Below are 57671 nucleotides of genomic sequence, written 5' to 3'. Positions count from 1 at the left end.
ACGTCACCCGGCTACGGATTGTTGACCGAGGATTCATCCTCACCCCGCACCCGACTTCGGCCGCGGTCAGGCCGCTGCCCGTGTGCAGTCGACGACGAGCCGCGCCAGCGCCTCGACATCGTCGGTGAGCTGGGCGGCGTCCGGGCCGGCCAGCTCGGCGATGGCGGCGACGATCGAGCCGCGCCTGGCCAGCCACTCGCCGCGGCGGTCCCGGTCCAGGCAGCGCAGCGTCTCGACCTCGTCCGGGGTGAGGTCCAGCCGGCCCAGTGCCAGCATCGTCTCCGTCGCGATCAGCAGCACCACGTCCTGCGCGCTGTCGTCTCGCCGGGCCGCCCACCGTGCTGCCCGGACCAGAGCGGCCATGAGGCGGCGCAGTCCGGGGCCCCGTACGTCACGCAGCAGCTGCCGCTGCCGGGTGCCCGGGTCCGGCTCGTGGAGGTAATCGAACGCGACCCTGGCATGGCCGGCCCGGGCCAGGTCCAGGACCGCCCGGAAGACCGCGAGCGTCGTGTCGCGTGGATGGCGGGCGCCGATGGCGTCCAGCCGGTCCGAGACATCGTCGGCGCGCAGCGCGCCCTCGTGGCGCTGGTACACGTCCCGGGCCTCGGACCAGCCGTCGGACCGTAGCCAGTCGGCGAGCGCCGGCGGCGGCCGGTCTGGTGCGGGCATTGCCTGCGACAGGGTGCCGGCGTGTTCGACGGCCCGGTCCAGTTCCGCTTTGGGGTACCTGCCGGTTTGGCCGCCGGGGCCCTCGACGTGCCACCGGTCGTTGATGCCGTCCGACCGCGGGTACACGACCGCGACGCTGTGCTGCCGCAACTCCTGCACGGCGTCAGCGTCGGCGCCGGGCGACAGGAACACCACAGGCGTGTGACCGTCCCACCGCAGCCGCTCCACGATGGTGTACAGGTGCGGCAGCGCCGCGATGTGCTCGAGGACCACCAGGGGAATGTGGTGCAGCCGCTCGGCGACCTCGCGCAGCGCATCCCGCCGCGGGCCGGTCCGGAGCTGGCCGGCGGCGAGCACGACGAGGCGGCCGTCGAGCGTTGCGAAGCCCGGCAGTCGCACGGCGCCGTCGACCCGCCAGACCTCGCCAGCGCCGTGCTCGGCGGTGGCGGCGACCTCAATCATGCGCAGTTCGCGCAGGCCGGCACGCAGACTCGGGCCGAGCGGCCGGCTCGTGCCGTCAGGGGCGACGGACCACCAGTCGCCCCGGTTGCCGTTCGCGTCCTCGGCGAGGGCGTCGGCGGCGGTGACACGGACGGTGACACGGACCGGGCGGTCGGGCACGAGGACCTGCCCGGTGCCGGTGCGGGCGAAGCCCTCGGCGAACCGCCGGGCTCCCGTGACGCTGCCCGGCTCGTCGAGCGGGACGAGGATCAGGCCGGTGCCCGGTGACACGGCGTCGGCCGTGTGCCGCCGCCGGAGTTCGAGATGGGTGAAGGTGGTGCCGTCGGGTGTGGTGACGGCGCTGCCGTCGGCGGCGAACGAGCCGACCACACCGAACACGTCGGGCAGGTCCAGCGCATCCATGGATTCGCCCGTCGGGGGTGCCGCGGGCGGGTCGAGGACGGTGTGGTGGGCGCGGATGTGGTTGGTGGCCGCGACCCACTGCCGGCGCGGCGTGCCGTCGTGCCAGGTGTCGCTGCCCTTGCGCCGCCACCGGGTGACGCCGGTCACCTCGAACAGGACGTGGCGGTACACGAGCCGGTGGGCGGCCGGGGCGGCGGGGTCGGGGCCGATGCCCGAGGCGTCGCCGGGCGGCTCGGCGATCAGCCGGGGCGCGCGGCGGGCCTGGCTGAGCCCGGCGGCGGTGGTGGTGTGATCGGCGCCGGACTGGGCGGCGATGCGGGGCAGAGCGAGGGAGACGGTGTGGCGGTTGCCGACGGTTGCCCCGTGCTTCGGGTCGACGACGCCGGTGCGGTCCCACGCGCGGTAGCTGATCTGCGCGGCGAGGCTCCACCGGCGGTTCGTGGTGGCGGTGACCGCGGTCGACGTCGTGTGGTTGGTAAACCGCTCTAGGTTCACCTTGGTGGCGTCGCCGAGGATGACGGGGGTGCCGGCCTGGGTGCCGTCATCGAGCTGGTCGGTGACGGGCGCCCAGTCGGTGGCCCGCAGCGGCCGGATGGTGAGGACCTCCTCGTAGAGGCTGGTGGGATCGTGGCTGTCGACCGGGAACGTCCGCCGGTCGCCGTCGCTGGTGGAGATCCGTTCGTGCAGCGTGGCGGATCCGGGGCCGGAAAGATACTCCACAACGGCCCCTTCGGCGAGCGTGGCCTGCTTCGCCGTGGGCAGGACGGCGAGGGCTGCGGCGGTGAGCGCTTCACGCGCGTCGGACACGGTGGTGCGGTGCACGGCCGGCGGTTCGGTGTACTGCGGCCATTGCTGGACCTCGGCTGCTGTAAACACACCGGAACCCGGGCCGGGCGATGGCGCCGTGATGGTCAGGGGGTCGTCCTCGAACCGCGTCGCGGTGCGCAGCCAGGCGGGCGGCGGGCCGTCGACGTGCGGGACGATGGTGGTGTCGTGCTGCAGCAGGTCGAGGTCGACCGACATCTCCGTCCAGGTGGTGGGCCGGTCTTTGCGGAACCACGAGCTGACCGTCTTCCACAGGATGGGTCCCACGCCGGTGACGATGCTCTTGTCCGGCCGCGAGACGTGGACCTGGACGCCGAGACGCAGCGGAACGTCGTCGAACCTGGCGGCGCCGTCGGCGGCGCGCTGCATGTACCGCTGCGCCGACTCGTGCAGGTCCCGCTGTCCGCGGTTGCGGGCGCCGCGCCACTCGACCGTCACGCTGGGCATGGCGGCGCCCTGCCGGGCCGACACGCCGCGCGGGGCACCGCCGATGCCGATGCCGGCACTCCATCGAGCGCCGCTGGTGGAGGTGTCTGAGCGGCCCTCGGCATTGAGGCCGTGGTTCTCCAAGTCGACGTCGCCGTCGACCCGCCCGAACAGGGTCCGCAGTTGCGGGTTCGGGGTGGCGTCGGCGACGAGGAGCACCTCGGCCTGCACGAGGCCGAGCGGGGTGGTCGTGACGAACCCGAAGGAGGCGAGCGTCACCGTCCCGGTCGTGCCGGAGTTGGCCCACCACTGCGCCGCCGCCGGACGCACCACCGCGGGCGACACGAGGTTGGTCAGGTTCTGGTAGACGCCCGGCAGGAAGCTCGCTGAGCCGGGGCGGGTCACCCCCGGTACCGCCGCCTCGACCTCCCGCAGCCCGGCCTCGAGCAGGGCGCGGTGCCCGCCGCGGGGCCGGACGTCGGTGACGGTCGCATCGCCGAGGCCGCGCCGGGCGGTGACCCACCGCGGCAGGAACCGCACGTCCGGCCCGGTCGCGGCTCGGCCCGCCGCCCGCAGGTCCCGGTCGGCGACCTTCTGCAGGTACAGGTTGTGAATCCGGTCCTGGACGTGCTGCGGGACGCCGTCGACCAGGGTGCCGATGGTGGCATCCGGGGCGAACTGGCGCATCACGGCGAGCATCTTGACCAGCGTGCCGAGGCTGACGTGGACGGTGAGCGCGTCGGGGACGGTGACGAACCCGGTCGCGGTCGTCGACACGTCGTGCACCAGCGACACTGGGGTGGCGAGGACGTTGCGCGGCGCGCCGCGGACCTTGGCGACGAACGTGAGCGCGGCGTGCAGGGTGTACGTGTCGCCCTTGAACGTCGAGGTCCGGTCCTCGCTGCTCTCGCTCCAGTGCCAACGTATCCGGCGGTTCGACGCGGTCCTGCCGCCGCTGAGCGTCGGAGCGGAGAGGCTCCAGTGGTCACCGGCTGGGAAGAGCCCGGCGACGGCGCCGCCGAGACGGTGGGCGCGGTCCCGTCCGGCGGCGCTGGCGGAGCCGCCGATGGCCGTGGTGGTGTCCTCGATGTACATGTCGTTGGTCTCGGCGCCGGTGTGGTTGGGCCGGTAATCGAAGGTGTCGACGAGGGCCCGCAGCTCCAGCCACCCCTCCGACTGCGACAGCAGCCCCGGCTCGAACAGCTGGTCCGAGACGTACACCCCGCGGAGCATCTGTTCGAGGGCCGCGTGGAGCCGGGCAGGGGACGCGAAACCCCGCACGGCCTGCGCCGACAGGCTCGCCTGGTCCGCCGGGCCTCTCCCGGTCCCGAACACGACCTCCAGCAGCCGCGTGAGCAGCCGGTTCAGGGCCGCCGAACCGCCGATGTCGGTGATGCCGGTCAGCGCCGGCGGTGGCTCAGTCACGCGCCGCAGCCGCTGTTCGAGCGCAAGTCGATCGACAGAGGTCGAAGCGACCGTGATCCCGGGTTCCTCGGGCTTGCGGGTGCGGGCAGTCAGCATCCGGAAGTCTGGGACGAGGACCGCCACTGTGCCCCGCTGCGGGTTCGGGGCGGTGAAGACCCGGCTGGTGGTGCCCTGCCGGCGGATCTCGGCGCCGAGCTCGAATCGGACGACGTGGCGGTGGTGAGTGCCGCCGGCCGGGGAGACCACGACGGACTCCCGCTCGTACGATCCGCCGAGGTGCATGGTCCGGTCGGCGGAGGCGGTGTACTGGTACGGGCCGACCGCGACTGGGACGGTGATCACCGACGTCACCGGCAGGGCGGGCAGGACGTCGCCTTGGAGAAAGGCATGGGCACTGTCGCCGGTCTGGTGGGTCATGTCCATCGCGAACGGCCGGTCCACGGCCCGCCATACGGTGAAGTCCTCGACGACGCCGTCGCTGTCCGCCGTCTGCCCGTCGACCCGGCGGACCCGCCATCGGACCGCGATCCGCTGGACGCCGGTCAGCGTGGTGCGGGTGAACGGCTCCCAGATCCCGTGGCCGTCGAGCTCGTCCCAGGCCGTCTCGCGGTGCTCGGCGGTGACGACCTCGAGGTACCGGCGGTAGTTGGCGAGCTGCTCGTCGGTCGCGGACGGTCCCGCCGCGATGAACTTGTGCTCTTTGAGCCAGTTCTCGACGTCGTCGTCGACCCCGTTGACGGAGTATTCTGGCTGGTTGAGCGTGAAGCCGGACACGTCGGCGAGGCCGGACCCGCCGCCGTGCTCGACCCCGGCCGGCGGGTACAGGCCGGGGACGGGCGACGTGGTGGTGAGCGGCACATGCCGGACCCGGACGCCGGGCTTGCCGGTGGCGGTGCCGTCGATCCGCAGCGGTGCGGTGCCGGTGGGCGCGCCGACCAGGGTGATCAGCCAGACCAGGTTGGCGTCGGAGATGTGGATCGGCCGGTTGTGGCTCGCGGTGGCGGACAGGCCGCCGGTGAGCCCGGCGCCGCCGGTGGCCATCAGGGTGTCGGTGGTGAACCCGCCGATGCCGCCGCCGAGCTGCGGGCCGCCGGCGAGGCGCGGCGCGCGGCCGATGGTCTCCATGTAGGGGATATGGGTGCCGGTGGACCCGGCGGAGATGGTGAGCTCGGTGGCGTTGTGGATGGCGGCGGCGCCGCGCTCTTGCACGTAGTGCCGCCGCCACATCTCCATCCACCCCTGCCGCTGGAGGGTGACGGTGCGGTACTCCTCGACCGTGGGCAGCTCCAGCCGCAGGAACCCGACCGGTTTACCGGACCGGTCGTACATCGGCTCCGACAGCAGCCCGCCGGTCCGCGCCTTCGGGAACCCGGCCCGCAGGTTGTCGGCGCCGACGAAGCGCAGCAGCGCCCGCAGCGAGGCGGGGTTGAGCGACTTGAGCTGCGGGTAGTGCTCAGCTAGCTCGGCGTGCAGGAACTCCGGGTCGTGGAACCCCTCAGCGAGGGCCAGCTGCTGGGGCAGCGGCGCCGGCGGGCCGACTGAGGTGACCTGACCCGGCGGGCGGGCGATGTGGCTGGGGAACCACACCGTCAGCGGCTCCGGGTCGGTCAGGGTGGCCGGTGCTATCGCGGCGGGCGCGCCGAGGACGGGTTCGGCGGCGGTCACCGCCCAGGTGAGCGTGTACCGGTGGGCGTATTGGTCCTCGCGCAGCCGGTGGATCTGCAGTTGGGTCGTGCGCTGCTCGGTGGCCTGGTGGCGGCGGTACTGGTTGATCGTCATGCGCAGTGTCAGGGCGTTCAGGATGAGCCGCAGGAACGTCAGCACGCCCATCCCCCAGGCGATGGCGTAGCCGAGCGGCACGTCGCGGAAGTTCGCGGCGAACTGCTGGGCGATCCCCCTGATCTCCTGGAGGTAGCGCAGTTCGCTCTGCATGTCGCCGGGGCGCACCGGCAGCTCGGCGTGGGCGCCTTCGGGACGGCGGCGCAGTCCGGCGGTGAACCGCAGTTGCACGGCGCGGTCGTCGTCGCCGAGCAGCAGCGCCTTGCCGGTAGCCGTGCGCATGCCGGGCAGCTCGGTCTTCACGAACTCGAGCGTGACCCGCTCCCGCAGCTCGTCTAGGATTTTCGGCGGTACCGCCGAGGCCCGGTGCGGCTGCTGGTAGTAGTCCGCGAGCGACTGTTCGGCGGTCCGGACGAGCCGCGAGACCTGGCTCTCGCTGAGGTCGTCGATGGTGCCGGCGTCGAGCATGGCGAGGGAGCCGTCCCCGAAGCCGGTGAGGTCGGCCTGCTGGTCGATGCGCCGCTGCCATGCGGCGACCTCGGTGGCCTGCCGGTCGGCGGCGTCCTGCCGGCTGCGACTGTGCTCTCGGGCCTCGTCGCGACGCTGCAACGCCTCGTCGGCCGCGGCGGCGGCGCCGGTCAGCTCCGAGCGGGCCACGTCGCGTAGGCCGGTGCGTTCGGTGACCAGATCGTCGGCGGTGCGGAGGTTCTCCTCGGCGCTGGCCAGCTGGTCTGCGGCCCGCTCGGCCTTCTCGGCGAGGCCGTCGCGTTCCAGCGTGGTGGCGGCGATGTCGAGGCCGAGACGGTCGGCGTGATCCCGGTGCCGGGCGACCTCGTCGGTGGTCTCGTCGAGGCGCCGCTGGGCCGTCTCGACCTCGGGCTCGTCGGGCCGCTGGGCCGTCTCGACCTCGGGATCGTCGGGCCGCTGGGCCTGTTGCCGGACCCGGTCGAGCACCTCGCGGGCAGTCTGCTCGAGGGCGGTGGCCGCGCGCATGCTGGACTCGGCCTCGCGGTGCTGCCGTCCTTGGTCGTCGGCCCTCGCGGCGAGCCGCCGGACCGCGTCGTCCGCCGTGGCGCTCTCCCGTTTGGCCCGTTCGAGGGCTCCGGCGCGCTGCCGCCGGGCGCTGATGGCCTCCTGGAGCGCCGTCTCCCGCTCGCCCAGTTCTCGGGTGCGTTCGGCGACACCGTTGTTGGCGGTGGTGAGGGCGGTGTCGAGGGCGGTCAGGGCCTGCTGCGCGGTCTCCAGGGCCGCGTCGGCCTCGGCGCGGGCGCGCAGCGCGGCGGCGTGCCGGTCGTGGGCCTGTGCGGAGGAGAGCGTCAGGTGCGGGTCACGGACCGGGGCGGTGGGCAGCAGTCGGGCCGTCGCCGCGTCCTGGCGGGTGGTGGGGCGGCCGGCGGCGTCGCGGTACTCGACCCAGTCCTCGTCGACACCGGTCGCGGCCGCGGCCGGCAGCTGGACCGGCACCCGGAGCCGTTCGGCGGCGGCGAGGGCGGCGGCCGCCGGCGGCGGCGGCTCGAGCGCGCCGGCGTCGATCACGACCCGACGCCGGATCGCCGGCGCCAGCCCGGCGACGTACGACGCCAGGGCCTGTTCCAGCGGCGGCGCGCTCAGTAGGTCCTCGTCGAGCACAAGCCAGACCGTCCGGCCATCCGGGCGCGTCCTGGCATACTCCACCACCGCCGGTTCGACGTCGCCGGCCATGTCGCGGCGGCGGACCACGGTGCCGCGCTGCGTCGGCACCGGCCGGATCGCCGGGCAGGGGTTCAGGAGCTGCGGCTCCACTGTCACCGGCTGACCGTACGGCCGGGCACCGGGAGGCGGCTAGTCCCCGTTCAGGCCGGGGCCGTCACCCGGACGCGGATCGTTCACGCTTCCGGTCGCCGCAGCTGAGCACCAGCAGGATCAGCGCGCCGAGGGCATCGAGCCGGGCTGGGGCGTCCTGCAGCGGCGCCCGCAGCGACATGAGCCAGTTTGCGCAGGCGAGCCGGTCAGGGCCGGGCAGGCAGAGGATCGCGGCGCTGTTGAACCGGCCGGGGTCCGGCCGCGCGACGGTGAGGACGTGGTCGAGGGCGGCGAGGACGGCGGCGGTCGCGCGGTCCAGGGGCGCCCCGGCGGTGGCGGCGGCCAGCCGGGCGAGCGGGCCCGCGACATCCGGCAGCACCGAGGATTCCAGGTGATACGCCACGCTCGCCCGGGCCTGCGGGTCGGTAGCGGCCCGGTAGGCGGCGCCGACGGCGGCGTGGCCGAGCCGGGCCAGTTCGTGCAGTGGGCCGCTCGTGCCGTCGTCGACGGCGACGCCGAGCCGATCGGCCACTGCGGCGACGGCCGCCGCGGACGGGCGCGGGTCGAGGGCACCGACGTCGACGACGACTCGGCGCCGGATCGCCGGCGGCAACGACCGCAGGTATCGGTCCAGCAGGTCGGTGCCGAGCAGGTCGTCGCCGAGCACGACCCGGACGGCGCCGGTCACCGGGGCGCCGAAGGCGTAGGCGACCAGCCGCCCGTCCGCCGCGGTGCGGGCCGCGCCCGGTGCCGGCCGGGCCCGCAGCAGCACGCCGCGGGGCGTCGGCGTGGCCCGCCAGCCCGGACACGGGTCGCGGCCGGGGTTCGGCTCGTCCGGCATGGTCTCAGCAGGTAAGGGTCAGGTCCCGCAGCTCGAGCAGTGCCTCCTGCTTCGGGCTGAACTGTTGCACTTCGCTCAACTTGCTCAGCCGGTCGGCCCATAGCACCTTGTCCTGCGTGGTGAGGTGTTTGATGACGTCCAGCCGGAACCACTTCGTCTTCGGGCGCTCCTTGGTGAGAATCGTGTGCAGCGACGACAGGACCTCGGCGTTGGCCATGTCGGCCGGCTCCCGGTAAGTGGCCAAGCCGAGTTCCGCCAGTAGGTTCGTCACCTCAGGCAGCCGCTCCGGCGCGGCCGACAGCGCCACCTCAACCTTCGTCGCCACATCGGGCGCGTCAAGGAAGCGGTACGCGAGGTCGGCCTGATCAAGCTTGGCCAGCTCGATGACCGCCTTGTACAGGAACGAGTCACGGACGCCGACCGGGTGCGACCGGTCGATCATCTCCTGGATCCAGTCCAGGACCGCCTGGGAGGTCAGCTCCGTGGGATGCTTCGCGAGCACGGTCCGCGACTCTTCCCGATCGTCGCGTGCCCAGGCGTCGAGCCACGTGGCGAGCATTGGCGGAGCCGGCGGAGCCGATGTCGTCTTGTTCGACGCGTCGGAGAAGACCCGCTCCGTCAGGGTCTCCCCGTGATAGCTGGGCTCGCTGAGGCCCGGTCCGGTCACGGCCCACACGTTGTCCAGCCGGAGGCCGGACTGCCGGGTGGGTCCCGCCGCCTGATGGACGATCGACGCCCCGAACGCCGAGCCCGCATGCCGCAGCCGCCACGTCGACGCGAATGCGAAGATGACCGGCACCCGGCCGCGCAGTCGCAGGCGTTCGAGCAGGACCTGCAGGTTCCGCGCCGCCGCGGCGTCGTTCGGTTTGTCGACGATCACGAGCGGCCGGCGTAGGGCGCCCGCGAGCCGCGCCGCCTCCGTCCACAGTTGACGATTCCCGGTCGGTTCGCCGACGAGCAGCGCGCCACCGTCCAGCTCGGCCACCCCGTCCGGCAGCCGCAGCGGCGGCAGGAACAGCTCCGCCAGCGTGTCGGGCCAGTCCGCGTCGGTGTCGACCGGTTCGGTCCGGGCGCCCGGCGCGACCTGCCCGCCCGTGGGCAGGAACAGCACGTCGGCAGGCCCACCGGCGGGCAGCTCGGCCAATTGCAGCGTGTCGGGGTCGACGAGGACTACGGTGCCCTGCTCGTTGAACGCGTACAGCACCCGCTGGTGGGCCCGGCCGGCGCCGTCGAGGCTGCGGTGCAGCACGATACCGGCGTCGCCGGTGCCCGCGATGTGCCGCACCAGGCCGCCGATGCCGGGCACACGCCGGGCGGCGCCGTCGAGGAACCGGACGAACCCGCCGCTGGCCGGGTAGCGCCCGACCACGTCCGCGATCCTCGCCAACTCCCTGAAACGCCGGCCGGGCTCTCCCGTGCGGCGCCGCGTGTCGAGCTCCACCGCCCGCGCCAGGAGATCCTCGTTGCCGACCCGGAGCAGGGGCAGCTGGAGGCGGCCGACGTACAACCGCCGCTCGGCGGGCGTCGCCGGGCCGGACGCGGCGTGCGCCACCCCGTGCTCGGCGACCCGGGGCAGCAGCGCGGTGACGAGCGCTTGGGTGTCGCCGAACACGGTCGCGGCGTACGCCGCCTGCACCGGTTCCGGCAGCGCGGCGATGGCGACGCCGTCCTGGGCCAGCGCCGCGCGCAGCGCCTCGAGCTGCTCGTCGGTGACGTCGTCGCTGATGTGCGGCAGCAGCCGCAGCACCTCGGCCCACGGCGCTCGCCGCCGCGGCGGGGGGAATTGCGCGGCTACTGCCTCGACGGCCTCGTGCCAGCCGTTCGGGCCACGCTCGGTCAGCTGTTCCAACATGGCGCCGGTCAGCTCCACGTCGCGGGGCCCGGGGCCGAGCCGCGCGAGGAGGACGAGCAATGCCACCCTGTGCGGCGCGGGAGCCGGCCAGTGTTCGGGGACCAGCATGTCGGCCGGCCAGTCGGCGAGGCCCGGCAGTTCAGCCGGGCCGACGCCGGCGAGCAGGACCGTGGTGCGGAACCACGGGAGGGAGACGCCAAGCCTGCGAGCCGTCTCGGTGACGGCTTCGTCCGACCAGCCGGCGAGCCGGGCGAGCCGGCCCGTCAGTTGCTGGATGCGCTCCGCTTCCGACGGCGGGACGCCGGTCACGCCGAGGACGTGAGCCTGCCAGGCGTCGACGAGCGCACGTGCGGCCTCCAGGTCACCGGACCAGGTTGCGGTCAGGCCCGCGTCGACGAATGCCCGCTGAACGTGGATCCGGGGCAGTCCCAGGGCCTCCGCCCAGTCCCGCAGCTGGTCCGGCCAGGACGGGTCGGTGCGTGGGTCGACGGGGGTGACGTCATCGCTGGGCTGCTGGCCTCCGGTCGGCAGGAACAACACGTCGACGGGTCCCTCGGATGGCAGGACCGCCGGCAGAAGGGTCAGCGGGTCAAGGAACACGATCTCGCCGGAAGGGCCTCGGAAAGCATTGAGCACTCCGGCGCGGACCGCGCCAGTGCCGTCCGGGCTCGTGCGATAGAGCACGATGCCGCGGGCGCCGTCGGTTGTCGCGAGGTGCCGGACGACGCCGTCGAAAACATGCGCCGGGTCGCTCTCGAGGGCGCCGAGCCGGAGAAAGCCGCCGTCGGGGAACTCCGCGAGCAGGGTGTCGATGAAGGTGCCGAACTTGTCATCGAGGTACGGCTCGTACGCCAAGGGATTCGTCGGAGCGCGGTGGCTGCCGTCGAGTACCTCGACGGTGCGGTCGAAGCCGAGCGCCCGCGACAGCCGGGCCGATTCCGGGGCCGGCGGGCCGCCAAGCCGTCGCTCGATGCTGGTCGGATTGTACAGAGCGACGGCGAACTGCATGTACAACCGCGCGTCGAGGGATGTTCCGAGGCCGCCTGCGCCGATCACGCCCGCGTGGACCACTCGCACAGTCTGGCCTTCCGAAAGGCCGGGAACCGGGCGGGCCTCGCTGAGCACGGCGGCGAGCTCTGTCAGCAGCCTCACGCGGGCCGGACTCGCGGCGTGCCATGGCACGGTCAGGTACTCGGCATACCAGGTCCGGACCTGCGGGCTCAGGTCCCAGACGTCGAGCGCTTTCTCCCGCACCCGCTTATGCAGGTTCAGGACATCCTGGCCGAGGAGTCCGGTGGATGCCAGCGGGAGCGCGATGAGCAGCGCCTCGGCGACCGTGCCCGCGGGTGGTCTGCCGGGCCGGCTGTGGACGTCCGGCTGCACGTTCGACCCGATGCCCAGCCGGAGACGGATGTCGGCCGCCACGCGCCGGACCACCGACCACCACCCGGCGGGCTCGTCGGCGCGCAGCAGGTCGGCTTCCTCCGGGGTCAGCTCCGGCACGGGACTGAGCTCGGTCGCAAGCGCGAGCATCACGCCGCGCAGCCACACCGCAGAGGCGCCGAGCCGCTCGGCGATATCGGTGATCGGTGTGCTCTGCGGTAGCGGCGGGTGCAGTTCCTCCACGAGCCGCCAGCTGGCACGGAGGTCGATCGGCCCGGCCCGTTCGGCCTCGCGGAACGCCTCGACGTCCTGGCCGAGGGTCGTCGCGATCCAGCTGTCGACGATGTCGCGCAGCTCCTCGTCGCTGCCGTCCCACTGCACGGTCATGTCGGTGTCGTGCAAGGCGGTCATCAGCAGTCCGCGGTCTGGTCGCACGTCCGTCCACCGGTCGAACCACGTCACCCACTCGGCGATCTGGTCCGCCAGCGGCCGGTCCTTGTCGTACACCGCCACGACCGGGGTCAGGTCGCGCGGGTCGGCGTCGAAGGCGACCGCCATCTGGAACAGCTCGCTACGCCGGATGTTCGACCGTTCGGCGATCCGGTGCAGGTCGTCGGGCATGCGCCCGACGCGGACCGCGAACCGCCACACCTCGACAGGGTCGGTCCCCTCACCGATCACGGCGGCGACCGCCTCGACGGCCTGGGGCGACAGCCACACGAACCGGTGCAGGTCGCGGGTGACCTCCTCCGGCGATTGACCCAGCCGCTGCGCCCACTCATCCGCCCAGACCGGGATCAGCCCCCAGCGCGTGCTCCAGGCCACGGAGGTGGTGTTCAGATGTCCATCGGCCATCAGCGTGCGCGCCTGCTTGGTGACGACGTGGCGCTCGTTACCGGTGAGGGGCGGTAGGGCATCCAGGAGCAGCTTCAGTACCCTGTCGCCGTCCGGTCCCGCGGGGTGCAGGTGCCGATCCCCGCGCAGCTCGTCGGCCAGGGCCCGCGCCGCGCCGTACCGATCGCCGGCTGGCTGCGGACCGTTCAGGCGGTGGCCTAGCCCGTGCCAGCCGCGCAGCGTGTCCGGGTCGACGCCCAGGGCCGCGGCCACCGCGAGCAACTGCAGCGGGTCGACCTCGAGCCGCCGGGCGGCACGGGCCAGACCGGTGAACGGCAGACCCGCACGGACGCTCGCAGCGGCCAGCCAATACGGGCTGACGCCACTCGCATGGGCCGCCCGAACCACCTCACCCGGCGTGCGCGTAAACCCATCAGCGGCCCACAACACCGGATCGAGATACCGCCGGCCGAGCCGCTCCCGATAGCCACGAGCCACCTCGACGTCCACACCGAGGATCACCGCCGCCCATGCGTCGAGGTCGTTGATTGTGGTGCGGCCGAGGTCGGTGCTGGTGCGGCGGGTGTCACGCAGGAACGCCAGGGCGATGCGGTCGGAGACGCCGAGCAGCGCTGTCCACTCGTCGACGTCGGCGCGGACATCGGCGACGACGAGCCGGGCGGACCGCGAGCGGCCGGCGAGGATCGGCTCCAACGCCCACGGATCGAGATCGAGGTCGAACGCCAGGTTCCACAACGCTTCGGCGCTCACCCCAAGCCGCTCGGCGACCTCGTCGAGGTCCACCGGCAGATCATCAGCGGCAAGCGCGGCCTGACGCACGACCTGCGGGGCCACCCGCAAACGACGGGCCAGACGCAACCCCTCATGGTGCACCAGCCACGGCCGGACATCCTCGTCATCATCGATGTCACCCGGCCGGACGTGGAACTCGGCAGCCAGCCACTCCTGCCGCAACCGCACCAGCTCAGACGAACCCGCGGCGAGGCCGTCAAGGTCCCGCCCCTGCCCGGCCAGCCAGTCCACAAACGGCGCCACCTCCTCAACAGCCAGACCCAGCACAGACGCCCGCCGCACCACATCCATCAACCGCACCCCAAACACCTGCTCCGGCGGATGCGCAGCCGACCACACCGGATCCTCCCGCAACATGAGCGCCGTCACCCGGGCAGCACCAGCCGGCCCCACAACCGAATACGGCGGCAACGCCGGCGCTCCCAACAGACCAAGCAGACCAGAATCCGCCAGCAGAACAGCCGGGTCCACCCCAAGCCGCGCCGCAAGCAGCGTCACCCGCCCATCCCGGTCGGCGGTCACCAGCTCCACCGGCACCCGCCCAAACCGCAGACTCAACGCGGACACAACAGCTCCACTGACACCCGTCACACCAGCCACAGCCTCAATACCAGCCCGATCCAAACCAGCCGCGTCGACCTCCTGCTCGATCAAGTTCACCACCGACACAACCGACCCCTCCTCAAAACCGGCATCACCACCGAGAAGAAGCCCAACCCACTGCGCAACCAACCCCCCAACATCCCCCGACGCCACATCACCAAGCGGAACACCCAAATCGGCAAGCATCCCCCGAAGCCACCGATACCCCAGACCCACAGACCCGGCCAACCGGTCCAACTCCCGCTCCCAACCCCCAGCCAACCCATCAAGCGACAGCACAGCCCCCAACCCAGCACCAGCACCCGGCAGCAACACCGCCAAATGCAACGGATGAAGACCAGCCTCCTTCACCAACGCCATCAACCGGCCAACCGGAATCCCGTGCTGCTCGGCGAGCCGTGATACAGCGGCCGGGTCAACGGTGTCGGGAACATCGATTACCCGCGACGGCGGCCGCGCACCCAGCCACTCAACCCGCAGCCGCGCCACAACCCGCCGCGGAAGAACACGACGGGCCTCCTCCAGCCGATCCAGCACCACATCCGGCACCGTCCCACCACCCGACTCCCCCAGCAACACCAGCGGCCGCGGCGCCGCCCCGCCCCGCCCCACCTCCCCAGCGACACGCTGCTCCACCCCGGCCACCACCCCGGCCACAACACCATCCGTGACACCATCCGGCCGAACCCACAAACCCCACTCGAAAACCTGCACAACCCAGCCGTGGCCCAGACCATACGTGCCAGCCTCAGACCCCGGGACCACCCCGAACCGCGCCCCGATCCGCCTGGCCGCATGGTCGGCGGGGTTCGTAGCCTCGTCCAGGGTGTCGGCCGGAAAGACCCGCACCCGATCCGCCAACACCCGCGGCACCGGCCCGAACCCGTCCCTGAACTCGAACACGCCTTCGGCGAATCCGTCGGCGTTCTCGTGCCGCACCTCGATCGGCAGGGCGAGCGTGTTCGCGGCGAGCATCACCGTTCCCGCTTCCGGCGGCGGTTCGGCGATGACGGCGTCGATGAAGCTGGCCTCGCGGATGGACGGCGGAAGCTGCCCGAGATACCGCGGGAGCATCGGGGCCTGCAGCAGCGCCGCCTCGGCGATGATGATGCGGACCTCGTCGGTCTGCGGCGTGCGGGGGCCCAAAGCATACCGCACCGCACTCCCAGCCTGCTCCTTGGACACCAGCGCGGTCAGCAACAGCGAACCCGACGGCGTGGGCATGGATGCCTTGTCCGGACAGGCGATCGGCGGATGACCAACCGGCACGCAAACCTCCCGCACTCAGAGCCCGCTTCAAGGCCACACGGTACAGCCGCGCCGCGCAACGCAACGAGTCCACGTTCCAGCCGACGCTGTCGCGCGAAACGGGCATCCACCAGCAGAAACATGCCTGAAACAGGTCGGGGCACCGCAGTGCGCGGCCGGCTGCGGATCAGCTCGGCGGAGGCCATCAGGCGCTGGCGCCGGAACCAGCCGGGCAGGGTGCAGGCGTTGTTCGGCGAACCCGAAGTCCGCTACGCCGCCGGATGACCACGGCGTGTTTGCCCTGCGGATCGAGAACCGGGCTCGCGGTGGGATCAGATCGCGCGGTGGAAGTGAGTCGTTCTGTCTGCCGGGCGCGCCGGCGGCGCTGCTGGAGCGGCGCCGCCGGCGCTGCCCGTCAGATGCCTCCGGTCAGGCACTCATCGACGACGCGGCGTGCTCGGCCAAGACTGACACGGCAGGCCGGCCCTGCGATTGGCCTGGCGTCATCGCCACACACCGCGTCATTGAGCCCTGGGCCGGCCAGCAGCCGGCCACGCCGCAGCCACCGCCATGCATCCTTGGCCAGGCGTATGTCAGGAGTACTCATAGCCGCCTGCGGCTCCTCAAGACGGGACCGGCACCATGCGAGCCATCCTGTCGCGACGGCGAGGTGGTCGCGGAGCAGTTCCAGGCAGTTTGCGGGCAGGTCAGCAGACGACCGGTCGAGATCGGCGAGGAAGAGCGTCATCGCGAGCACATCACGCGTGGCACGGAACTCGAAGGCGTCCCGCCGGGCGGCCTCTTCGCCGGCCACGATCAGATCCTCCGCTGCTGCCTCCGCCCACAACCAGGCGAGAGGTACCTCAATTGCCATGCTCGGGACCATGTCAGTGGAAGGAATCGCCGCAGGCGCAGCTACCGGCCGCGTTGGGATTGTCGATCGTAAACCCGTGCCCTTGCAGGCCGTCCGCGAAGTCGATCGTCGCGCCGGTAAGGTACGGCACGCTCTTGCGGTCGATGACAACGTCGAAGCCGACCGGTTTGTGGGCAACCTCGCGGATCGGGCCGGTACCGAGACCCGCTTCGTGATCACTCATCAGACCCGCTCTCATAGCCGCTGTCGTAACCGGAGTCCGGTTCAGACATCCCGTTGTCGGCATCGCCGAAGCGGATGATCAGGCCATCGTTGAACAACCGGTCATCGAAGAACAGCTGATAGCGAAGGCCCGAGCAACCTCCCGGCTGGACCGCCACGCGTAGCTCACAGTGAGCTTCCCCCGCTTTGATGGAGTGGTGGTTACCTGCCTCCGGTCGGGGCAGGGGTGAGGTTATCTGGCTCGGCCTGGGCGTGCCAGGCGGTCTCGTATTCGTCGGGGCTTCGGTAGCCGAGTTCTTTCTGGATGCGGCGAGTGTTGTACCAGGTGTCGATGTAGGTGAAGATCGCGTTTTCGGCTTCGTCCCGGGTCCGCCACGAGGTGCGGTAGACGAGTTCGACCTTCAGGGTGGACCAGAAGTTCTCCATCAGCGCGTTGTCGTAGCTGTCGCCGACGGAGCCCATGGAGGGCAGGATCCCGTTGTCGGACAGGCGTTGCGTGAACCGGAACGACGTGTAGTTCGAGCCCCTATCGGAGTTAAACCGAATTCGGTTTAACTCGGATTATGCCGAGTCTTGCGTTAAGCCGAGGAACCGCGGGTGGCCTGCGCTGGGTGGGTTGCTCTGTTTGGTTCCTCGGCTTAACGGGGGCGTGTCATCGGAGGCTGTAGAGGGCCTGGAGTCTGTCGTCGGTGAGTTGCTGCGTGGCTGGCGAGTCGATTGCAGGGGTGGCGGCTTCCACGGCTTGCCGCATCATGTCGATGGTGGCGAAGGCGTAGAACGCCGCGGTCGTGGACACGTTCTCGTGGCCGAGCAGCCGCATGATGACCGGCAACGGGATGCCCTGCTGGTAGAGGTCCATGGCCTTGGTCTTGCGCAGCATGTGGCAGTGGATGTTCTCCGGGATTGAGGAGCATTTCTGGCGCGCGGCTGTGGCGGCGTGCGTGAGCACTGCGGCGACGGTGTCGCTCGACAGTGCTGTCGGCTTGCCGTTGTGCAGGCTGTAGAAGACCGGCCGGGTCGCAGGAAGCTGTGTCGTGCCGGGGTGGAACTCGGCGAGGTAGGCGCTCAGGTGCTGGATTGCCTTGCCGGTGAGGGGGACGACGCGGGTTTTGTTCCTCTTGCCGGTGAGGATGACGTGTCCGGGCTTGCCCAAGTGGAGGTCCTGCAGCGTCAGGTTGGTGATCTCACCGACGCGGGCTGCGGTGTCATAGAGCAGGATCAGCAGCATCCGGTTCCGGCGCGACTTCGCGGTGCGGCCGGTGAAGGCGGCGAGCACGGCCCGTGTCTCGGGTTCGGTGAGGTACTCGATCGGCTTTCTCGCGCTGGCCGGCGCGGGTAGCGTCTTGGCCGACTGGCTGAGCGCGACGAGGGTGATGTCCTCGGCGGAGCAGTAGGTCAGGAACGCTTTGATGGTGGTCAGCCGCAACGCGACGGTCCTCGGTGCGTAGTGCCGGTGGTCGGCCATCCAGGCCAGCCAGCCTTTGAGGTGTGGCCGGTCGAAGTGGTCGAAGGTCACGTCGGCGCGGTCGATGTGGTCGTGCTCGGTGAGGTAGCGCAGGAAGCATTCCAGGCTGATCCGGTAGGCCTCGATCGTGTTCGGTGAGCGTCGGGCGACGGTGGGCAGGTAGGTGTGCAGGTAGTCCCGGGCGAAGCGGTAGAAGTCCGGGGCGCCGGTTGCCGGGTCACGTTTCATCGAACCCGACCTCCGGTAGCAACGACTGGCTCGCGGTGGTGAGGTCGGCGTAGGCGTGCAGGAACTGCGGGGAGGTGTGGATGTAGTAGAAGCTCGACTCGATGTCCGCGTGGCCCATGTAGCGGGCCAGGTAGGGAAGCATCGCCATGACGTCTTTGCCTTGGGTCGTCCAGCGGTCGACGTTGGCGTAGGCGAAATGATGGCGGAAGTCGTAGGGCCGGGGCTGCTGACCGCTCACCAGCCGTGGGAGACCGGCCTGGTCCCAGACACGGTTGAACATCTTCCCGACGGTCGCGGCGGTGACCTGGTTGCCGGCCGCGGAGACGAAGAACGTGCTCCGCGTGGGGCCGAACCGGGCGCGGGTGACCCGGTCGCAGTCTGCCAGGATTTCGGTGACTGCGCCGGTGATCGGCAAGCGTCGGGAGCGGTTGCCTTTGGAAGCCAAGATGTCGAGGTTGCGGTCACGCAGGTGCACGTGTTCGGGGCGCAGCTGGCGGGTTTCCCCGGTCCGCAGCCCGCAGGAGTGCATCAGCGTGAAGAACGCGACCGCCTGCCACCGCCACGGGGACGCGGCATGCAGCGTTGCGGCGGCCGCGAAGAACGCCTCGATCTCGTATTTGTTCAACAGGTAGGGGTGGGCGGGAACGACTGCGGCCTTCCACCGATCGGACAGGACATAGGCGTCACGCTGCCCGTGGGCCCGCAGCCATCGGCCGGCGTCGCGGATGTAGGACATCCAGGACCGGTACCGCCCCGAACGGGTCAACTGCTGGCTGACCCATCCCTCGACCGTGTCGCGGTCGAAGACGGTCCGCTCGTGTGCGGCGCAGTAGGCATCGAACTGCTTCAGGTACCAGCTCCGGGAGGCGCCGTAGAAGCCCATCTTCTCCTTGAACGCGAGGTAGGCCTCCAGTTGCGGCGCGAGGGAACTGCTGAAGCCGTCGGCCTTCACGAGCGCGTCCCGTCGGGGACGTCGAGGACGCAGTCGAGCAGACGATCCTCATCGACGCTCAAATACAGGTCGGTCGATTCCAGGCTCGCGTGGCCCAGCACGGCCGAGATCGTCGGCAACGGGACCGCCGCGCGCAGCAGCCGCGACGCGGCGTTGTGGCGCAACAGGCGAGTGCCGGCCTTCACGTCGGTGACGCCTGCCTTGCCGAACACAGTGGTGATCACCCGGTGGATCGATGCGTGGTCGGACAGTCGCGTATATGGCGCCACGCGGCGCAGGAACACGTGGTCGTCGGACGAGTCGGACCGTTCGTCGAGTACGTAGTCGGCGAGCCTGCCGACCAGCAGATCGGTCAGCGGCACGGTCAGCGGGTTGTGCGTCTTCTGCTGCACGAGGCTGGCGGTTCGTGCACGCCAGTCGATGTCGGCCAGTCGCAGGTTGATGATGTCGCACGCGCGCAGCCCGGTCGTCATCGCGAGCAGGGTGATCGCGGCGTCCCGCGCGGAAATCGCCGGTGTCGCGCATGCATGCACGACCAGGCGTTCAACCTCGTCGGGAAGCACCGGCAGGATCGTGTGGGACCGCCTGACCACGGCGAGCCCGGCCGCGTCGACCAGATCGTTGCGGCCGGTGAACTTCAAGAACGGCCGAAAGTTCGACACCACCCAGAACAACGAGGACGTCGCCCACCTGCCGGACAGTGATTCCAGAAACCTCAACACGCTGGCGCCGTCGGCATCACCAAGACAGCGGATCCCGCGTGACTCCAGAAACACCAGATAGGCACGGGCCACCCGGCCATAGGCATCGCGGGTAGCCGGCGCCAGTCCACGATCATCCGTGTCGGTGTCCCACGCGGTGGCAAGCGCGGTGAACTCACCCGAAGCGGGCCGTGCACCACCCCCACCGCGTTTACGGCACGACAGGTCCACCCGGCCGGTCCTCACGTAGGCATCGAACACACCGACCAGCCGCCGGTAGTCGAAGCTGCGCTGCGCACTGAACCGGCCCGTGCGCGGACTGATCGTCAACGCCGCGAACGCAGCGCCGAGCGACGGCGTGTAGCTGCCGCCACGCCCCTCAGCGAAACACCTCAACGCCCTGATCGACTTCCTGTACTGGCCAACCGTCGACTCCATGTAGCCGGCCGCGCGCAACTCCGCGACAACAACCGACCCGACCCCTGCGACCGTCGTGTCCATGACCGTCTCCTCTCCGCAACGCATAGGACACAGCGGACAGTAGCCACGAACAGCAGATCGTTAAGCCGAGGAACCAAACAGAGCAACCCACCCAGCGCAGGCCACCCGCGGTTCCTCGGCTTAACGCAAGACTCGGCATAATCGGAGTGGTGGATCAGCTGTTGGTCGCGCACGTCGCGGGTCCAGATGCCGTACTCGAGGGCGCCGAGGATGAGGTCGGTGTCGCAACGGTCGCCGGCTTTCCAGCCGACGATGCGGTTGGAGAACGCGTCGCGGACCGCGGCGAGCCAGAACATGCCCTCGCCGCAGCGGATGCGGGTGGCGTCAGCGACCCAGAGCCGGTTCGGTGCGGTGGCGGTGAAGTTGCGGTTGACCAGGTCCGGCGCGGGTGTCGCCTTCGGGTCCTGGCGGGTTGAGCCGCCGCGCCAGCCGCGGCGCAGGAACGCACCCTGCCAGCCCTGGTCGGCCATCAGCCGCTCCACACGTTTGCGGCCGACCTGGATGCCGTCGCGGCGCAGCTGGCGGTGGACCCGGTCCGCGCCGTAGGTGCAGCCGGAGGCGGTCCAGATGTCGCAGATGTTGGACAGCAGCCCGCGGTCGACCAGGTCCCGGTCGCACGGCTGCTGGGCTTGGCGCAGCCAGGCGTAGTACGTCGAGGTCGGAATCTGCAGAACCCGTAGCAGGAGCGCGACCGCGAAGCGGTCTGAGTGTTCGTCGATGAACGTCATGACCGTCGCCGGGTCGGGTCGAGCTCCGCGGCGAAATACGCGCTCGCCGCCTTCAAAATCTCGTTCGCCCGGCGCAGTTCAGCGTTCTCCCGCGCCAGCCTGCGGTTCTCTTCGAGGAGGTCACTGGACGGCCGGTCGGTGCGTTCCCCGGCGTCGGCCTCGGCCTGCCGGATCCAGTTGCGCAACGCCTCATGATGCACGTTGAGCTGTTCGGCCAGCCGGCGGATCACCGGCTTGGGGTCCGACTCCCGATACAGGCGCACAGCGCGCTGCCGCAGGTCATCGGGGTACTTCTTCGGTGCTGGCACGGATCTTCCTCCCCATGGCCATCAGACCATGATCAAGAAGCTCCATGAAAGCGGGGGTAGCTCACAGGTCGTCTCGACCCTCCCGCGCCAACAGGGTCTGAACCTGCTCGATGGCGGCGGGCGTCAGGATCACACCGGTCGAACTCGCGCTGCGGGCCGGAGCCCTCTTGGACCGGCTCGACAATGTCTGGACTGGTCAAAGTACATTCTCCCACATGATCACGTAGGGCCCGGGCAATGTCCACATAGGGCGGTCAAGTCCGACGATCCACCCGCCGAGCTCGGTCAAATTCGTTGAGCCCTCATTGCCCGGCTCGCGCCGCCGGAGCTATCCCTGGTCCGGTGGGACCGACTCCTGAGGATGTGCTGAACCGTAACGGCCCTCACCCGAGCACGGTTGAGGGCCGCCCCACCGCCGCCCGATGTCATGAGACTATGTCGCGGCCCATCGCGAGCAGCTCGGTGTACACCCCGAAGACGCCCATCGCCAGGGGCGCCACCGCGAGGTGGCAGAGCATGCCGATCACTTCGGCGGCCGAGCGCCGCCCGGCCGCGGCGGCACCGCCGAGCGACACGTCGGACGTCCCGCCCCTGATCGGCATACGGACGACGGTGACGAACAGGCCAGCGCCGAGCACCACGCAACCGCCGAGCAGCAGCACCGTCGCGACGCCGCCAGTGCCGGCCCACCGGCCGGCGAGTTCGGCGACGACGGCGAACACCCCGGTCAGGGCGGCGGCGCCGAACCCGACCGTCTCCGCGAACGTGCCGGCCTGCTGGGTCCGCACCAGCAGCGTCACGGCCGCCACAGCGGCGAGCAGCAGCGGGAACCAGCCGGGCGAGCGGGCCAGGACGAGCATCCCTGCGGTCAGCGCCAGCAGCGGACCGGCGATAAGGGCGGTGAGCAGCCAGTCGGCCCGTCCGAGGAGCCGGCCGACGGACGGGGCCGCGGGGCGCTCGGCCCAGGCGGTGATCGTCGCAGCGAGCCACTTCGACAGGCCGAGCAGCCCGACGGCGAGCACGACCGCGGCCGCGGCGACCTGCGCCGGACCGACCTGCAGGAGGATCAGCAGCGGGCAGACCAGCGCCGCCGCGACCGCGTGCAGCTGCAGCGCGGCAAGGACGGCGTCGGGCACGGCGGTGAAGGCCATGACGACGCCGAGGTTGGCCCCGGCGATGATGCCGATCCAGAAGTACCCGGGGCCGGCGAGCCCGGTCGCGAGCAGCCCGCAGGCGACGGCGACACAGGCGGCAGCGGTGACCGCCATCCCGAGCGGCAGGGCGGCCGGGACCGTGGTGCGTCGCTGACCGAGCAGCCACGCGGTGCCCAGCAGCGCCAGCCCGGTCACCGCGAGCCCGGCGGCGGCACCAGGGCCGCCCGCGCGCGCGGCCAGGACCGCGGCGGTGACAGCGAGCCAGACCAGCGCCAGGCCCGCGACGACCGCTCCCCGGCGCGGCTGCGCCGCCCGGGCCCGTTCGCGCCCCTCCGCGACAAGCTCTGCGATGTCCTCAACCGCGGGCTCGAGTGCCGGGTCGCCGGCGAGGTCGGTGAGGTACAGCACGGCGCCGTCGACGATCCCCGCCTCGGCCAGGGACTCGTGGATCGCGATCGGGGCGGCGCCGGGCGCGGCGAGTGACCAGGCGGGCGGGAACACGTCGTCGCTGTCCTGGCCGCACAGCTCGGCGAGCCGGCCGACGTACTCGCCGACCGGCGCCGCCGACGGGACGGTGACGTCGGCACGCTTGCGCGTGCCGACGACGGTGACCCGGCTGTACTGGTCGAGCATCAGTGCTTCCAGTAGTTGCCGTTGACCGCCTCGGTCTCGGCGTAGTTCTCGAAGTTGACCTTCATCGCGTGGGCGATGGCGGTGAGGATGCCGTGTTCGCCGAACAGGCCTTCCGCGCCGGAGTGCCACATCGCCTGATAGTTCTGGTATTCCAGCTGTGTGGCGCCCTGCCAGATGTCGGCGAGCGGTGCGAGCTTGCCGTGCAGCATGCTCAGCTCGCCGACGAGCAGGTCGGAGGCGCCGTGCAGGAACGGGCCGGCCTCGGCGAGGCTCGCCGGTACCCGCAGCTGGGTCGACTCGACGTTCGCCATCAGGTGCTCTCCTTGTCCCGCCTCACAGCCGGACGGGCTGCATGGCGACATCGACGTTCTGCAGGTTGCCGCCGACGACGCTCTCGTTGTCGACGTAGTTCAGGTAGTTGGTGTGCAGCCCTCGCCCGATGCCGGTGAGGGCGATGTGCAACTGCTGCGCGTAACCGTCCCAGTTGACCATCAGCTGCTCGAACGACGTGGCGGCGACGCCCTCCCACTCGGCGCGCAGGCCGATCACGTACCGCTTGAGCGTCTCCAGCTGCTCACCGATCTGCTGGGCTGTCTGCTGGCAGTCGACCGAAGCGTCGGCGAGGTACTGCGGGGTCACGACAAACGCCATGGTGATCTCCTTCCCATCGGCTCTTCCTCGACAGCAGGATCGCAGTACGGGCGCGGACCCTGCCATCTCCCGTATGCGGTGTCCCACCGCGCCGGATCGGGGTACGTCACGCGGTGTCCGTCAGTGCCACCTGGATCAGCCGGGTAGCGGTGCCGCGGCGGACCAGCGTGCCGCGCCCGGGCACCCGTTGCGCGGCGCGTTCGGCACCGAACACCGTCCCCTCCCGCGGGTCGCCGGAGAGCACCAGACCGGCCGCGCCGAGCTCCTTGACCCGGTTGAACAACTGGTCGCCGAGCGCCCGGCCGGAACCAGCGACCCGGCGGGCGAGGACCACGTGCAGGCCGATGTCACGGGCGTGCGGCAGGAGCTCCACCAGGGGCCCCAGCGGCGACTGCGGCCCGCCGCCGACGAGGTCGTAGTCGTCGACGACGACGTAGATCTCCGGCCCCTCCCACCAGGTGCGTTCCCGCAGCTGCTGCGGGGTGATCGTGGCGGGGGGCAGCCGCTCCCGCAGTTTGTCGGCGACCTGCTCGGCGTAGGTGGCGGCGGCCTGCGCGTCGGCGGCGTACGCACCGAGGTGCTCGTCGGGCACCGCGCCGAGCAGGGAGCGACGGTAGTCCACGACCACGGCCCGGACCTGCATCGACGACTGCCGGGCGGCAAGACCGGCGAGCCAGGTCCGCAGAAATTCGGTCTTGCCGGAGCCGGTGTCGCCGAAGACGATGAGGTGTGGGTCGGCGCCGGACAGGTCGACGACGGCCGGGCCGAAGTCCGGCTCGCCGATCCCGACCGGGACGGCAGCCTCAGGCAGGTCGGCCGGGACGTCGAGGTCGGCCGCGGCGAGCCGCTCGGGGAGCATCCGCACCGCCGGAGCCGGCTTCCCCTGCCACGACTCGGCCAGCTTGCCGAGCACGTCCTGTTGAGCCTCGCGGATGCCCTCGTCGTCGTCGCGACCATCGGCGCGCGGCAGGAGGATGTGCGCGTAGACCCCGGGCGGGACCAGCGCCCGGCCGGGCACCCCGGCCGGCATTCGCTGGGCCATCCGCCGATGCACGTCGGACTCGGTGTGGTCGTTGAGCCGCAGTTCGAAGCGGGCGCCGATCGAGTCCCGCAGGGCCGGGCGGATGTCGAGCCACCGGTTGGCGGTGAGGACCAGGTGCACGCCGACACCGAGCCCGCGAGCGGCGATGTCGGTGACGATCCCCTCGGCGCCGTCGAACTCGGCGCGCAGCGCGCCCCAGTTGTCGACGAGCAGGAACACGTCGGCGGTGCGCAGGTCGGCCGGCAGCCGCCCGGCCTTGCGGCGCATCCGGAAGTCCTCGATCGACTCGATGCCGAGGTCACGGAACAGCCGTTCCCGCTCGGTGACAACGGCCCGGACGTCGGCGAAGGTCCGGCCGACGTGCTCGGCGTCGAGCCGGCCCGCGACGCCGCCGACGTGCGGGGCGGCGGCGTACGGGTGCAGGGTCTCCCCGCCGAAGTCGACGCAGTAGAACTGGACCTCCTCCGGCGTGTGGGTGAGCATCGCCGACAGCATCAGGGTGCGCAGCAGGGTGCTGCGGCCGGACCTGGGCGCCCCGACCACCGCGACGTGGCCGTGCGGGCCGGCGAAGTCGAGGATCATCGGCTCCTGGGCCTGTATGGCCGGAATGTCGAGCACCCCGACCGGCACGGCGAGATCGCCGGTCCCCGGCCAGGTGGTCGCGGTGAGGCCACGCTCGGGCTCGGCGGCGAGCGGCCCCAGCAGCGAGTCGAGGGGGACCGCCGGCGGCAGCGGCGGCAACCACACCTGCCGGGCGGCGGGGCCGAGCCCGCGCAGTTTGCGCACGATGATGGAAAGCTCCGTGCGCTCCGGCTCCCCTGCCGGCCGCGACGTGTGAGGCTGCGGTGCCGGCGCCGGGGGCTGCTCGTCGTCGGCGCTGCGCAGCCCGAACGGCACGATCGGGATCAGCGCCTCGACCGGCTCGCCGTGCCCTTCGCCGGGCACCGGCGCGGTCACGTGCGCGACCCGGAACCGCTGGTAGATCGACTCGTCGACCTTGAGGTAGGCGGAACCGGGGATCGGCGGGAGCTGGTAGGCGTCCGTGTTGCCGATGACGGCGCGGCTCTCCTGCGCGCTGAACGTGCGAAGGCAGATCCGGTACGACAAGTGGGAGTCGAGGCCACGCAGCCGCCCTTCGTCGAGCTTCTGGGTCGAGAACAGCAGGTGCATGCCGAGGCTGCGGCCGACCCGGCCGATCTGGACGAACAGCTCCACGAAATCGGGGCGCTGGGACAGCAGCTCGGAAAACTCGTCGATGATGACGAGCAGATAGGGCATCGGTTCCAACGGGTGACCCGAGGCCCGGAGCCGCTGGTACTCCCGGATCGAGTCGACGTTGCCGGCCGCCCGCAGCAGCTGCTGGCGGCGCTGCTGCTCGCCGGCGAGCGCGGCCTGGACCCGGTCGATCAGCGCCGCCTCCTCGGCCAGGTTCGTGATCATCCCGGCGACGTGCGGCAGGTCGGCGAGCGGCGCGAACGTGGCGCCGCCCTTGAAGTCGACGGCGACGAAGTTGAGCACCTCCGGCGAGTGCGTCAGGGCGAGCCCGGCGACGAGGGTGCGCAGCAGTTCGCTCTTGCCGGAGCCGGTGGCGCCGACGACGAGCCCGTGCGGGCCGGACCCGCCCTGTGCCGACTCCTTGAGGTCGAGCACGACATGCTGCCCCTCGCCGTCGGTGCCGATCGGCACCTTGAGCAGCCGGTCCGCGGGGGCGGCGGCCCAGCCTGCGGCGATGTCGTTGTCGAGGCCGCCCGCGCCGAGCAGGGTCTCGGTCAGTGACACGGTCCGCGCGAGCATCTGCTCCTGCTCGTCGTTGAGCGTGAGCGGCGCCAACGCCCGGGCGACGAGGTCGGCGGTCACCGGCTCGATCGCGTCGGCCTCGGCGCCGTCCGGAACGCTGCCGTTCCGCCCGACGACGCGCAGGAGGTTGTCGGCGTCGACGGTGACCCGTACGTCGACGCGGCCGGGCTCGTCGGCGTCATGCTCGCCGATGAACAGCAGCGTCAGCCCGTACTGCGACCCGGCAGCCTCGAGCAGGCTGCGCAGCAGCGGGCCACGACCGAACTCCGACATCGGGTCGAACCCGGTGAACACGACGAGCAGCCGCTGCTGGTGCGGGGCGGCCGACCGGTCGTAGCCGACGGCGAGCCGGCGGGCGGACTGCGCATCCTGGCGGCGGGCGAGCTCCCGTTCGAGGAACCCGGTGAGGTCACCGGGGCCGGCCGCGACGAGGGACGCCCGGGTGCCGGGTTCGACCGCGTGCGGCAGCCACTTCACCCACTCCCACTGTGCCCCGGCGGTGGCGTCCACGGCGACGAGGACGTCGTCGGGCGCGTGCAGGACCGCGACCTGGCACAGCAGGGCCCGGGCGAGGGACTCGGCACGGTCGGGCGGGCCAAGGATGCTGATGACGCCCGCGGCGCCGATCTCGAGCGGCACCGGCTGCCCGCTGACGGTCCCCATCCGGTCGACGAGCCGGCGAGCGGCGCTCATGCACTCCCAGTCGTAGTCGGCGAGCGGATCCAGCCGGGCGCCGATCTGCAGCGGGGTCGCCAGGACGGCATCGCCGCGGCCGATGCGCACCTGCAGAAAGTCGGGATCGCCCTGGCGCCGCTCCCAGACCCGCCGGGCCGCGGCGGCAACGGCGAGGAGCCGATCCGGTTCCGGGTGCCCCCAGGCCCCGAGCGTCCGCTGCGCGGCGGCGACCTCCCGTGCGCGGCTGCGCACGTCCATGAGCATCGCGCGGTACCGTGCCCGCTGCCGGACCCTCGCCCGCCGCTCCGTGTGGCGGGTCTGGGTCCGCATGCCCACGCCGGCACCGAGCGACACCACCGCGAAGACGATGGCCAGGGCGATGAGCGTGGGGCGGCCGTAGGAGACCATGTAGGCGGCGATGCCGAGGCTGCCCATCAGCGGCAGGATCATGGCGATGGCGTTGAACGCGCTCTGCTTCACCTCCGGCGGGGCCGGGAGGACGACCTTGTCGTCGGGGGCCGGCGGCGGCATGAACCGGGCCGGACGATGGAACGAGAGGCGAGCCATAGCATCCTTACCGATCGGGTGTCACGTCGAGCAGGTCCTGCGGAGCCAACTCGGTCAGCTGGTCTGTGGTCGGGTCGGCGAGATCGGCGACGCGGGCGGCGTGCCGCTCCGTCATCCGCTGGAACACCCGCCGGGCGTAGCGGCCGTTGCCGAAGCCCGGCCCGCGGTCGACGTCCTCGAAGTGCAGTCGCAACGCGTCCAGGGTCGCCGGCCCGAGCGTGTACCGATGCTCCGCCGCCTGGTACTCCACAATGGACACCAGTTCACCGGCCGTGTAGTCGTCGAAGGTCAGGGTGCGGGTGAACCGCGACGACAGGCCAGGATTGGTGGCGATGAGCCGATCCATCTCGTCCGGATAGCCGGCGACGATGACGACGACCTCCTCGCGGTGGTCCTCCATCAGCTTGACCAGCGTCGCGATCGCCTCCTGGCCGAAGTCGGCGCCGTGACCGTCGGGCACCAGCGCGTAGGCCTCGTCGATGAACAACACGCCGTGCATGGCCCGGCGGAACACCGCCTGGGTCTTCGGGGCGGTGTGCCCGACGTACTCGCCGATGAGCGCGGACCGGTCCGCCTCCACGAGGTGGCCGGCGCGGAGCATGCCCAGCGCCTTGAGAATCCGGCCGTACAGGCGGGCAACGGTCGTCTTGCCGGTGCCCGGATTCCCGGCGAACACGAGATGCCGCGACAACGGTGGGGGCGGCAGGCCGGCCTCGCGACGCCGGTTCACCATCTGCACCAGCTTCACCAGCGCACCGACGTCCTGTTTGACCCGGTCCAGGCCGACGAGCAGATCCAGCTCGGCGAGCAGGGCACCGAGGTCGGGCGTCGCGGTGTCCGCGGACTTTGCCTGTGGTGCCGCGGCAGAAGCCGGCGCCTCGTCGAAGACCGGCGCCGCGGTTACGTCGATGTTGAGCTCGGTGTCGCAGTCGTGGATGGCGAGGCCGTGCAGGATCGGACGGGCGTCCGGCCCGACGTACACCGCCGGGAAGTCAGTGCCGGACACGTCGGCACCGAAGACCCTCGCCCGGCATTCCTCGCCGAGATAGAGGCCGTTCTTGGCGCAGCGGGCGACCGTCAGGTCACGGATCACCGGCGCGGAACCGGTCCACGCGACGAGCCCGCTGCCGGCGGTCCGCTCGACCCGGCAGTCCTCGACGAGCGGCACCGCAGCGGCCCCGACGGAGATGCCGGCGGCGCCACACGCGGTGAACCGGCTCGATCGCACGATCGCTGAACGACCTGAGCCGATCTCGAGGCCGTTCTGGGCGATCTCGCCGACCGTGCAGTCCTCGACGAGCGGCCGGTGCGGGGTGTCAAGCTGAATGCCGGTGCCGCAGCCGTGCACGGACACGGCCCGTAGCCGGGCGTCGCCGCCCTCCTCGACGCGGACACCGGCCTGTCCCGCGGCGGAGATCCGAGCGCCGTCGAGGGTGAGCAGCGCCCGGCCGGTGACCCGCACACCGCACTCCGGCGTCGTGTCGACCTCGCACGCGGTAAGGGCGGCGATCGTCGTGCCGCCGAGATGGACGGCGGTGTACCCGGATCGGTGGGCGACCACGCCGCGCAGATCGGCGCGGCTGTCGTCTTCGAGGAAGAAGCCGTTGGCGCCGCTGTCGGCAACCCGGCAGTCGCCGATCCAGGCCCGGGCCCCGTCACGCAGCGCGAAACCGGTGCTGCGGGTGCCGGTGACCGCACAGTCGCGGGCGAGGAGCTGGGCCTGCCCGCCGGCCAGCACGCCTGCGGCGCCCGCGGTGTCGATCGTGCAGCCGAGCAGCACGGCACGGGCATCGCCGGACAGGGCGACCGCGGTGCCGCCGGTCCGCCGCACTTCGCAGTCCACGATGGACGCCCCACCGACGTCGGTGCCGGGGTCCGGCGCGTCGGCACCCCCCAGAGCCGGGTCCGGGTCGCGCCACCAGCCCTCGAACGGGGCACTGCCCGCGATGTGCAGGCCGTCACCGTCGTTGTCGTGCAGTTGCGACTCGCGCATCCGCAGCCGCCCCGCGCCGGCCACGACCACCGCCGCCGTCGTCGTCCTGGAGATGACCGCGCCCGTGACGACCGCGGTGGCTTGCTCGGCGACCTGCAGCCCTGCCTTGCCCGTGCGCCGGATCGTGCTCGCCGTGAGGGTCACGGCGCCGCCCCCGCCCACCGCGACGCCGACCCCGTCGACATCCTCGACCGTGCAGCCGGCCACCTCGGCCCGGCCCCCGTCGACAACACGCAGACCGGCGCCCGTGCCCGCGAGAACACAGTCCCGCAGCACGGCAGCCGACCGGCCGGCGACCCGCACCGCGCCGGCGCCGATCCGGCACCCGGTCAGCCGTGCCTCGCCGTCGATGGTGACCGCGGTCCGGCCGTCGCCGTCGACGGTCAACCCGTCGACCTCGACCGGGCCGGACCGCAACACCAGCGCCGGGCCGTCGCCGGAGACGAGCCGGACGTCGCCGCCGGGCTCGGCAGCGATCTGCAGTGGTTTGTCGACGACGACGCTCTCCACGTACGTGCCCGCGGCGATGACGACCGTCGTGCCGGGCAGGGCCATGCGCACGGCGGCGCCGATCGTCCGGTGCCGCCCCCAGCCGCGGGCGCCGACCCGCTCGACCCGGCCCGAGCTGAGGGAGATCACCCGTCCCTCCCGCAGCTGACCCGGATCTGGCTCACCACGACCCGGCCGTCCTTGGGTTCGGGTGCACCGCCCGACGCGGCCAGGCGTACCGTCAAAGCCCCCTCGTACAACGGAAACGCTCCGGCATCGGTCCAACCGGTCGGGGCCTTGGCCAGGTCCAGCTGGAACGTCGCCGCCACAGCACCGTTGCGGCCGGCCAGCACGTGGTAGGTCGTCATCTGCGTCGGGGCGGCCTCGGGGCGGTACACCACGACGGTGCAACGTCCGGCCGTGAACCCGGGGCGGAACGTCCACAGTGCACCCTCACTCGGCGATCCCACCGGCACGGTGACGTACGCCCCGCGGCAGCCGTCGCCGGTCCACCCGCCACCGGGGACGGTCGTCCACCGGTCGGTGCGGCCGAACGCCTCGAATTGACGGTCGGTGCTGCCGCGGCAGTCCCAACCGGAGACGGCGGTCCAGGCGGCCGGCGCGGCCGCGGCGGTGCGCCGCTTGCGGTCGTTGCCCAGCAGACCGGCGATGAGCCCCGCGACGATCACACCGATGACGATGACCAGGGCGAAGAGCAGCACGCCTCGCAGGCCGGCGGCGAGACGGTCGGCACTCGGCCTGGCCCTGGTGTGCTCGACGAAGGCATCGACGAACTCCCACCGCTCCGCGTGCGGTGCCGCCTCCTGTGGCACCTCAGGCGGCCGGGTAGCGTCGGAGGTCGCCGGGCACGTGGCCGAGCTCGATGGCGAGCCGGGTCAGCTCGGCTTTGTTGCCGGCGTTGAGCTTTGCCCGGATGCGCTTCGCGTAGGTGTTGACGGTCGCTTCGGTCAGCCCCATCCGCCCGGCGATCTGGGCGTGCGTGAGGCCGCGCGCGATCCACCGCAGTGTCTCCACCTCGCGTGGGGCAAGCCCGGCCGGGTCCTCGTTGACGTTGCGGACGATCTCGCTGCGGAACCGGCTGGTGAGGTCCGGCGAGACGTAGAACCCGCCGAGGCCAACCGTCTGGAGGGCGGCGACGATGCTCGGCCCCTCGGAGTAACTGGACACGAACCCGCACGCGCCGGCCCGCAGCACCGCCCCGAACGTCAGCGGCCGATCCCATGAGGAGCTGACGACGACCGGCGCCTGGGCGCCGAGCTTCTCGATCGCCGCCAGGGAAGGGCTGCTCGCCTGCGGCCGCAGGTCGAGGATGGCCACATCGAACCCCGTCGCGGAATCGAGGTCACCGGCGCCCGCCACCGACCGCGCGACCTCAAGGCCGACCGTGTCGGAGATGAACTTCTCCAACCCGGCCCGCCGGACCGGGCGGTCGTCCACAACGGCGACAGCAAGCATGGAATCCTCCTCGTTCGGGTTCGTGCCCGTGTAACGAGCAGGGGGACGTCCGGGTTCAGGCGCGAGCGAGATCGTCCGGACGGCCGGCCGTCGAAACTGCGCCGCTCTTGCTCTTCGCCAGGTTCGCCGCTGAGGACAGCCGGAAAGGGACTTTGTCGTCGTCCCGCGGTTGGTGCGAGGGTCGATCCTGGGGCCGGCACGGCGCCGGCCGCATAGGGAGGGTGAGATGGCCTCGGACCTGGATGCAATGATGGCGAGGACCGCAGCGCTTCGCGACCAACTTGAGCAGATGCAAGCGGGCATGCAGGACGCGGCGGCCACCGTGTCGGTCGGCAACGGGCTGGTCACCATGACGTTGACGATGCACGGCGCCATGCGTGACCTGCGCATTGATCCCAGGGCCGTCGACCCGCGGGACGTCGGTGCGCTGGAGGCCCTCATCCGTGAGGCGCACGCGAGTGCCTCGGCCAAGCTGCAGCAGCAGGCGGAGGAACGGTTACGCCCCATCGGCGACTACCTGGGCGAGTTCGGCCAGGTGTTCGGCGGCGATCCGGGCCGGTCCGCCGACAGATGACGCTTACAGCGGCGGCTGGTTGTACTCCTGGATCGGACCGTCGAAGTACCGCCGGTCGCCGGTGTTCGCCCCTGTCTCCGTGCCCCCGGCCGGGTACTCCATGCCCTGCGGGATCTTGTCGCGCCGCACGTCGTGATTCGGGTCGGTGACGAGGTCGGCCATCCATTTGAAGTTGTAGTAGAGATTCTGTTCCGTCAGTTCGTAGATGGCCGCCGCACCGGAGATGGCGGCAGCAAACCGGTTGAGCGCACCCGGCTCGATGACGCCATCGGCCTTCGCCTCGTCGTCGTCGGGATTCTCCCCAAAGAAGTCGATGATCACCGCGTTGTACAGCGCGCGGAACTCATCTGCCCGCTGCTGGGTCGGCCCGGCCCAGCCGATCGCCAGCTCACTCCACCGCTTGTTGATCAGGACAAGTTCCTCGCTGATCTCCTTGCGGAGGTTGTTGACAGCGAAGCCGACACGGTCGAGCGACTTCTGGTCGACCGTGAACGCTCCGCCCGTGTTGTAGTCGGCACCCATGTTGACTCCCGTCGTCTCGTCACCGCTGTCACGATGGTGCGTCCGGTGAGCCGGTCACCGGCAACGTCCCAGTCACGGTGACCTCGAGACGCATCCCGACAAGGGCTTGTGGTTGCTCTCCCGGGTCTGGCTACCCTCGGTGCTTCACTGCCTCCGCGCCGGCGCGGGCCACGACGGCCTCGTCAGCCCTGCGCACCACCGCCCGGAATGTTGTTTCCGCTGAGCCGATGACGAGGACGGTATAGATGGACAACTTTGTCGTCACACCGCAGACCCCGCCTCTTGAGCCGATCGCCTCACCTGCGAGCCTGCCGTTGCCACCCACCGTGGTGCGGCTCCCGTCCGCACCGGCGGCGGTGCTACGCCGCGTTCTCGCCGGACGGCTCCCCCATCCGATGCGCGTGCCGATGGCCGCGGTCGCCCACGCCCAATCGATTCGCCGGGTCGTGCGTGCGGTGCCCGTGCGCCTCCAGACGCTGCCCGTGCGCTTCCAGGCGCTGCCCGCCAGCTCGGTGGTGCAGCGGTGAGCAGGCCATCGCCGGGGGACGGGTTCACGTTCACGGAATTCGACGCCGAGGACAGGCCGTTGCGGGGCACCTACGACCCCGACGGCCCCGGCGGCAAAGACCCCATCCCCGTCACCATCACCTACAACCCCGACCACACCACCACCCAAACCACCGGCACCGGCCCAACCGCCACCATCATCACCACCAACACCGCCGGCGACACCATCTCCCTACGCTCCGGACCCTACGAATACACCAAATTCAACAACGCCGGCCAACCAACCCAAGGCACCTACGACCCCGACGGCCCCGGCGGCAAAGACCCCATCCCCGTCACCATCACCTACAACCCCGACCACACCACCACCCAAACCACCGGCACCGGCCCAACCGCCACCATCATCACCACCAACACCGCCGGCGACACCATCTCCCTACGCTCCGGACCCTACGAATACACCAAATTCAACAACGCCGGCCAACCAACCCAAGGCACCTACGACCCCGACGGCCCCGGCGGCAAAGACCCCATCCCCGTCACCATCACCTACAACCCCGACCACACCACCACCCAAACCACCGGCACCGGCCCAACCGCCACCATCATCACCACCAACACCGCCGGCGACACCATCTCCCTACGCTCCGGACCCTACGAATACACCAAATTCAACAACGCCGGCCAACCAACCCAAGGCACCTACGACCCCGACGGCCCCGGCGGCAAAGACCCCATCCCCGTCACCATCACCTACAACCCCGACCACACCACCACCCAAACCACCGGCACCGGCCCAACCGCCACCATCATCACCACCAACACCGCCGGCGACACCATCTCCCTACGCTCCGGACCCTACGAATACACCAAATTCAACAACGCCGGCCAACCAACCCAAGGCACCTACGACCCCGACGGCCCCGGCGGCAAAGACCCCATCCCCGTCACCATCACCTACAACCCCGACCACACCACCACCCAAACCACCGGCACCGGCCCAACCGCCACCATCATCACCACCAACACCGCCGGCGACACCATCTCCCTACGCTCCGGACCCTACGAATACACCAAATTCAACAACGCCGGCCAACCAACCCAAGGCACCTACGACCCCGACGGCCCCGGCGGCAAAGACCCCATCCCCGTCACCATCACCTACAACCCCGACAAGACCTCACGCATGAATGTCGGCGACAAGGACTACATAGAGTTCAACGCCGACAATGTGCCGGTTGTGGTGGTGCGCGGCGGGGTCACCTACACGGACTTCGACCAGAAGACGCTCAGGCCGACCAAGATGATCAGCGAAGGCGTCGAGTACCGGATCGCGTACCTGCCCGGCGACCAGACCAAGTACCAGACGAAGGACGGATCCTGGGTCCGCTACGACGGCAACGGTGCCCCCGTGACGATTGGTAAGGGTGACAAGACACTCATCACCTTCGCGACGGACCTGCCCAAGCTCCTGGACGGAATCCAGTACGTGAAGCATCGACGGTTCATCCTCGACGGGTTCATGACAGAGCTGTTGTACTGGATCCGCAGCGCGCCGCAGTTGTGGACCGGCCCGGCGGCCGACGCATACCGCGAGTACATGAACGAGGTCGTCAGGAGCAGCGAACACCTCATGCGGGTGCTTGACGAGGCCATCGTCCGTATGCAGACGACGTATGACAACTACGTCAACGTCGAGACCCGCAATGCGAACAATCTACGGTCGTCATAGACGCCGGTCAGCTGCGAACGGCACGCAGCCGGACCGGCGCCATTCCCGGGTCCGGGCGCTCGACCAGCCGAGCCCGACGCGGGACTGTAAGAAATTCGGCTCTGGCGCAGAGACGGTGGTGGGGTCTGTCCTTAGTGGTCGGTCGCGGTAGGGCACACTCCATGCCGGTGTGCCTCCGACGTGATCAAGGTGTTGTTGCCTCAGCTGTCCTCGCTGTTGATCGATGCGGTGGTGGAGCAAGGATCGACGCTGCTGGTCAGAGCTCGGATGCCGACGGTGGCGGTGGTGTGTCCGCAGTGTGCTCAGCCGACCGGACGCGTGCACGCCTATCACCTCCGGCGGCTGGCCGATTTGCCGGCCGCGGCCGTGGCGTGGTCGTTGAGCTGCGGGTGCGGCGTCTGGTGTGCCAGACCGCCGGCTGTGCGCGACGCACGTTCCGGGAACAGGTACCCGCGCTGGCGCACCGGTGGGCTCGACGTACCCGGCAGCTGACCGCGCTGATCGCGGACCTGGCCGTGGTCGTGGCCGGCAGGTCCGGTGCCGCAGTGCTGTCCCGGCTCGGCGTGCGCGTCTCCCGCAGCACGGTGCTGCGGGTGCTCATGGGCATCCCGACCCCGGCCGGTCCGGCACCGGCCGTGCTGAGCGTGGACGACTTCGCGCTGCGCCGCGGCCGCCGATACGCGACCCTGCTCATCGACGCGGTCACCCACCGCCGTATCGACGTGCTACCCGACCGCAAGGCCGCCACCCTCGCGGCATGGCTGCGCGAGCATCCCGATGTCGAGGTGGTCTGTCGCGACGGGTCCGCAGCCTACGCCGAAGCGATCCGCGCCGGGGCACCACAGGCGGTGCAGGTCAGTGACCGCTGGCATCTGTGGAACAACCTCGCCAAGGCGGTCGAGAAGACCGTGACCGCACACAGCAGCTGCTGGCACACCGGCCCACCCCGCCAGAGCACGGCACTCGACGAACGCACCAAGACCCGGCACGCCGCCGTGCACGCTCTGCTCGAGCAGGGCGTCGGTCTGCTGGAATGCGCCCGCCAGCTGGGCTGGGCACTCAACACTGTCAAGCGCTACGCCCGCGCAGCGACCGCCGACGAGCTGCGGCGGCCACCGAGGTACCGGCAGACACTCGTCGATGCGTACCGCGATCACCTGCGCCGCCGCCTCGCCGAGCAGCCCGACGTCGCGGTGACCCGACTGCTGGCCGAAATCCGCGATCTGGGCTACACCGGCAGCCACAACCTGCTCGTGCGCTACCCCAACCAGGGCCGCGCCGACGCCGAACGCACCCCGCCGTCACCACGCCGCCTGGTCTCCTGGCTGATGACCAGACCGGACAAGCTCCCCACCCACCACCACAATCACCTCGACGACCTTCTCGCCACGTGCCCGCACCTGACCACCCTGGCCGAACGGGTCCGCGAGTTCGCCGGCCTGCTCACCACCCGCCGCGGACAAGACCTCGACACCTGGATGACCACCATCGAAACCGACGACCCGCCCGCCCTGCACACGTTCACCCACGGACTGCGGACGGACCTGCCAGCGGTCGCGGCCGGGCTGACCCTGCCCTACAGCAACGGCCCCATGGAAGGCGCCAACACCAAGGTCAAGTTCCTGAAACGCCAGACGTACGGCCGAGCCGGATTCGCGCTCCTACGACAGCGGATCCTGCTGGCATAAGGTCACCAACCGCCGACCACCCTCTTCGCGCCAGAGCCAACTTAACGGTGGAAGTGTTGTTCAGGTCTGGGTTTCGGTAGTTGTGGGTGTCTATGTGCGGGGGTTGGAGAGGCGTCCGTCGAAGGTGATCTCGAAGGCGTTCAATGCCTGTTTCCAGCGGTTGGACCAGCGTTGCCGGCCGCGGCCGGTGGGGTCCAGGGACATGACGGTGAGGTAGAGGATCTTCATCGCGGCCAGCTCGTTGGGGAAGTGGCCACGGGCGTTGACCGCGCGGCGGAACCGGGCGTTGAGACTCTCGATGGCGTTGGTGGTGCAGATGATCGACCGGATGTCGGTGTGGAAGGCCAGGAACGGCACCATCTCCGCCCAGGCGTTGGTCCACAACCGGACGATCGCCGGGTACTTCTGTTCCCAGGTGGCGGCGAACTCGGCGAACCGGTCCAGGGCGGCCTGCTCCGACGGCGCGGTGTAGACCGGCTTGAGCGCGGCGGCGATCGCGGTCCAGTCCTTGCGAGAGGCGTATTTGAACGAGTTTCGCAGTAGGTGCACGATGCACGTCTGGACCACCGTGCGGGGCCAGACGGTGGCGACCGCGTCGGGCAGGCCCTTCAGCCCGTCGCAGACGACGATGCACACGTCCTGGGTGCCGCGGTTGCGGATCTCGGTCAACACGCGGAGCCAGCTGTTCTGAAGCACATGTCAAGGGCCTGTTGGGCGTGTTTCTCCGACCTGACGTGATGGCCAGGTTGTTGATCTCTATGGCCGGAGTGGTGCTGGGTGCGTGGCGGCGTTTCCGGTGCGGTGCTTACTCATGTAGTCGCGTTCGTGACGCTGGCTGTTGTGCGCACTCGCGTGAGCGGAAGAGACCGGACGTCTTGCTGGCTACGCAGTCCAGGCTCGGCTGCTGATGCTTGACGACGTCGCTCCGGCCCCTGCCACCTTCGGCCTTGCGGTCGTGCCGCAAGGAGACTGCATCCGGTCGACCCCGGGGTTTATGGTGGCTGCTGAGACCGGTTACGTCGCAGCGGTCGCCGGGTCGGCGGCCATGGCGGACCGGTCTCGCCGCTGACGGCCGGAGGTGCTGGCTGCCCACTTGGCCGGGTCGTAGGGCTGCTGCGATCGGATCACCGCGAACGCAAGCCGGTGGGCGCGGTGCGCCACGGCGATGGCGGCCACCATCGGCTTCTTCCCCGCGTCGACCAGCCGGCGCTTGTAGGCGGCGAAATCGTTGTGGTGCAAGGCGATCCCGGTGCCCAGGGCGATCATCGCCTGCCGTAACTCGACCGAGCCGACCTTGCTGATCTTCACCTTGGCGGTGCGCCGTCCAGCCGACTCGTAGCTGGTGGGGGCCAGACCGGAGTAGCGGTAGGCCGCGCCGGCGTTGGCGAACCGGGCGGGATCGCCCAGGGCTGCGCCGTAGTAGGAGGCGGTGAGTGTCCCGACGCCGGGTATCGAGGTCAGCACCCCGGCGGGTGTGTCGGGCAGCAGCTGCGCCAGGCGCTGGTCGCAGGCGGCCAGGTCGCGTTGCAGGGCGTCGAACACCTCGACCTCCGCGGCGAGCAGTCGCGCTGCGGCGGCGCGTTGCGCGTCGGGCACGCACATCGCCTCGCCCGCCGCGGCGATGACCTGGGCCGCTTTCGGGCGGGTCATCCGCACCTGACGGGATCGGGCGTGGTGCACCAGTTCCTCGGCGCTCATGGCGGTCACCCGCGCCGGGTCGGGCAGCGTGGCCAGCAGCATCCGCAACGTCTTGGCCTCCAGGCCGGTGGTGAAACACCCGGTCAGGCCCGGGAACGCCAGATCGGCCAGGGCGTGGACCTGGCTGCCCAACGCCTGCGCGGCGGCCAACTTGCGCCGGCGGTGGGCCACCCATACGACCTGCTCAGCCATCGCGCCGTCCTGGCGGTGCAGCGGCCAGCCCTGCCCCCGCACCAGCAGCTCGACCATAGCCGTGCAGTCCCGCACGTCGGTCTTGACCCGCGCAGCTCCGAGCTGAGCCCTGGCCATCTTGACCTGGTACGGGTTCAACTCGACCACGTCGAACCCGTTGCTGCGTAACGTGGTGGCGAGAGCTTGGTGGTAGTGCCCGGCGGCTTCGATGCCCACCGCACGCTTTCGGCACCCACCCGCTGCCGCGTAGCGGCGATAGTCGTCACGAGCTTCCCAGCGCCGGAGACGGTGAGGTCGAACTCGAACGGCGCAACGATGATCTGTCCATAGTGGTCAGCGACCAGAGCCACCGCGGTGCGCTTACCGACGTCGACCGGGACCACCAGACAGCGCTGCGGCGCCAGATCACGGATGCGATCCACATAGCCAGCCTGAGCGACACCACCGGCGAAGCTCGCCATATCAACCTCCTTCAGGGGAAAGATCAGCCCACTCTCCCAAAGGAGCGGTCCCGGACCTGGGACCTACTATGAGAACTTGGCGCCCTCACCGCCGTCGCCGGCCCACAACCCCAGGATGTCCCGGGTGCCCTCGACCGTCACGGCCAGGGCGACGTAGATCGGCCGGTTCGCGACCTTCCCGTCCCGGATCTTCACGTGGATCGCGTCGAGGAAGATCGCCGGGTAGACCGGGTCCAGGGGCCGGTTCTGCCACTCCGTCATCCCCTCCACGACCTTGTCGGTGATCGTGGAGATCGTCTGCCGGGACACATCCGCGCCGTACACCTCGGCCAGGTGCGCGGCGATCTCCCCAGTCGTCAATCCCTTGGCCGACAACGAGATCACCATGTCCTCGACCCCGGTCAACCTACGTTGCCGCTTCCGCACGATCTGCGGCTCGAAACTGCCGTCCCGATCGCGTGGCACCGCGAGCTCGACCGGACCCACGGCCCCGGCGTTGTTCTTCTTTGTCGGTTTTGATCACGGTTTGTTAGATGCCGTAGACGGCGAAGGTGTCGGTGCGGTCGTGTAGGTCGCGGCGGGCGTGGGCGATGTTGGCGCGTCCGGCGAGGCGGAAGGTGTTCAGGGCCAGGTTGCGGAAGGTGGCCGCAGCGCGTGGTGCGGTGCCGGTTCTGAGCTGGGAGTCGTCCTCATGGAAGGTCACGTCCCGGGTCCGATGTAGACGGTCCTCGACAGTCCAGTGCCCTCTCGCGTAGTGGTTGAGGTGTGCCGGGGTGGCCTGCTCTGCGTCGAGGCTGACGATGCCGTGGATGATTTCTTTGCTGGTGCGTACGCCGTCGAGGCCGCCGGTGTCGCGGCGTAGCCGGAAGACTTGCCGGGCGCCGGGGAACACCGTGTCGTGGCAGGGTGCGACGCGTAGGGTCCGGCGTTCGGTACGTCCGTGTCCCCGATCGTCGGTGACGCTGGTGCGGTCGGCGAACTCGGTGTCGGTGCCGGATAGCAGCGCTTGCGCGGCCTGCAGCGCGAGGGGCTGGTTACCCTTCAGGATCAGCAGGTAGTGGGCGTTCAGCGGTCCGGTGATCAGCCGGGCGGTCTGCTTCGTCGTGTGCAGCGCGTCGAGGGTCAGCAGCATGCCGGCCACGTCCAGGGGTGCGAGCAGGTCGGGGATCACGGTGGTCTCGCCTCGCTTGTCGCCGACCTGGCGCTGACCCAGGATCACCCCGCGCTCGTGGGTGACCGCGGCGACCAGGAACACCTGCCCAGCTTCGGTGCGGGTGCCGTGCAAGAGCTTCCCGTCGATCGCGACCGCGGGCAGCAGCCCTGCCGGCGCCGGGTGGGTTACCGCCCGGACCGCGGCGCGGCGCTGCTCACGCTCGGCCGGTTCGTCAGCGGTGGCGGCAATCACCGGAGGCGGGGCGTCACCACGCACCACGTCGGCGGCGTAGCCGCAGGTCGCCGCATCCAGGGCGTCACCGTCCAGGCCGGCCAGGACCCGCCGGAAGGTGCGTTCGCTGGGCACCAGGTACCGGCCGGTCAGCGGGTTACGCCGAGCTCCGAGACGGTGCAGGACATCCTGCGGGGTCCGCGCCGCCCACTGCTGTTAGCCGTCACCGAAGGTGACGACGAGTTTGCTCTTGTCCGTCATTGATCTTGAGGATGTCTGTGGTGCAGCCCGGAGGGGTTGCGCTTGTTCGTGCGCGTCATCACCGTGAGGACGTTGCTGCAGGCAGCGGCCCTCCCGGTGTTCCTTTGGCCAGGCGCTCGGGAGGGCCGCTTCGGTGCGGAGGCACCTTGGTGATGACGGTAAACGACGACCCGGCTGGGGTCGAACGGCAGCTCGGGGCGGGTGGGCTGTGTTGTCCGGGTTGTCAGGGCCGGTTGACCGGGTGGGGGTGGGCGAGGCGGCGTCTGATCCGGGGTGAGGCGGGCCGGCGGTGGCTGGTGCGGCCGCGGCGTACTCGCTGCTCGGGCTGCGCGGCGACGCATGTGCTGTTGCCGGTCGGTGTGCTGGTGCGCCGGGCGGACGAGATCGGCGTGGTCGGTCGGGCCCTGGCCGCGACGGCGTCCGGGCTGGGTGCGCGGCCGGTCGCTGCGGTGGTGGATCGCCCGTTGGGGACGGTGAGGGGCTGGCTGCGCCGGTTCGCGGGCAAGGCTGAGCAGGTCCGGGCCTGGTTCACCGGGCTGCTGGTGGCCGTGGCGGCCGATCCGGTGGTGCCCGGCCCGGCCGCGACGGTGTTCGCCGATGCCGTGGCCGCGATCGAGGCCGCGGCGCGGGCGGTGGCCGACCGGTTCGCGCTACGCATGGTGACGGCGTGGCAGGTCGCCGGCGCGGTGTCCGGTGGCCGGTTGTTGTCGCCGGACTGGCCACCGGATCGGCCGCTGGAGTGGATCAACACGAGTTCGCCCTGGTCGGCGGCCGTGTGACCGGCAACCCTCAACATTTGCCGATCTTCGAGTGTTGAGGAGGCTGTTGTTGACGACCGTTGATGACGAGGTCCGGGTGCGGGCCGACCGCGCCCGGCAGATTGCGTTGTGGCGCTATCAGTTGATCCGGGAGGCTGCCGACCCGGCGTATTCCACCCGCCAGCGCGGGCGGATGGTGCGCCAGCTCGCCGAGCGGGAGCATCCGGGGCCGTTCGGGACGCCGGTGCGGGTGGCCCGGGCGACCCTGGACCGGTGGATCACGGCGTGGCGGCGGGGCGGGTTCGACGCCCTGGTGCCCAGTCCCCGGCAGGCGACCCCGCGCACTCCGGCCGAGATCCTGGACATGGCTGCGGCACTCAAGCGGGAGAACCCGGGCCGCACCGCGGCGCAGGTGGCCCGAATCCTGCACAAGCATCTGGGCTGGGCGCCGTCGGAGTCCACGGTGCTGCGCCATCTCAACCGGCTCGAACTGGTCGGCCCGGCGCCGCAGACCGTGGTGTTCGGCCGGTTCGAAGCCAGCCACCCCAACGAGTTGTGGGTCGGCGACGCCCTGCACGGCCCGGTCATCGCCGGGCGCAAGACCTACCTGTTCGCGTTCCTCGACGATCACAGCCGGCTGCTGGTCGGGCACCGGTTCGGGTTCGCCGAGGACACCGTGCGCCTCGCGGCCGCGCTGCGCCCGGCCCTGGCTTCGCGCGGAGTGCCCGCCGGGGTCTACGTCGACAACGGCAGCGCGTTCGTCGACGCGTGGCTGCTGCGGGCCTGCGCCAAGCTGGGCATCAAGCTGGTGCACTCCACCCCGGGCCGTCCACAGGGCCGTGGGAAGATCGAACGGTTCTTCCGGCGGGTGCGTGAACAGTTCCTCGTCGAACTGTCCACACCGGACAGTGAACTGCTGGTGCCGGATCTGGTCAGCCTCAACCGGTTGTTCACCGCCTGGGCCGAGACCGAGTACCACCGCCGCACGCATTCGGAGACCGGGCAGACACCCCTGGACCGCTGGCAGGCCGGTGACCCGCCTCGGCTGCCCAGCCCGGCCGCGCTGCGCGAGGCGTTCCTCTGGGAAGCCGCCCGCACGGTTACCAAGACCGGCACCGTCTCCCTGCACGGCAACACCTACCAGGTCGATGGCGGCCTGGCCGGCCGGCGGGTCGAGCTCGTGTTCGACCCGTTCGACCCGACCAGCATCGAGGTCCGGCTGCAGGGCAAGCCGGTCGGGCTGGCCATCCCGCACCGCATTGGCCGACACGCCCACCCCAAGGCCAAACCCGAAACCCCCGACCCGGCACCAGCGGCGTCGGGGATCGGTTACCTCAAGCTCATCGACGCCACCCACCAGGCCGAACTGGCCGACCGGGTCAACTACACCGCCCTGACCGGGCAACGGACCGGCCCCAGCACGCCGACCAGCACGCCCGGAGAGGAGACCACCCGATGATCGACCGTCTGCAAGCACACCACGGCTTCACCCGGATGCCGTTCGGTCGTGACCTGGCACCGGGCATGCTGCACCGGCACGCCGCCCACGCCGAGGCCGTCGCCCGGATCAACTGGTGCGTCGAACAACGCGTCCTCGGCGTCATCACCGGCGAAGTCGGCGCCGGCAAAACCGTCGCCGTCCGCGCCGCCCTCGCCGCCCTCGACCAGGTCCGTCACACCATCATCTACCTCGGCAACCCCACCATCGGCGCCCGCGGCATCCACCACGCCATCGTCACCGCCCTCGGCGGCGTCCCGCACCCACACATGGCCATCCTCGTCCCCCAAGCCGCCGAAGCCCTTGCCGGCGAACACGCCGAACGCGGCCGCACCCCCGTCCTCGTCATCGACGAAGCCCACCTCCTCAACCACGACCAACTCGAAGGCATCCGCATGCTCACCAACCACGACCTCGACCGCTGGTCACCCTTCGCCTGCCTCCTCATCGGCCAACCCACCCTGCGCCGACGCATCAAACTCGGCGTCCTGGCCGCCCTCGACCAGCGCATCGGCCTGCGCTACGCCATGCCCGGCATGACCAGCCAGGAAACCACCGCCTACCTCCGCCATCACCTGCGCCTCGCCGGCCGCGACGACCCCTTGTTCTCCGACGACGCCGCAACCGCGATCCACCAATCCAGCCGCGGCTACCCCCGCGCCGTCAACAACCTCGCCGTCCAAGCCCTCATCGCCGCGTTCGCCGACGGCAAAGCCATCGTCGACGAATCCTCCACCCGCGCCGCGATCAGCGAAGTCATGACCGAATAGCCCGATCCGGCACCGCGAGCATGACAACATCACCACGATCAGCAGCACGTCACCGCGATGACCAACGCCCCGCCCAGCAACCGCTGGCGGGGCGTTTCTCTGCCCGCCCGTCCTCACCACGAACGACGGCTACGTCCTCATTGAAAACGCCGGGCAACAACTGCCGGATCGCCGTCACGCAGTCGTTGCCCGCCACCAGCGTCGCGCACGCGGTCAGGACCAGAACCACCAGCAGCGGATGGCGAAGCCCTCGTAACCGGCGCGGGTCCGGCACCTGCCGCAACCGCTGCACCAGCGGCGACGCCACCGACAACGGATCGACGCCGTCCCGGTCCGCGGCGAGTTCGGCCTCCCACAACGCCAGATCAGCAAGGTGGCCAACAACAGGGTCGATCAGGGAAGATGACGACACGAGCGCGACTCCACGGATGATCTTCAGGACTAGCCTCGGTCTTTCGCTAGGTGTTGATCAAGGGTTGCATCCGGAGTGTTGATCTTTGATGGCTGGGGTTTCGGCAGCTGGGCGTGGTGACGGGCCGGCGCGTGGCCGGGTTCCTCCGGATGTTCGTCGGGTCTGGGTGTGGTGCTCAGGTGATTGGTTGCGGGAGTGCGGCGAGGCGGTCGAACGCGGTGACGAGATCCGTTGCCCAGGGCCAGGTTTCGGCGATTCGTAGCCGGGTGGTGCGGGCTGTGCGGGTGATCCGTGCAGCGACGTGCAGGAGTCGGTAGCGCAGCTTCTTCGGTTCGGCGGTGGCGAGGGCCTCGTCGAGGAGGAGCATCTGGGTCCAGGCGAGCAGGTCGATGCCGGTCAGGGCGAGTTGGAGCCAGGCCTGGTTGATCGTGAAGACGCGGGACGGGAACCGGCCGAAGCCGGTGTCCTTGCCGGTGCGGATGCGGTCTTCGACGCGGGCGTGGCCGCGGTGGCGGGCCTCGAGGTACTGCACTGATCCGTTGCCGGGTGGGGTGTCGGTGGCGAACACCTGGTGGCGGAGGCCTTCGACGGTGTCGAACAGCGACAGTTGCGCACCGGGGTGCGGCTCTTCGCGGCGGACGATGAACCGGGTGCCGGGTGGGTAGCCGTCGTCCGGGACGAGGCCGGTCAGTTCGCAGATGTCGGCGCCGTCGCGGGGTTCGCCGTCGCTGTCGAGGGCCGGCACCCACCGGCTGTGCTGTTTCACGGTCAGGATCGCGTGGCGGATCGGTTCGGTGATCGCGACCCCGACGGAGAACCGGGCGTCGACTCCCTGGTCGCGGAGGCTGCGGATGTGGGTGAGCAGGCCGTGGGTACACCCGGCGGAGTCCGACCGGATCAGGATCGGGGTGCCGTGCCGGTACTGGTCCGGGATCTGGGTGAGGGCATCGTCGAGGACGGTGATGTGGTCGGTGGTGGTGTTCGACCCGGCCCGGCCCTCGCGCAGCATGCCGGACAGCGCTTCGCGGGTGTTGTCCAGGAAGCAGAACAACGGGTGGTACCCAAATGACTTCTTCCAGGTCGGGGTCGCCTGTTCCTTCTCCGAGTGGCAGATCACGATGGAGGCGTCGACGTCGAGGACCAGACCTGGGACCGGTTGCCCGGCCGCGGTGGTCTGTGGCAGCCCACCGGACGTGTCGATCCGTTGAGCCCACGCGATTTCGCGTGCTTGTGCTCGCGCGGTGGACAGCCGGCGCAGCACCGCGGTGTCCATGATGGACAGCAGCCGCCATGCGGTCGGGTCGGACGCGACCGGTCCGAACAGGGCTGCCTGGTCTCGCAGCACTGCCAGGTCGGAGATCGTCTCGCCGCCGTCGGCGAGCGTCACCGCCAGATCGACCGCGATCCGACCCGGTTCGTGGCCGCCGCGACGCTGCCGCAACCCGGCGAACGCTTCACTGCACGCTCTGGTCAGACCCGTCGCATCAGCGACATCAGCGAGCAGCCTGGCGCCGGCATGACCGACCACGCCACGACCGTCGGCGCTCACCACGATTCTCGGACGCGTTCCGGTACGCTTCACCATGCAGGTGCCCTCCGGGCGGGATGGACAAGGACCCTCGACAAGTCCTATCTTCCCAGCTCAGATGGCACCTGTTCTCTTTTGACCCAGCATCTGGGCAGCCCTTAACGAAAGACCCGGGCTAGACACCCAAAAGATCATCAGAAGTCGCGCTCGTCCCACAACTCCCGCCCTGTCCGATCCTCAACACGGACAGAACACCTCAAGCCGGAACAACGCCGGGGCCGTGCGACCGGACCGACCTCGGTCAGGACCGTCTTGCCCGGGAGTTCCCGCCGTTCTTCCCGGCCGGGTCGCCCTTGTCATAACCGAGATGATCGGTGATCTCACCCTCGAGCGCGGACTCGATCACCCGTTTGGTCAGCTGCTGCAGCAGACCGCCCTCGCCGGTCAGCTGCAGCCCGGCCGTCCGGGCCTGCTCCACCAACTGGGCGACGAGCTGCGCGTCGACACCGTTCACGTCCGGCCGGGCCGGCTTCCGCTTCGCCACCGAGCCAGTATCGGCCTCAGCGATCAACACATCCGTCATCAGGTGCTGCTCCTTGATCAGGAGTTACACCGTTCGTTTTACAGACCCGCGGTCAACATTGGACTACGAGTTTTGCGAGTTGCTGGATGGTGTTGATGAGGTCTGTGCCGGCTGGTCCGAGTTCGTTGTTGATGAGGTTGAGGATTCTGTGCCGGTCGGTCAGCCATTCATCGCGGCGGTTGGCGTCGATGCAGCGTATTGCGTTGCGTTCGGTGTCGGTGAGTGTCAGTGTGTTTCCGCTCAGTGTGATTTCCATTGCGATCTGTAGTGCGGTTTCGCTGTTGCTTGTGTTTGTGTCCGTTGTCCGTGCTGATCTGATCAGTTCGGCGAGGAGGTTGCGCCGATCGGCGATGATGAAGAGGTCCATTTTGCGGTGCTGGTCGGGCGGTTCGTTGTCGTGTTGGGTGTTGCGGAGCAGTAGCTGCTGCCGGTTGGCTGGGTCTGGTGTTTGCAGGTAGTTGAAGGCCAGGTCGGCGTGTTCGGCACGGGCTAGGTCCAGTACTGCTTGGAAGATCTTCGGGCGGTGGTCGTTGGGTGACCGGGTGGTGATCTCGCGTATCTGCCGTGGTGCGTCGTCCTGGTGTAGCACCTGGTGGTGTGTGGTGTGTATCTGCTGTGCGTGGGACCAGTCGGTGGCTGACAGGAACTCGGCCAGTTCTGGTGATGGTCGGTCCGGGATCGGCATGGGCTGGGACAGGTTGTGGGCGTGTTCGAGTGCCTGCCGCAGCTGCGCTTCGGTAAAGGTCTCGGTGACGGTCTCGGTGAGGTGGTCTGCTGGTTGGTCTGCTGGTTGGTCTGCTGGTTGGTCTGCTGGTTGGTCTGGTCCCTGTATGTGCCATTCGTGTCCGAGTCCTCTTGGTCTCGGGTACACGATCGCGACCTGCTGTTGTTGCAGTGCGTGTGCCACTGCTGGGTTCTCGCCCTGGGGGACGAGCACGACCGGTGCCTGGCCGCGCCACCGGAGCCATTCGACTGCAGCGATCAGGTCCAGCAGCGCAGCCGGGTCGTTCAAGGCGAGTACTGGGAACGGTAGCGTTGCAGCCGCATCGCGCAACGCGATCCGGCTCGGGCTGTTGCGTCCGTTGTCTGCGCTGATCAGCGTGAGACCCCGGTCGGCGGCGATGGGGCCGGCGATGCGGTTGGTGGTGGGGTTGGTGGTGGGGTTGGTGGTGGGGTTGGTGGTGGGGTTGGTGGTGGGGTTGGTGGTGGGGTTGGTGGGCGTCAGGGTCCCGTCGACGGTGGGGACGACGATCGGGGCGATGGTGGTGGGGACGGGCGGTGGGCCGGCCGTGGCGGTGGTGGGGATGGTTCGGCGACGTTTGGCGGGCTTTGGCGAACTGGTGGAAGCTTCGGCGGTGGTGGCGGCGGTGATGACTTTGCCGGGTGCGTCGATCCGCTGCAGGGCCCAGTCCTGGTCGGACTCGGGGAGCCTGTCGGCCCAGTCCCGTACCTTCCGCCGGTCCTCGTCGGTCCAGTCACCGCCGGGTGGCAGCACCGCCGTGTGGAATTGACGCTTCCCGTCACGGGCGGCTTCCTTGACCATCCCCTGGGCCTGCAACGCCTGCAGGTATCTGCTAGCGCCGGACGTCGAGTTGATGTTGAGCGGGCCCAGGTCCCCGGCGGCGATGTCGTCGGTGCTGACCGCTTCCGGCTTGGTGAGCAGGGCTGCCCACAATCGCAGCGCGGTCGCGGCATCCACATTGCGGGTTTTCTGCAGTGCTGTATCGATGGTGGTGGGGACGGGCGGTGGGTCGGCTTCGGTGGGGGTGGTGGTGATGACTTTGCCGGGCTCGTTGATCCGCTGGAGGGCCCAGTCCTGGTCGGGCTCGGGGAGCTTGTCGGCCCAGTCCCGTATCTTCTGCCGGTCCTCGTCGGTCCAGGCACCGCCGGGTGGCATCACCGCCGTGTGGAATTGACGCTTCCCGTCACGGGCGGCTTCCTTGACCATCCCCTGGGCCTGCAACGCCTGCAGGTATCTGCTAGCGCCGGACGTCGTGTTGATGTTGAGCGGGCCCAGGTCCCCGGCGGCGATGTCGTCGGTGCTGACCGCTTCCGGCTTGGTGAGCAGGGCTGCCCACAATCGCAGCGCGGTCGCGGCATCCACATTGGGGGTTTTCTGCAGTGCTGTATCGATGGTGGTGGGGACGGGCGGTGGGTCGGCTTCGGTGGTGGTGGTGGTGGTGATGACTTTGCCGGGCTCGTTGATCCGCTGGAGGGCCCAGTCCTGGTCGGACTCGGGGAGCTTGTCGGCCCAGTCCCGTATCTTCCGCCGGTCCTCGTCGGTCCAGGCACCGCCGGGTGGCATCACCGCCGTGTGGAATTGACGGTTCCCGGCACGGGCGGCTTCCTTGACCATCCCCTGGGCCTGCAACGCCCGCAGGTATCCGCGAGCGGTGGGTGCCGTGTTGATGTTGAGCGGGCCCAGGTCCCCGGCGGCGATGCGGTCAGCGCTGACCGCTTGCGGCGTGGTGAGCAGGGCTGCCCACAACCGCAGCGCGGTCGCGGCATCCACCTCGGGGGTTTCGGTCAGTGCTGTATTGATGGTGGTGGGGACGGGCGGTGGGTCGGCTTCGGTGGTGGTGGTGGTGGTGATGACCTGGCCGGGTGCGTCGATCCGCTTGCGGGCCCAGTTGTGGTCGGACTCGGGGAGCTTGTCGGCCCAGACCCGTATCTTCCGCCGGTCCTCGTTGGTCCAGGCGCCGCCGGGTGGCATCACCGCCGTGTGGAGTTGACGGTTCCCGGCACGGGCGGCTTCCTTGACCATCCCCTGGGCCTGCAACGCCCGCAGGTACCTGCCGGCGGCGGACGTCGAGTTGATGTTGAGCGGGCCCAGTTTCCCGTCGGCGATGATGTCGGTGCTGACCGCTTGCGGCTTGGTGAGCAGGGCTGCCCACAACCGCAGCGCGGTCGCGGCATTCACCCCGCGGGTTTTCTGCAGTGCTGTATTGATGGTGGTGGGGACGGGCGGTGGGTCGGCTTCGGTGGTGGTGGTGGTGGTGGTGGCGGTGGTGGTGGGGGGGATGGTTCGGCGACGTTTGGCAGGCTTTGGCGAACTGGTGGAAGCTTCGGTGGTGGCGGCGGTGATGACTTTGCCGGGTGCGTCGATCCGCTTGCGGGCCCAGTTGTGGTCGGGCTCGGGGAGCCTGTCGGCCCAGTCCCGTACCTTCCGCCGGTCCTCGTCGGTCCAGTCACCGCCGGGTGGCAGCACCGCCGTGCGGAGTCGACGACGCCCGGCACCGGCGACTTTCTCGACCATCCCCTGGGCCTGCAACGCCCCCAGGTACCTGCTAGCGGTGGACGCCGTGTTGATGTTGAGCGGGCCCAGGTCCCCGGCGATGATGTCGTCGGCGCTGACCGCTTCCGGCGTGGTGAGCAGGGCTGCCCACAACCGCAGCGCGGTCGCGGCAGCCACCTCGGGGGTTTCGGTCAGTGCTGTATTGATGGTGGTGGGGACGGGCGGTGGGTCGGCTTCGGTGGTGGTGGTGGTGGTGGTGGTGGTGGTGATGATGACTTTGCCGGGTGCGTCGATCCGCTGCAGGGCCCAGTCCTGGTCGGACTCGGGGAGCCTGTCGGCCCAGTCCCGTATCTTCCGCCGGTCCTCGTCGGTCCAGTCACCGCCGGGTGGCAGCACCGCCGTGCGGAGTCGACGGTGCCCGTCACGGGCGGCTTCCTTGACCATCCCCTGGGCCTGCAACGCCCGCAGGTAGTGGCCAGCGGCGGGCGTCGAGTTGATGTTGAGCGGGCCCAGGTCCCCGGCGGCGATGTCGTCGACGCTGACCGCTTCCGGCGTGGTGAGCAGGGCTGCCCACAACCGCAGCGCGGTCGCGGCAACCACCCCGCGGGTTTTCTGCAGTGCTGTATCGATGGTGGTGGGGACGGGCGGTGGGTCGGCTGCGGTGGTGGTGGTGGTGGTGATGACCTGGCCGGGTGCGTCGATCCGCTTGCGGGCCCAGTTGTGGTCGGACTCGGGGAGCCTGTCGGCCCAGTCCCGTATCTTCCGCCGGTCCTCGTCGGTCCAGGCACCGCCGGGTGGCATCACCGCCGTGCGGAATTGACGGTTCCCGTCACGGGCGGCTTCCTTGACCATCCCCTGGGCCTGCAACGCCCCCAGGTAGCTGCTAGCGGTGGACGCCGTGTTGATGTTGAGCGGGCCCAGGTTCCCGTCGGCGATGTCGTCGACGCTGACCGCTTGCGGCGTGGTGAGCAGGGCTGCCCACAACCGCAGCGCGGTCGCGGCAGCCACGTTGGGGGTTTTCTGCAGTGCTGTATCGATGGTGGTGGGGACGGGCGGTGGGTCGGCTGTGGTGGTGGGGGGGATCCGCTGTTGGGCGGTGGTACGGCCGGGGTCGGGGAGTTGGCCGGTCCAGTGTTGGATCTGTTGGTGTTCGCTGGTTTGCCATGTGCGGGGCAGGCCGGGCCGGTAGCGCACGCCGCCGGCGGAGTGGGATACCTGTCGGGCCAGGCCTGCCAACCGCAGCAGTTTGAGGTGCTGGTATGTCCGAGCCACCCGGGCCGGGTCGGGGATTCCCCCGCTTCCGGCTGGGTCCTCGGACGCGACGATGCCGGTGACGTCGGTGGGTGAGAAGTTCCCGGGGGTGGTGAACATGTGTGTCCACAACCGTGCCGCGGTCTCGACCGACGTGCGCTGAACCGGGTCGGCGGTGCCGCGTTCCAGCGTGTGGATCGCGGTGAGAGCAGTCACCACGAGCAGGGGCGGATCACTGACCGTGGGACTGGCTGGGCTGGCCGGTGGCAGCGCGTCAGGCATGTCGGTGTCACTGCCGCTGTGGGTGTGGGTGTGGGTGGGGACGGTCGGCCGGCGTGGATGGATGGGGTCGCCGCCCGGCTCGAACGGTTGGCTGGTCAGCGGTTGGCTGGTCGGGGCCGGCAGGTGGGGTCTGGCGTGCGGCGTGGTGGGTGGGTCGTGTGGGCGGGGTTGTGGGTGAGCGGGGGTGGTGGGGGTGTCGCTTATGTCGCGGTCGTGGAGGGGGGCCAGGAGGGTGCTGAGTTGTTCGACGTAGTCGAGGGCTTCGTCGACAGTGGCGTTCTGACCGAGGGCATACCGCATTTCGAGGATGGCCAGGTGATGCCCGCCGGCGCGGTCGGTTACGGGGAAGTACGTGTGGACGAGGAGCCTGTCCTGGTGGATGGGTTTGGTGCCGGCCCCCAGCGCGGCTCGGAGGTACTGGTACGGCGTGAAGTCGTATCCGTACGGTCGCTGGCGGAAGATGGTGTCCACATCGTTGCGGGCGACACGGCCGACGAAGGTTGCGTTGTGGTTGTTGAAGTGTGCCGCGAAGCGGTCGATCAGGTCTGCCACATGCTCTTTGAGCATGCCGGCCAGGCCGTCGGGCAGGGCCGCGCGGATGCCCGACATCGAGGTACGGGACATCAGCAGCGTGTATCTCTTGGGATTGCCGGCCTTGTCGTCATCGTCGAAGACGTGCAGGAAGGCCGCGATCTGGGTGTAGAGCAGCGCCAGGAACCCGGACAGGACCTCAGCCGAGCCCGGGTCTTCGGGCAGCAGCCGACCGGCCTCGTGCCGTGCGTAGTCCAACGCGTCAACCGTGTGCTGCATGGCGGCGGTGATCTCAAAGAACGCCGGCACCGTCCGGGCCCGCTCAAGCGCAAGACGGAGAAATTCGGCGAGCCGGGTGACCGGCACACCCACGCTGTAGTCCACGTCGATGCTCGGTTCGTCGGGATCGGGAACCACCAACGTCCCAGCCAACCTGGGCTCCAGCGCCAACCCGCGACCTTCGGCGATGACCTCCTCGGTGAGCCTGTCGAGACGCTGGCCGTCCACCGGGACGGCCAGCAACGCCGCCGCCCACCGCCGCACCTCCCCGAACACCTCAACCCGGGCAGGCCGGCCCGGCCGGTCCCCGAACAACCCAACCGGAACCGTGACAATCTCCGGCACGTCACGATACAGACCGTCCATCACCAGTTCGGTGAACTTCCCCGTACCCAGCAACAGACCACCACCCGACCGCTTCGGACGAGCCAGCTTCAACCGCGGCAACTCCAACTCCACACCCACCGCCGCGAACCCCAACGAACCACCACCGTCAATATCAGGCCGACCCGGCGGCGTCACCGGCCGCCCGAAACGACCCTCGACAGCCTCAACAACATCAACAGAATCGGCCGCCCACACCACCTCCACCCGCTCCACCCGCCCCGACGACCCCTGCACCGAACCCTGCACCGAACCCTGCACCGAACCCTGCACCGAACCCTGCACCGAACCCTGCACCGAACCCTGCACCGAACCCTGCACCGAACCCTGAACAGACCGCCGACGTTTCACCCCCCGACCGCGCCCCCCACGCCCGACGGTGCCCCCACCGGCAACAACGCGAGTGGCGGCGTCAGCGGCGGCGTGAGTAGCGGCGTCAGCGGCGGCGTGAGTAGCGGCGTGAGTAGCGGCGTGAGTAGCGGCGTGAGTAGCGGCGTGAGTAGCGGCGTGAGTAGCGGCGTGGAAGGCGTGGTCGGACCCGTCGCCCGCGCCGAACGTGTTGGCCGGCGAGACCAGCGCGTGGCCTGCCAACCGCTGGTCCGTGGCGAACTGGTCGAGCACAGGCTGCCCCAACGAGCCGGTCCCCAACAAGCCGGTCCCCAACGACAGATCGGCAGCGCCGCTTCCCGCAACATACCCACGAGGCCACAACCACACCGACACCGCAGACCGCCGCGACACCGGCCGACCACCAGCATCCCGATACTCCAACCGGCCGCTGTCATCACCAACATCCACACCAACCGGCAACCCCACCGGCAACCCCACCGGCAACCCCACCGGCAACCCCACCGGAAACTCCACCGGAACACCCAGAACGTCAACCGCAGCAAACGCCTCAGCCGCCGACGGCAACGGCCGCACCAAACCCGCATCGATCACCAACACGGCACGCACCAACGACGACAACCCAGCCACATACGGCACCAAACCCAACTCCAGCCCAGACCCCCGCAACAAATCCCCATCCAACACCACCCGGACCACACCATCAGCCGGACGAGAACGCGCATACTCCACCACATCCTCAGCCACCTCACCCACCAACGAACGCAACCGAACCACCGTCGCCCGCCCCGCCGGCACCTGCCGCAACACCGGACACAGACCCAACCACTGCGCACCCGTCAACACCCCACCCCCAATACAACAGACCCATCCACCATCAACATAACCCCAACCCACCCAAAGGCCCTGACCCCTGACCTTGAACACGGCCACAGTCCCCCAACCGGGACTATGGGTCTGTAAAAAGGTCAGGACTGTAAATTTAACGGTGTAACTCAGACAAAGAGGACACCGAGATGACGATGACCGCAGACGCGAATGTGCAGCCGCTGGCCGATGACGTGGGGTTGGCCGGGTTGGTCGACGATGACCTGATCGCACGGTTGGCGGGGCAGGCCCGGGCGCAGGGTGTGAGCCTGGTCGGTGAGGGTGGTCTGTTGCAGCAGCTGACGAAGCGGGTTCTGGAAGCCGCGTTGGAGGGCGAGATGGACTCGCATCTCGGCTCGGGGAAGCACGTGCGTGCGGGCCGCACGTCCTCTGGTAACGCCCGCAACGGTCGGCGGGTCAAGACCGTGCTGACCGAGGCCGGACCGGTCGAGCTCGACGTGCCGCGGGACCGGGACGGGTCGTTCACGCCGCAGATCGTGCGCAAGCGGCAGCGCCGGCTGTCCGGTGTGGACGATCTGGTCCTCTCGTTGACCGCGAAAGGGCTCACCACCGGGGAGGTGTCGGCGCATCTGGCCGAGGTGTACGGCGCGGATGTGTCCCGGCAGACGATCTCCACGATCACCGACAAGGTCGTGGAGGGGATGACGGAGTGGCAGAACCGGCCCCTGGACCCGGTCTACCCGGCGATCTTCCTCGACGCGATCCACGTGAAGATCCGGGACGGGAAGGTCGCGAACCGGCCGATCTACGTCGCCCTGGCCGTGACGGTCGAGGGCACCCGGGACATCCTGGGGTTGTGGGCCGGCGACGGCGGTGAGGGCGCCAAGTTCTCATAGTAGGTCCCAGGTCCGGGACCGCTCCTTTGGGAGAGTGGGCTGATCTTTCCCCTGAAGGAGGTTGATATGGCGAGCTTCGCCGGTGGTGTCGCTCAGGCTGGCTATGTGGATCGCATCCGTGATCTGGCGCCGCAGCGCTGTCTGGTGGTCCCGGTCGACGTCGGTAAGCGCACCGCGGTGGCTCTGGTCGCTGACCACTATGGACAGATCATCGTTGCGCCGTTCGAGTTCGACCTCACCGTCTCCGGCGCTGGGAAGCTCGTGACGACTATCGCCGCTACGCGGCAGCGGGTGGGTGCCGAAAGCGTGCGGTGGGCATCGAAGCCGCCGGGCACTACCACCAAGCTCTCGCCACCACGTTACGCAGCAACGGGTTCGACGTGGTCGAGTTGAACCCGTACCAGGTCAAGATGGCCAGGGCTCAGCTCGGAGCTGCGCGGGTCAAGACCGACGTGCGGGACTGCACGGCTATGGTCGAGCTGCTGGTGCGGGGGCAGGGCTGGCCGCTGCACCGCCAGGACGGCGCGATGGCTGAGCAGGTCGTATGGGTGGCCCACCGCCGGCGCAAGTTGGCCGCCGCGCAGGCGTTGGGCAGCCAGGTCCACGCCCTGGCCGATCTGGCGTTCCCGGGCCTGACCGGGTGTTTCACCACCGGCCTGGAGGCCAAGACGTTGCGGATGCTGCTGGCCACGCTGCCCGACCCGGCGCGGGTGACCGCCATGAGCGCCGAGGAACTGGTGCACCACGCCCGATCCCGTCAGGTGCGGATGACCCGCCCGAAAGCGGCCCAGGTCATCGCCGCGGCGGGCGAGGCGATGTGCGTGCCCGACGCGCAACGCGCCGCCGCAGCGCGACTGCTCGCCGCGGAGGTCGAGGTGTTCGACGCCCTGCAACGCGACCTGGCCGCCTGCGACCAGCGCCTGGCGCAGCTGCTGCCCGACACACCCGCCGGGGTGCTGACCTCGATACCCGGCGTCGGGACACTCACCGCCTCCTACTACGGCGCAGCCCTGGGCGATCCCGCCCGGTTCGCCAACGCCGGCGCGGCCTACCGCTACTCCGGTCTGGCCCCCACCAGCTACGAGTCGGCTGGACGGCGCACCGCCAAGGTGAAGATCAGCAAGGTCGGCTCGGTCGAGTTACGGCAGGCGATGATCGCCCTGGGCACCGGGATCGCCTTGCACCACAACGATTTCGCCGCCTACAAGCGCCGGCTGGTCGACGCGGGGAAGAAGCCGATGGTGGCCGCCATCGCCGTGGCGCACCGCGCCCACCGGCTTGCGTTCGCGGTGATCCGATCGCAGCAGCCCTACGACCCGGCCAAGTGGGCAGCCAGCACCTCCGGCCGTCAGCGGCGAGACCGGTCCGCCATGGCCGCCGACCCGGCGACCGCTGCGACGTAACCGGTCTCAGCAGCCACCATAAACCCCGGGGTCGACCGGATGCAGTCTCCTTGCGGCACGACCGCAAGGCCGAAGGTGGCAGGGGCCGGAGCGACGTCGTCAAGCATCAGCAGCCGAGCCTGGACTGCGTAGCCAGCAAGACGTCCGGTCTCTTCCGCTCACGCGAGTGCGCACAACAGCCAGCGTCACGAACGCGACTACATGAGTAAGCACCGCACCGGAAACGCCGCCACGCACCCAGCACCACTCCGGCCATAGAGATCAACAACCTGGCCATCACGTCAGGTCGGAGAAACACGCCCAACAGGCCCTTGACATGTGCTTCAGAACAGCTGGCTCCGCGTGTTGACCGAGATCCGCAACCGCGGCACCCAGGACGTGTGCATCGTCGTCTGCGACGGGCTGAAGGGCCTGCCCGACGCGGTCGCCACCGTCTGGCCCCGCACGGTGGTCCAGACGTGCATCGTGCACCTACTGCGAAACTCGTTCAAATACGCCTCTCGCAAGGACTGGACCGCGATCGCCGCCGCGCTCAAGCCGGTCTACACCGCGCCGTCGGAGCAGGCCGCCCTGGACCGGTTCGCCGAGTTCGCCGCCACCTGGGAACAGAAGTACCCGGCGATCGTCCGGTTGTGGACCAACGCCTGGGCGGAGATGGTGCCGTTCCTGGCCTTCCACACCGACATCCGGTCGATCATCTGCACCACCAACGCCATCGAGAGTCTCAACGCCCGGTTCCGCCGCGCGGTCAACGCCCGTGGCCACTTCCCCAACGAGCTGGCCGCGATGAAGATCCTCTACCTCACCGTCATGTCCCTGGACCCCACCGGCCGCGGCCGGCAACGCTGGTCCAACCGCTGGAAACAGGCATTGAACGCCTTCGAGATCACCTTCGACGGACGCCTCTCCAACCCCCGCACATAGACAACCCCGACTACCGAAACCCAAACCTGAACAACACTTCCACCGTTAATTTGACAGACCCGGACTGACCGCCGTCCCTCGGGTGGGCTGTCAGGCGTTCGGCGGCGGCATCGTCGCGTTGTGGTCGGCCTTGGCATACAGCTGCGCGGCCTGGTCGAGCAGCGCGATGAAGTTGCCCGCAAGGTGGATCGTGTCGGCCGCGGCCAGCAGCAGGTTGTCCTGGTTGATGTTCCAGTCGTCGATCTGATCCTGTGGCAGGCCGAAGTAGTACGCCGACGGGTGCGTGCTGACGTTGGTCGGTGCGGTGCTGGTGCTGGTCGGGTACGAGGTGTACATGTTGCGGATCGTGGCTTCTTCGAACGTCTCGGGGAGCACGGGATACCTGCCGTCCGGGCCGACGTGCTCCGGGCCGGTCACAGCGAACACCCAGTCCTTGACCGTCGGAAGGTACGCACGGAAGTCCTCGTAGGCGTCCACACCCGTGCGGGTCGCCCCGAGCAGCGACGTCACGGCGTCCCGGATGCTGCCCGGGCTCACCGACAGCTCCCGGCGCACCGGCGTGGACGGGTCCATTTTCGACCCGGACCCCGATTCGCTCGCAACGACGATCGTGCTTGCGAAGTCCTGGATCTGTTTCAACACAGGCGGGGTGACTGGCTGCAGCTGCTGTTCCGGTTCCGCCATCTGTCCACAACCTTCGATCAGACCCCGAGTGTCCTGTCACCATCGGTCCGCGACCGTATGACGCGCCAGGTCCCTTTCCGGGCGACCACAGCGTTCGGTGAACGTGGGCTTGCCTCGGTCTCAGCACGTTCGCTTACTGTCGCAGCAGCCGACCCTGCGATGGCAATGGCGCGGTGACGGACGGTTTCTTGAGAGGCGGCAGACGTGGGTACCTACGACCCCCGGCACGCCGACGTGCTGCACCCGGACCCTGCTGCG

The 57671-nt window shown here is 69.9% G+C and carries 34 protein-coding genes and 8 pseudogenes (1 of these 42 only partly in view); 12 read left to right on the top strand and 30 right to left on the bottom strand.

The features are described from left to right. Window positions 1-66 precede the first annotated feature (66 nt). The 19 genes and pseudogenes from ACQEVZ_RS40105 to ACQEVZ_RS40015 all read right to left on the bottom strand — a co-directional run bounded on the left by ACQEVZ_RS40105 (window position 67) and on the right by ACQEVZ_RS40015 (window position 31800). Window positions 67-7776, bottom strand: coding sequence for a hypothetical protein (locus ACQEVZ_RS40105; protein WP_433376469.1), 7710 nt, complete (start codon window positions 7774-7776; stop codon window positions 67-69). A 58-nt stretch (window positions 7777-7834) separates the two neighbouring features. After that, entirely contained in the window at window positions 7835-8611 is a 777-nt protein-coding gene (locus ACQEVZ_RS40100; protein ID WP_433376466.1) for a hypothetical protein, read from the bottom strand. 4 nt (window positions 8612-8615) lie between these two features. Beyond that, window positions 8616-15365, bottom strand: a complete 6750-nt coding sequence (locus ACQEVZ_RS40095) for a hypothetical protein (RefSeq protein WP_433376463.1) — start codon at window positions 15363-15365, stop codon at window positions 8616-8618. A 394-nt stretch (window positions 15366-15759) separates the two neighbouring features. After that, the gene (locus tag ACQEVZ_RS40090) at window positions 15760-16218 is read right to left on the bottom strand and encodes a hypothetical protein (RefSeq protein WP_433376460.1); all 459 of its coding nucleotides are present in this window, start codon (window positions 16216-16218) and stop codon (window positions 15760-15762) included. 13 nt (window positions 16219-16231) lie between these two features. Then, window positions 16232-16378, bottom strand: a pseudogene (locus ACQEVZ_RS40085) (HesB/IscA family protein); the annotation flags it as partial. 127 nt (window positions 16379-16505) lie between these two features. Continuing rightward, window positions 16506-16604 (bottom strand): annotated as a pseudogene (locus tag ACQEVZ_RS40080) (iron-sulfur cluster insertion protein ErpA); the annotation flags it as partial. A 37-nt stretch (window positions 16605-16641) separates the two neighbouring features. Further along, a complete protein-coding gene (locus tag ACQEVZ_RS40075) occupies window positions 16642-16911 on the bottom strand; it encodes a transposase (protein WP_433377268.1) in 270 nt (89 codons plus the stop codon). A 181-nt stretch (window positions 16912-17092) separates the two neighbouring features. Beyond that, complete coding sequence (locus tag ACQEVZ_RS40070; RefSeq protein WP_433376457.1) at window positions 17093-18133, bottom strand: tyrosine-type recombinase/integrase; 1041 nt, start codon at window positions 18131-18133, stop codon at window positions 17093-17095. After that, window positions 18123-19085 (bottom strand): tyrosine-type recombinase/integrase, encoded by a 963-nt coding sequence (locus tag ACQEVZ_RS40065; protein WP_433376454.1) that lies wholly within the window; start codon window positions 19083-19085, stop codon window positions 18123-18125. The genes ACQEVZ_RS40070 and ACQEVZ_RS40065 overlap by 11 nt, the downstream gene beginning before the upstream one ends. Then, complete coding sequence (locus tag ACQEVZ_RS40060) at window positions 19082-20287, bottom strand: tyrosine-type recombinase/integrase (protein ID WP_433376451.1); 1206 nt, start codon at window positions 20285-20287, stop codon at window positions 19082-19084. Before ACQEVZ_RS40060 ends, ACQEVZ_RS40065 begins: the two co-directional genes overlap by 4 nt. Beyond that, window positions 20179-21015 (bottom strand): IS3 family transposase, encoded by an 837-nt coding sequence (locus tag ACQEVZ_RS40055; RefSeq protein WP_433376448.1) that lies wholly within the window; start codon window positions 21013-21015, stop codon window positions 20179-20181. The genes ACQEVZ_RS40060 and ACQEVZ_RS40055 overlap by 109 nt, the downstream gene beginning before the upstream one ends. Further along, complete coding sequence (locus ACQEVZ_RS40050; protein WP_433376445.1) at window positions 21012-21323, bottom strand: transposase; 312 nt, start codon at window positions 21321-21323, stop codon at window positions 21012-21014. Before ACQEVZ_RS40050 ends, ACQEVZ_RS40055 begins: the two co-directional genes overlap by 4 nt. A gap of 425 nt (window positions 21324-21748) precedes the next feature. Further along, a complete protein-coding gene (locus ACQEVZ_RS40045) occupies window positions 21749-23110 on the bottom strand; it encodes an EsaB/YukD family protein (RefSeq protein ID WP_433376442.1) in 1362 nt (453 codons plus the stop codon). After that, a complete protein-coding gene (locus ACQEVZ_RS40040; protein WP_433376439.1) occupies window positions 23110-23421 on the bottom strand; it encodes a WXG100 family type VII secretion target in 312 nt (103 codons plus the stop codon). Before ACQEVZ_RS40040 ends, ACQEVZ_RS40045 begins: the two co-directional genes overlap by 1 nt. 22 nt (window positions 23422-23443) lie before the next feature. Beyond that, on the bottom strand, window positions 23444-23761 hold the full coding sequence (locus tag ACQEVZ_RS40035) for a WXG100 family type VII secretion target (protein ID WP_433376436.1): 318 nt from the start codon (window positions 23759-23761) through the stop codon (window positions 23444-23446). Window positions 23762-23867: 106 nt separating this feature from the next. Further along, the gene (eccCb, locus tag ACQEVZ_RS40030) at window positions 23868-27842 is read right to left on the bottom strand and encodes a type VII secretion protein EccCb (RefSeq protein ID WP_433376433.1); all 3975 of its coding nucleotides are present in this window, start codon (window positions 27840-27842) and stop codon (window positions 23868-23870) included. A gap of 7 nt (window positions 27843-27849) precedes the next feature. Then, entirely contained in the window at window positions 27850-30474 is a 2625-nt protein-coding gene (locus tag ACQEVZ_RS40025; RefSeq protein WP_433376430.1) for a right-handed parallel beta-helix repeat-containing protein, read from the bottom strand. Next, on the bottom strand, window positions 30471-31157 hold the full coding sequence (locus ACQEVZ_RS40020; protein WP_433376427.1) for a hypothetical protein: 687 nt from the start codon (window positions 31155-31157) through the stop codon (window positions 30471-30473). Before ACQEVZ_RS40020 ends, ACQEVZ_RS40025 begins: the two co-directional genes overlap by 4 nt. Window position 31158: 1 nt before the next feature. Then, a complete protein-coding gene (locus tag ACQEVZ_RS40015; RefSeq protein WP_433376424.1) occupies window positions 31159-31800 on the bottom strand; it encodes a response regulator transcription factor in 642 nt (213 codons plus the stop codon). 226 nt (window positions 31801-32026) lie between these two features. Here ACQEVZ_RS40015 and ACQEVZ_RS40010 point away from each other — a divergent pair, with 226 nt between their 5' ends. Continuing rightward, the gene (locus ACQEVZ_RS40010; protein WP_433376421.1) at window positions 32027-32374 is read left to right on the top strand and encodes a YbaB/EbfC family nucleoid-associated protein; all 348 of its coding nucleotides are present in this window, start codon (window positions 32027-32029) and stop codon (window positions 32372-32374) included. Window positions 32375-32377: 3 nt separating this feature from the next. Here the strand turns inward: ACQEVZ_RS40010 and ACQEVZ_RS40005 are convergent, their stop codons facing one another. Then, on the bottom strand, window positions 32378-32896 hold the full coding sequence (locus ACQEVZ_RS40005) for a hypothetical protein (RefSeq protein ID WP_433376418.1): 519 nt from the start codon (window positions 32894-32896) through the stop codon (window positions 32378-32380). Window positions 32897-33141: 245 nt separating this feature from the next. On the opposite strand from ACQEVZ_RS40005, the gene ACQEVZ_RS40000 reads away from it, so the two are divergent. From ACQEVZ_RS40000 to ACQEVZ_RS39990, 3 genes and pseudogenes are all read left to right on the top strand, one after another. Then, window positions 33142-33423 (top strand): hypothetical protein, encoded by a 282-nt coding sequence (locus tag ACQEVZ_RS40000; RefSeq protein ID WP_433376416.1) that lies wholly within the window; start codon window positions 33142-33144, stop codon window positions 33421-33423. Window positions 33424-33482: 59 nt separating this feature from the next. Beyond that, window positions 33483-35135 (top strand): WXG100 family type VII secretion target, encoded by a 1653-nt coding sequence (locus tag ACQEVZ_RS39995; protein WP_433376413.1) that lies wholly within the window; start codon window positions 33483-33485, stop codon window positions 35133-35135. Between the two features lie 180 nt (window positions 35136-35315). Beyond that, window positions 35316-36823, top strand: a pseudogene (locus ACQEVZ_RS39990) (ISL3 family transposase). A gap of 90 nt (window positions 36824-36913) precedes the next feature. Here the strand turns inward: ACQEVZ_RS39990 and ACQEVZ_RS39985 are convergent. From ACQEVZ_RS39985 to ACQEVZ_RS39965, 5 genes and pseudogenes are all read right to left on the bottom strand, one after another. Further along, window positions 36914-37504, bottom strand: a pseudogene (locus tag ACQEVZ_RS39985) (IS256 family transposase); the annotation flags it as partial. Between the two features lie 333 nt (window positions 37505-37837). Then, window positions 37838-38929: an IS110 family transposase gene (locus ACQEVZ_RS39980; protein ID WP_433376395.1), complete on the bottom strand. Its 1092-nt coding sequence runs from the start codon at window positions 38927-38929 to the stop codon at window positions 37838-37840. Next, window positions 38848-39174, bottom strand: a complete 327-nt coding sequence (locus ACQEVZ_RS39975) for a hypothetical protein (RefSeq protein WP_433376398.1) — start codon at window positions 39172-39174, stop codon at window positions 38848-38850. Before ACQEVZ_RS39975 ends, ACQEVZ_RS39980 begins: the two co-directional genes overlap by 82 nt. Window positions 39175-39246: 72 nt before the next feature. Further along, a pseudogene (locus ACQEVZ_RS39970) lies at window positions 39247-39663 on the bottom strand (IS256 family transposase); the annotation flags it as partial. A gap of 40 nt (window positions 39664-39703) precedes the next feature. Next, on the bottom strand, window positions 39704-40693 hold the full coding sequence (locus ACQEVZ_RS39965) for an ISAs1 family transposase (protein ID WP_433376410.1): 990 nt from the start codon (window positions 40691-40693) through the stop codon (window positions 39704-39706). Window positions 40694-40830: 137 nt separating this feature from the next. On the opposite strand from ACQEVZ_RS39965, the gene ACQEVZ_RS39960 reads away from it, so the two are divergent. The 3 genes from ACQEVZ_RS39960 to ACQEVZ_RS39950 are packed head-to-tail and all read left to right on the top strand — an operon-like array spanning window position 40831 to window position 43845. Further along, on the top strand, window positions 40831-41598 hold the full coding sequence (locus ACQEVZ_RS39960) for a DUF6431 domain-containing protein (protein WP_433376258.1): 768 nt from the start codon (window positions 40831-40833) through the stop codon (window positions 41596-41598). 49 nt (window positions 41599-41647) lie between these two features. Further along, window positions 41648-43036, top strand: coding sequence for a DDE-type integrase/transposase/recombinase (locus ACQEVZ_RS39955; RefSeq protein ID WP_433376255.1), 1389 nt, complete (start codon window positions 41648-41650; stop codon window positions 43034-43036). Continuing rightward, window positions 43033-43845, top strand: coding sequence for an ExeA family protein (locus ACQEVZ_RS39950; RefSeq protein WP_433376252.1), 813 nt, complete (start codon window positions 43033-43035; stop codon window positions 43843-43845). The genes ACQEVZ_RS39955 and ACQEVZ_RS39950 overlap by 4 nt, the downstream gene beginning before the upstream one ends. Window positions 43846-43894: 49 nt before the next feature. Here the strand turns inward: ACQEVZ_RS39950 and ACQEVZ_RS39945 are convergent, their stop codons facing one another. The 4 genes and pseudogenes from ACQEVZ_RS39945 to ACQEVZ_RS39930 form a co-directional block, all read right to left on the bottom strand. Then, entirely contained in the window at window positions 43895-44257 is a 363-nt protein-coding gene (locus tag ACQEVZ_RS39945; RefSeq protein ID WP_433376407.1) for a transposase family protein, read from the bottom strand. A gap of 175 nt (window positions 44258-44432) precedes the next feature. Next, window positions 44433-45842: an IS1380 family transposase gene (locus ACQEVZ_RS39940; protein WP_433376404.1), complete on the bottom strand. Its 1410-nt coding sequence runs from the start codon at window positions 45840-45842 to the stop codon at window positions 44433-44435. A gap of 259 nt (window positions 45843-46101) precedes the next feature. Next, window positions 46102-46368 (bottom strand): annotated as a pseudogene (locus ACQEVZ_RS39935) (IS256 family transposase); the annotation flags it as partial. Between the two features lie 52 nt (window positions 46369-46420). Then, the gene (locus ACQEVZ_RS39930; RefSeq protein WP_433376401.1) at window positions 46421-53605 is read right to left on the bottom strand and encodes a hypothetical protein; all 7185 of its coding nucleotides are present in this window, start codon (window positions 53603-53605) and stop codon (window positions 46421-46423) included. Between the two features lie 95 nt (window positions 53606-53700). Between ACQEVZ_RS39930 and ACQEVZ_RS39925 the strand changes: the two are divergent. The 4 genes and pseudogenes from ACQEVZ_RS39925 to ACQEVZ_RS39910 form a co-directional block, all read left to right on the top strand. Further along, window positions 53701-54396: pseudogene (locus ACQEVZ_RS39925) on the top strand (IS256 family transposase); the annotation flags it as partial. Between the two features lie 72 nt (window positions 54397-54468). After that, entirely contained in the window at window positions 54469-54795 is a 327-nt protein-coding gene (locus ACQEVZ_RS39920; RefSeq protein WP_433376398.1) for a hypothetical protein, read from the top strand. Further along, entirely contained in the window at window positions 54714-55805 is a 1092-nt protein-coding gene (locus ACQEVZ_RS39915; RefSeq protein ID WP_433376395.1) for an IS110 family transposase, read from the top strand. Before ACQEVZ_RS39920 ends, ACQEVZ_RS39915 begins: the two co-directional genes overlap by 82 nt. Window positions 55806-56138: 333 nt before the next feature. Beyond that, window positions 56139-56729 (top strand): annotated as a pseudogene (locus tag ACQEVZ_RS39910) (IS256 family transposase); the annotation flags it as partial. Between the two features lie 90 nt (window positions 56730-56819). Here the strand turns inward: ACQEVZ_RS39910 and ACQEVZ_RS39905 are convergent. Beyond that, on the bottom strand, window positions 56820-57302 hold the full coding sequence (locus ACQEVZ_RS39905; RefSeq protein ID WP_433376392.1) for a hypothetical protein: 483 nt from the start codon (window positions 57300-57302) through the stop codon (window positions 56820-56822). A gap of 315 nt (window positions 57303-57617) precedes the next feature. On the opposite strand from ACQEVZ_RS39905, the gene ACQEVZ_RS39900 reads away from it, so the two are divergent. Then, window positions 57618-57671, top strand: partial view of a hypothetical protein gene (locus ACQEVZ_RS39900; RefSeq protein ID WP_433376389.1) — the start only. It continues 10983 nt past the right edge of the window; only the first 54 of its 11037 coding nucleotides appear in the window; its start codon is at window positions 57618-57620; its stop codon lies beyond the right edge, outside the window.

The organism is Dactylosporangium sp. CA-152071 (genome assembly GCF_050936335.1).
GTDB classification, from domain to species: domain Bacteria; phylum Actinomycetota; class Actinomycetes; order Mycobacteriales; family Micromonosporaceae; genus Dactylosporangium; species Dactylosporangium maewongense.
This window is presented reverse-complemented; position numbering and strand designations above follow the sequence as displayed.

What these genes read in the sequence shown, in the direction of transcription:
- ACQEVZ_RS40100 (WP_433376466.1), bottom strand. Translation starts at nt 8,611, where the DNA reads ATGCCGGACGAGCCGAACCCCGGCCGCGACCCGTGTCCGGGCTGGCGG.
- ACQEVZ_RS39940 (WP_433376404.1), bottom strand. Translation starts at nt 45,842, where the DNA reads ATGGTGAAGCGTACCGGAACGCGTCCGAGAATCGTGGTGAGCGCCGAC.
- ACQEVZ_RS40000 (WP_433376416.1), top strand. Translation starts at nt 33,142, where the DNA reads ATGGACAACTTTGTCGTCACACCGCAGACCCCGCCTCTTGAGCCGATC.
- ACQEVZ_RS40045 (WP_433376442.1), bottom strand. Translation starts at nt 23,110, where the DNA reads ATGCTCGACCAGTACAGCCGGGTCACCGTCGTCGGCACGCGCAAGCGT.
- ACQEVZ_RS39920 (WP_433376398.1), top strand. Translation starts at nt 54,469, where the DNA reads ATGGCGAGCTTCGCCGGTGGTGTCGCTCAGGCTGGCTATGTGGATCGC.
- ACQEVZ_RS40055 (WP_433376448.1), bottom strand. Translation starts at nt 21,015, where the DNA reads ATGACGTTCATCGACGAACACTCAGACCGCTTCGCGGTCGCGCTCCTG.
- ACQEVZ_RS39905 (WP_433376392.1), bottom strand. Translation starts at nt 57,302, where the DNA reads ATGGACCCGTCCACGCCGGTGCGCCGGGAGCTGTCGGTGAGCCCGGGC.
- ACQEVZ_RS39950 (WP_433376252.1), top strand. Translation starts at nt 43,033, where the DNA reads ATGATCGACCGTCTGCAAGCACACCACGGCTTCACCCGGATGCCGTTC.
- ACQEVZ_RS40035 (WP_433376436.1), bottom strand. Translation starts at nt 23,761, where the DNA reads ATGGCGTTTGTCGTGACCCCGCAGTACCTCGCCGACGCTTCGGTCGAC.
- ACQEVZ_RS39960 (WP_433376258.1), top strand. Translation starts at nt 40,831, where the DNA reads ATGTCTGTGGTGCAGCCCGGAGGGGTTGCGCTTGTTCGTGCGCGTCAT.
- ACQEVZ_RS40090 (WP_433376460.1), bottom strand. Translation starts at nt 16,218, where the DNA reads ATGGCAATTGAGGTACCTCTCGCCTGGTTGTGGGCGGAGGCAGCAGCG.
- ACQEVZ_RS40010 (WP_433376421.1), top strand. Translation starts at nt 32,027, where the DNA reads ATGGCCTCGGACCTGGATGCAATGATGGCGAGGACCGCAGCGCTTCGC.
- ACQEVZ_RS40005 (WP_433376418.1), bottom strand. Translation starts at nt 32,896, where the DNA reads ATGGGTGCCGACTACAACACGGGCGGAGCGTTCACGGTCGACCAGAAG.
- ACQEVZ_RS39975 (WP_433376398.1), bottom strand. Translation starts at nt 39,174, where the DNA reads ATGGCGAGCTTCGCCGGTGGTGTCGCTCAGGCTGGCTATGTGGATCGC.
- ACQEVZ_RS40070 (WP_433376457.1), bottom strand. Translation starts at nt 18,133, where the DNA reads ATGAAACGTGACCCGGCAACCGGCGCCCCGGACTTCTACCGCTTCGCC.
- ACQEVZ_RS40040 (WP_433376439.1), bottom strand. Translation starts at nt 23,421, where the DNA reads ATGGCGAACGTCGAGTCGACCCAGCTGCGGGTACCGGCGAGCCTCGCC.
- ACQEVZ_RS40060 (WP_433376451.1), bottom strand. Translation starts at nt 20,287, where the DNA reads ATGGACACGACGGTCGCAGGGGTCGGGTCGGTTGTTGTCGCGGAGTTG.
- ACQEVZ_RS40015 (WP_433376424.1), bottom strand. Translation starts at nt 31,800, where the DNA reads ATGCTTGCTGTCGCCGTTGTGGACGACCGCCCGGTCCGGCGGGCCGGG.
- eccCb (WP_433376433.1), bottom strand. Translation starts at nt 27,842, where the DNA reads ATGGCTCGCCTCTCGTTCCATCGTCCGGCCCGGTTCATGCCGCCGCCG.